The 57,671-nt window shown below is 47.4% G+C and carries 49 protein-coding genes and 1 riboswitch (2 of these 50 only partly in view); of the genes, 34 read left to right on the top strand and 15 right to left on the bottom strand.

The window, feature by feature from the left end; translation table 11 throughout:
- The 10 genes from rimP to pnp form a co-directional block, all read left to right on the top strand.
- Positions 1 to 389, top strand: the 3' portion of a protein-coding gene (gene rimP, locus C6W44_RS05265; protein ID WP_105244513.1) for a ribosome maturation factor RimP. It extends 112 nt beyond the left edge of the window; the window shows 389 of its 501 coding nt (coding positions 113–501); its start codon lies beyond the left edge, outside the window; it ends in the stop codon at positions 387 to 389.
- Positions 390 to 502: 113 nt separating this feature from the next.
- Positions 503 to 1,987: a transcription termination factor NusA gene (gene nusA, locus C6W44_RS05270; protein ID WP_105244514.1), complete on the top strand. Its 1,485-nt coding sequence runs from the start codon at positions 503 to 505 to the stop codon at positions 1,985 to 1,987.
- A 197-nt stretch (positions 1,988 to 2,184) separates the two neighbouring features.
- Positions 2,185 to 4,911, top strand: coding sequence for a translation initiation factor IF-2 (infB, locus tag C6W44_RS05275; protein ID WP_105244515.1), 2,727 nt, complete (start codon positions 2,185 to 2,187; stop codon positions 4,909 to 4,911).
- Positions 4,912 to 5,118: 207 nt separating this feature from the next.
- Complete coding sequence (locus C6W44_RS05280; RefSeq protein WP_105244516.1) at positions 5,119 to 5,508, top strand: ribosome-binding factor A; 390 nt, start codon at positions 5,119 to 5,121, stop codon at positions 5,506 to 5,508.
- Between the two features lie 9 nt (positions 5,509 to 5,517).
- On the top strand, positions 5,518 to 6,564 hold the full coding sequence (truB, locus tag C6W44_RS05285; protein WP_105244517.1) for a tRNA pseudouridine(55) synthase TruB: 1,047 nt from the start codon (positions 5,518 to 5,520) through the stop codon (positions 6,562 to 6,564).
- Between the two features lie 464 nt (positions 6,565 to 7,028).
- Positions 7,029 to 7,553, top strand: coding sequence for a type 1 glutamine amidotransferase domain-containing protein (locus C6W44_RS05290; RefSeq protein ID WP_105244518.1), 525 nt, complete (start codon positions 7,029 to 7,031; stop codon positions 7,551 to 7,553).
- 102 nt (positions 7,554 to 7,655) lie between these two features.
- On the top strand, positions 7,656 to 7,817 hold the full coding sequence (locus C6W44_RS13375) for a hypothetical protein (RefSeq protein WP_158676696.1): 162 nt from the start codon (positions 7,656 to 7,658) through the stop codon (positions 7,815 to 7,817).
- Between the two features lie 67 nt (positions 7,818 to 7,884).
- The gene (locus C6W44_RS13495; RefSeq protein WP_199774459.1) at positions 7,885 to 8,058 is read left to right on the top strand and encodes a hypothetical protein; all 174 of its coding nucleotides are present in this window, start codon (positions 7,885 to 7,887) and stop codon (positions 8,056 to 8,058) included.
- Positions 8,059 to 8,550: 492 nt separating this feature from the next.
- A complete protein-coding gene (gene rpsO / locus C6W44_RS05295; protein ID WP_075101373.1) occupies positions 8,551 to 8,817 on the top strand; it encodes a 30S ribosomal protein S15 in 267 nt (88 codons plus the stop codon).
- A 723-nt stretch (positions 8,818 to 9,540) separates the two neighbouring features.
- Positions 9,541 to 11,643, top strand: coding sequence for a polyribonucleotide nucleotidyltransferase (gene pnp, locus C6W44_RS05300; RefSeq protein ID WP_105244519.1), 2,103 nt, complete (start codon positions 9,541 to 9,543; stop codon positions 11,641 to 11,643).
- A gap of 209 nt (positions 11,644 to 11,852) precedes the next feature.
- Here the strand turns inward: pnp and C6W44_RS05305 are convergent, their stop codons facing one another.
- From C6W44_RS05305 to C6W44_RS05320, 4 genes are all read right to left on the bottom strand, one after another.
- Entirely contained in the window at positions 11,853 to 12,416 is a 564-nt protein-coding gene (locus C6W44_RS05305; protein WP_105244520.1) for a hypothetical protein, read from the bottom strand.
- A gap of 22 nt (positions 12,417 to 12,438) precedes the next feature.
- Positions 12,439 to 13,044, bottom strand: coding sequence for a hypothetical protein (locus C6W44_RS05310; RefSeq protein ID WP_105244521.1), 606 nt, complete (start codon positions 13,042 to 13,044; stop codon positions 12,439 to 12,441).
- 141 nt (positions 13,045 to 13,185) lie between these two features.
- Positions 13,186 to 13,443 carry a YheV family putative metal-binding protein gene (locus C6W44_RS05315; RefSeq protein WP_105244522.1) on the bottom strand — a complete coding sequence of 86 codons (258 nt, stop codon included), beginning with the start codon at positions 13,441 to 13,443 and terminating at the stop codon, positions 13,186 to 13,188.
- Positions 13,444 to 15,639: a M3 family metallopeptidase gene (locus C6W44_RS05320; RefSeq protein ID WP_105244523.1), complete on the bottom strand. Its 2,196-nt coding sequence runs from the start codon at positions 15,637 to 15,639 to the stop codon at positions 13,444 to 13,446.
- A gap of 543 nt (positions 15,640 to 16,182) precedes the next feature.
- Here C6W44_RS05320 and C6W44_RS05330 point away from each other — a divergent pair.
- From C6W44_RS05330 to C6W44_RS05340, 3 genes are all read left to right on the top strand, one after another.
- A complete protein-coding gene (locus C6W44_RS05330) occupies positions 16,183 to 17,295 on the top strand; it encodes a hypothetical protein (protein WP_105244525.1) in 1,113 nt (370 codons plus the stop codon).
- Positions 17,296 to 17,467: 172 nt separating this feature from the next.
- Complete coding sequence (locus C6W44_RS05335) at positions 17,468 to 18,223, top strand: endonuclease/exonuclease/phosphatase family protein (RefSeq protein ID WP_105244526.1); 756 nt, start codon at positions 17,468 to 17,470, stop codon at positions 18,221 to 18,223.
- A 113-nt stretch (positions 18,224 to 18,336) separates the two neighbouring features.
- Positions 18,337 to 19,356, top strand: a complete 1,020-nt coding sequence (locus C6W44_RS05340) for an NADP-dependent oxidoreductase (RefSeq protein ID WP_105244527.1) — start codon at positions 18,337 to 18,339, stop codon at positions 19,354 to 19,356.
- Between the two features lie 23 nt (positions 19,357 to 19,379).
- On the opposite strand, the gene C6W44_RS05345 is transcribed toward C6W44_RS05340, so the two are convergent.
- From C6W44_RS05345 to C6W44_RS05355, 3 genes are read right to left on the bottom strand one after another with little or no spacing between them, the layout of a single operon-like run.
- Positions 19,380 to 19,997: an alpha-ketoglutarate-dependent dioxygenase AlkB family protein gene (locus C6W44_RS05345; protein ID WP_105244528.1), complete on the bottom strand. Its 618-nt coding sequence runs from the start codon at positions 19,995 to 19,997 to the stop codon at positions 19,380 to 19,382.
- Positions 19,998 to 20,014: 17 nt separating this feature from the next.
- Positions 20,015 to 20,905, bottom strand: a complete 891-nt coding sequence (locus C6W44_RS05350) for an alpha/beta fold hydrolase (RefSeq protein ID WP_105244529.1) — start codon at positions 20,903 to 20,905, stop codon at positions 20,015 to 20,017.
- A 44-nt stretch (positions 20,906 to 20,949) separates the two neighbouring features.
- Positions 20,950 to 22,875: an ABC transporter ATP-binding protein gene (locus C6W44_RS05355; RefSeq protein WP_105244530.1), complete on the bottom strand. Its 1,926-nt coding sequence runs from the start codon at positions 22,873 to 22,875 to the stop codon at positions 20,950 to 20,952.
- A gap of 302 nt (positions 22,876 to 23,177) precedes the next feature.
- Here C6W44_RS05355 and C6W44_RS05360 point away from each other — a divergent pair, with 302 nt between their 5' ends.
- A complete protein-coding gene (locus C6W44_RS05360; RefSeq protein ID WP_105244531.1) occupies positions 23,178 to 24,044 on the top strand; it encodes a hypothetical protein in 867 nt (288 codons plus the stop codon).
- Positions 24,045 to 24,358: 314 nt separating this feature from the next.
- Positions 24,359 to 25,249 carry a fructose bisphosphate aldolase gene (locus C6W44_RS05365; RefSeq protein ID WP_105244532.1) on the top strand — a complete coding sequence of 297 codons (891 nt, stop codon included), beginning with the start codon at positions 24,359 to 24,361 and terminating at the stop codon, positions 25,247 to 25,249.
- A gap of 114 nt (positions 25,250 to 25,363) precedes the next feature.
- Here the strand turns inward: C6W44_RS05365 and thiC are convergent, their stop codons facing one another.
- Positions 25,364 to 27,349, bottom strand: coding sequence for a phosphomethylpyrimidine synthase ThiC (gene thiC / locus C6W44_RS05370; protein ID WP_105244533.1), 1,986 nt, complete (start codon positions 27,347 to 27,349; stop codon positions 25,364 to 25,366).
- Positions 27,350 to 27,637: 288 nt separating this feature from the next.
- Positions 27,638 to 27,754, bottom strand: a riboswitch (TPP riboswitch).
- A gap of 271 nt (positions 27,755 to 28,025) precedes the next feature.
- On the opposite strand from thiC, the gene pstS reads away from it, so the two are divergent.
- From pstS to C6W44_RS05400, 6 genes are all read left to right on the top strand, one after another.
- Positions 28,026 to 29,192 carry a phosphate ABC transporter substrate-binding protein PstS gene (pstS, locus tag C6W44_RS05375; protein ID WP_105244534.1) on the top strand — a complete coding sequence of 389 codons (1,167 nt, stop codon included), beginning with the start codon at positions 28,026 to 28,028 and terminating at the stop codon, positions 29,190 to 29,192.
- A 209-nt stretch (positions 29,193 to 29,401) separates the two neighbouring features.
- Entirely contained in the window at positions 29,402 to 30,355 is a 954-nt protein-coding gene (pstC, locus tag C6W44_RS05380; RefSeq protein ID WP_105246476.1) for a phosphate ABC transporter permease subunit PstC, read from the top strand.
- A gap of 70 nt (positions 30,356 to 30,425) precedes the next feature.
- Positions 30,426 to 31,328: a phosphate ABC transporter permease PstA gene (gene pstA, locus C6W44_RS05385; protein WP_413772317.1), complete on the top strand. Its 903-nt coding sequence runs from the start codon at positions 30,426 to 30,428 to the stop codon at positions 31,326 to 31,328.
- Positions 31,329 to 31,579: 251 nt separating this feature from the next.
- Entirely contained in the window at positions 31,580 to 32,338 is a 759-nt protein-coding gene (gene pstB, locus C6W44_RS05390) for a phosphate ABC transporter ATP-binding protein PstB (protein WP_227526468.1), read from the top strand.
- Between the two features lie 98 nt (positions 32,339 to 32,436).
- A complete protein-coding gene (phoU, locus tag C6W44_RS05395; protein WP_105244537.1) occupies positions 32,437 to 33,225 on the top strand; it encodes a phosphate signaling complex protein PhoU in 789 nt (262 codons plus the stop codon).
- 256 nt (positions 33,226 to 33,481) lie between these two features.
- Entirely contained in the window at positions 33,482 to 34,558 is a 1,077-nt protein-coding gene (locus C6W44_RS05400; RefSeq protein ID WP_105244538.1) for an RNA-guided endonuclease InsQ/TnpB family protein, read from the top strand.
- A 33-nt stretch (positions 34,559 to 34,591) separates the two neighbouring features.
- Here C6W44_RS05400 and C6W44_RS05405 read toward each other — a convergent pair whose 3' ends face one another.
- Together C6W44_RS05405 and argH are read right to left on the bottom strand one after the other, a co-directional pair.
- Positions 34,592 to 34,882: an oxidative damage protection protein gene (locus C6W44_RS05405; protein ID WP_105244539.1), complete on the bottom strand. Its 291-nt coding sequence runs from the start codon at positions 34,880 to 34,882 to the stop codon at positions 34,592 to 34,594.
- Between the two features lie 307 nt (positions 34,883 to 35,189).
- Positions 35,190 to 36,563 (bottom strand): argininosuccinate lyase, encoded by a 1,374-nt coding sequence (gene argH, locus C6W44_RS05410; protein WP_075101434.1) that lies wholly within the window; start codon positions 36,561 to 36,563, stop codon positions 35,190 to 35,192.
- A gap of 113 nt (positions 36,564 to 36,676) precedes the next feature.
- On the opposite strand from argH, the gene C6W44_RS05415 reads away from it, so the two are divergent.
- The 6 genes from C6W44_RS05415 (at position 36,677) to C6W44_RS05440 (ending at position 42,917) form a co-directional block, all read left to right on the top strand.
- The gene (locus C6W44_RS05415) at positions 36,677 to 37,828 is read left to right on the top strand and encodes a histidine kinase (RefSeq protein ID WP_105244540.1); all 1,152 of its coding nucleotides are present in this window, start codon (positions 36,677 to 36,679) and stop codon (positions 37,826 to 37,828) included.
- A gap of 323 nt (positions 37,829 to 38,151) precedes the next feature.
- Entirely contained in the window at positions 38,152 to 38,889 is a 738-nt protein-coding gene (locus C6W44_RS05420) for a LytR/AlgR family response regulator transcription factor (protein ID WP_105244541.1), read from the top strand.
- Between the two features lie 206 nt (positions 38,890 to 39,095).
- Positions 39,096 to 40,130: a hydroxymethylbilane synthase gene (gene hemC, locus C6W44_RS05425; protein ID WP_105244542.1), complete on the top strand. Its 1,035-nt coding sequence runs from the start codon at positions 39,096 to 39,098 to the stop codon at positions 40,128 to 40,130.
- 90 nt (positions 40,131 to 40,220) lie between these two features.
- The gene (locus C6W44_RS05430; RefSeq protein WP_105244543.1) at positions 40,221 to 41,315 is read left to right on the top strand and encodes a uroporphyrinogen-III synthase; all 1,095 of its coding nucleotides are present in this window, start codon (positions 40,221 to 40,223) and stop codon (positions 41,313 to 41,315) included.
- Between the two features lie 99 nt (positions 41,316 to 41,414).
- Positions 41,415 to 42,368 (top strand): hypothetical protein, encoded by a 954-nt coding sequence (locus C6W44_RS05435; protein WP_105244544.1) that lies wholly within the window; start codon positions 41,415 to 41,417, stop codon positions 42,366 to 42,368.
- A gap of 66 nt (positions 42,369 to 42,434) precedes the next feature.
- Positions 42,435 to 42,917, top strand: coding sequence for an acyl-CoA thioesterase (locus C6W44_RS05440; RefSeq protein WP_105244545.1), 483 nt, complete (start codon positions 42,435 to 42,437; stop codon positions 42,915 to 42,917).
- Between the two features lie 125 nt (positions 42,918 to 43,042).
- Here C6W44_RS05440 and ribBA read toward each other — a convergent pair whose 3' ends face one another.
- The 4 genes from ribBA to C6W44_RS05460 form a co-directional block, all read right to left on the bottom strand.
- A complete protein-coding gene (gene ribBA, locus C6W44_RS05445; RefSeq protein ID WP_105244546.1) occupies positions 43,043 to 44,155 on the bottom strand; it encodes a bifunctional 3,4-dihydroxy-2-butanone-4-phosphate synthase/GTP cyclohydrolase II in 1,113 nt (370 codons plus the stop codon).
- Between the two features lie 306 nt (positions 44,156 to 44,461).
- The gene (locus C6W44_RS05450) at positions 44,462 to 45,751 is read right to left on the bottom strand and encodes a replication-associated recombination protein A (protein ID WP_105244547.1); all 1,290 of its coding nucleotides are present in this window, start codon (positions 45,749 to 45,751) and stop codon (positions 44,462 to 44,464) included.
- A 303-nt stretch (positions 45,752 to 46,054) separates the two neighbouring features.
- On the bottom strand, positions 46,055 to 47,209 hold the full coding sequence (locus tag C6W44_RS05455; protein ID WP_105244548.1) for an RNA-guided endonuclease InsQ/TnpB family protein: 1,155 nt from the start codon (positions 47,207 to 47,209) through the stop codon (positions 46,055 to 46,057).
- Positions 47,206 to 47,817: an IS607 family transposase gene (locus C6W44_RS05460; RefSeq protein ID WP_105243882.1), complete on the bottom strand. Its 612-nt coding sequence runs from the start codon at positions 47,815 to 47,817 to the stop codon at positions 47,206 to 47,208. Before C6W44_RS05460 ends, C6W44_RS05455 begins: the two co-directional genes overlap by 4 nt.
- A 256-nt stretch (positions 47,818 to 48,073) precedes the next feature.
- Here C6W44_RS05460 and C6W44_RS05465 point away from each other — a divergent pair, with 256 nt between their 5' ends.
- Together C6W44_RS05465 and C6W44_RS05470 are read left to right on the top strand one after the other, a co-directional pair.
- Positions 48,074 to 48,577 carry a type IV secretion protein Rhs gene (locus C6W44_RS05465; RefSeq protein ID WP_105244549.1) on the top strand — a complete coding sequence of 168 codons (504 nt, stop codon included), beginning with the start codon at positions 48,074 to 48,076 and terminating at the stop codon, positions 48,575 to 48,577.
- Positions 48,578 to 48,831: 254 nt separating this feature from the next.
- Positions 48,832 to 49,746 carry a hypothetical protein gene (locus C6W44_RS05470; RefSeq protein WP_105244550.1) on the top strand — a complete coding sequence of 305 codons (915 nt, stop codon included), beginning with the start codon at positions 48,832 to 48,834 and terminating at the stop codon, positions 49,744 to 49,746.
- A 126-nt stretch (positions 49,747 to 49,872) separates the two neighbouring features.
- Here C6W44_RS05470 and gltA read toward each other — a convergent pair whose 3' ends face one another.
- Complete coding sequence (gene gltA, locus C6W44_RS05475; protein ID WP_100748689.1) at positions 49,873 to 51,153, bottom strand: citrate synthase; 1,281 nt, start codon at positions 51,151 to 51,153, stop codon at positions 49,873 to 49,875.
- 1,087 nt (positions 51,154 to 52,240) lie between these two features.
- On the opposite strand from gltA, the gene sdhC reads away from it, so the two are divergent.
- The 5 genes from sdhC to C6W44_RS05500 form a co-directional block, all read left to right on the top strand.
- Positions 52,241 to 52,627 (top strand): succinate dehydrogenase, cytochrome b556 subunit, encoded by a 387-nt coding sequence (gene sdhC / locus C6W44_RS05480; RefSeq protein ID WP_075101402.1) that lies wholly within the window; start codon positions 52,241 to 52,243, stop codon positions 52,625 to 52,627.
- Positions 52,628 to 52,629: 2 nt separating this feature from the next.
- Positions 52,630 to 53,034 (top strand): succinate dehydrogenase, hydrophobic membrane anchor protein, encoded by a 405-nt coding sequence (sdhD, locus tag C6W44_RS05485; protein WP_075101435.1) that lies wholly within the window; start codon positions 52,630 to 52,632, stop codon positions 53,032 to 53,034.
- A 390-nt stretch (positions 53,035 to 53,424) separates the two neighbouring features.
- Entirely contained in the window at positions 53,425 to 55,275 is a 1,851-nt protein-coding gene (gene sdhA, locus C6W44_RS05490; RefSeq protein ID WP_075101403.1) for a succinate dehydrogenase flavoprotein subunit, read from the top strand.
- A 186-nt stretch (positions 55,276 to 55,461) separates the two neighbouring features.
- Complete coding sequence (locus C6W44_RS05495; protein WP_105244551.1) at positions 55,462 to 56,172, top strand: succinate dehydrogenase iron-sulfur subunit; 711 nt, start codon at positions 55,462 to 55,464, stop codon at positions 56,170 to 56,172.
- Between the two features lie 1,103 nt (positions 56,173 to 57,275).
- Positions 57,276 to 57,671: the start of a 2-oxoglutarate dehydrogenase E1 component gene (locus tag C6W44_RS05500; protein ID WP_105244552.1), read on the top strand. The gene runs 2,487 nt beyond the window's last position; the window shows 396 of its 2,883 coding nt (coding positions 1–396); it begins with the start codon at positions 57,276 to 57,278; the stop codon falls past the right edge of the window.

Genomic DNA, 57,671 nt, shown 5'->3' on the forward strand with positions numbered 1-57,671 from the left:
TGCTGCGCATTTATATCGAAGCACTGCCAGAAGAGCAGGCTCAGGGCAAACACGTCACTATCGAAGACTGTGCGGCGGTGAACCATCAAGTCAGCGGTATTCTTGAAGTGCATGATCCCATCGCAGGTGAGTATGTCTTAGAGGTGTCATCGCCTGGTTTTGATCGCGCGTTTTTCTCAGATGAGCAAATGCATGCGTATGTTGGTCAAACCATCAGCCTGCGCTTGATCCAAGCGATCGGGACAGGTGAGCAAAAACGCCGCAAAGTGACAGGTACGCTAGACAGTATCGATGCCACTTCATTGAAGTTGACGGCGTCTGATGGCGAGCAGTTTGATATTGCGTTAAGTAATATTGATAAAGCCAATCTGGTATACGAAGACGCTTAGGTGGCCTACCTGAGCGACTGCACAAATGACCTAGATGGTTTATGGTGAAAAACAACGTTAATACATTAATGATAAAATTTAAGTCAATTAAAAAATGATAGGACAGGTATAGCATGAGTCGTGAAATCTTAACGGTAGTAGAAACTGTCAGTAATGAAAAGGGCTTAAATCCTGAAGATATCTTTGAAGCTATAGAAGATGCTTTGGTGGTATCAACCAAGAAAAAAGTATATACCGACCAGCCAGAAGTGGCGGTACGCGTATCAATCGACCGTGCAACTGGCGACTATGATACTTATCGTTATTGGACAGTGGTTGCCGATGAAGATCACGAAATGCCTGCTTGTCAGTTGGCCATCAGTGACTTAGATCAAGACGAGTGGTCCATCGGTGACATCAAAGAAGAGCAGATCGAGTCGATTGAGTTTGGCCGTATCGCTGCCACACAAGCCAAACAAGTCATTATCCAAAAAATTCGTGAAGCGGAGCGTGCACTGGTTGCAGACGCTTTTGAGCCACGTATCGGTGAGATGATGTATGGCGAAGTAAAAAAACAAACTCGTGATGGCTATATCATCGACTTAGGTGATAATGCTGAAGGTTATTTGTCACGCGATCAGATGTTGCCTCGTGAGCAGTTACGTCCAAAATCACGTATCAACGCTATTTTATATCATGTTAACCGTGAAAACCGCGGTGCCCAGCTGCTTTTATCACGCACGCACCCTGAGATGCTCTCAGCCTTGATGCAAAAAGAAGTGCCTGAAATTGCAGAGCAAATCATCGAAATCCGTAACGTCGCTCGCTTGCCCGGGACCCGTGCTAAAATAGCAGTCAAGACCAACGACCATCGTATTGATCCAGTTGGCGCTTGTATTGGTATGCGTGGTACGCGTATCCAAGCGGTGCAGCAAGAGCTCGATGGTGAGCGTATCGATGTGGTGGTTTGGTCAGATGACCCAGCCCAATTTATCATCAGTGCGCTAGAGCCAGCCGATGTTAGCAGTATCATCCTCGATGAAGACACCCAGACCGCTGACATTATCTTTAGCACCAACGACCAGCTCGCGCGTGCGATTGGCTCACAAGGTCAAAACGTCCGTCTGGCCTCAGAGCTGACTGGTTATAAGCTCAATATGATGCTAGAAGAAGAGTATCAGCAGCGTCAAGAAAACGAATCCAAAGCCTTTATTGAGCTGTTTTATGAGCGTTTGGAGGTCGATCATGATCTGGCACAAGCGCTGGTGGATATTGGCTTTACCAGTATCGAAGAAGTCGCCTACGTTCCTGTAGAGACTTTTTATGATATCGAAGGTTTGGACGACGAAGCGATTGACATCATTCAAGAGCGTGCAAAAGAAGTGGTCATCGCAGATGAGCTGGTCAAACAACAAAATATGAAAGAGCCAAGTCAAGAGCTGCAAGAGCTTGAAGGGATGACAGTCAGCTGGGCCTATAAAATGGCACAAAAAGACATCATCACCGTAGATGACTTGGCAGAACAAGCCGTCTTCGATTTAGAAGATATCGAAGGATTAGATTCTGAAACTGCAGGACAACTCATCATGAAAGCTCGGGAATCTTGGTTCGATGAATAAGCGGTAACTGCATATCGCTGTCTTTTGGTGATATGCTATTGAAAATAAAGCGCTGATAACAGGCACTCATACCGTCACAGGCATTATTGCCGTATCAATACGGACAGATGAGCGCATGAAATCAGCCTTACCCCAATCATTTGTAGCCAACAACTGAATTGAACATATAGCAAATAATAGACAGTAGGTGATAATAAATGGCAGATAAGACCGTCAAAGAACTGGCAGATATGGTAGGCAAAACCGCAAGTGCTGTAAGACAGCAACTGGTGGATGCTGGGCTGCCTGCTCGCGCAGAGGATGACCCAGTCACCGAGCTTGAGCAAGAGAAGTTGGTGACGTATTTAAAGCAAAGTCATGGTCAGCAAGAAAAGCGCCGTATTAGTCTGAAGTCTAAGACGACTAGCACCGCGCGTGTGACCGGCTCTTCAGGTAAGTCTAAGAGCGTCAATGTGGAAGTGCGTAAAAAGAAAGTCTTTGAAAAACCCAATCCAGAAAAAATGGCTGAAGAGTTGGCTGCCCGTGAGCAAGCTTTAATCGAAGCCCAAGCTCGTGCTGCTAAAGAAGCAGAAGAACGTGCTGCTGCTAAGAAAAAAGCAGAAGAGCGTCAAGCGGCAACGCTGGCCGCTATGCGTGCAAGCCTAGGTTCAAGCAAAAAGTCTGATGATAAAAACGACGATATTTCAGCCTCTGTGGTGGTAAAAAAAGGTGGCAAAGCAGCCACTGAAGTGAAGCCAAAAGAGCAACCGAAGAAAAAAGCCGCTGCGACCAAACCGAAGGTAGAAACCGCTGCTGAGCGTAAAGCTCGTGAAGCACGCGAAGCCGAGGAAGCGCGTCTGCGTGAAATTGAGGCAGAAACACGCCGCAAGCAAGCAGAAGAAGCGCAAAAGCGTACGCTTGAGCAAATGCGTAAAATGGCAGGCAAATATACCGATCGTGAGCCTGTGGCAGAAGTGCGTAAAGATGAGCCGTTGGCCGAAGGTCTGGTCGGTGATGCTCTAGAAGAGTCGTTTGAAAAAGAGCGCCGTGAGATCAAGCGTGGTGCTAGTAGCACGGGTGCTCGTGGCCGCCGCCGTAAAAACCAAGATGAGCGTGAATTCAAAAACCGCAAAAACGGTTTACGTTCAACGCAAGCCTCACAGCACAAGTTTGAAAAACCTGTCGAAAAAATCATCTATGACGTCGAAATCAGTGAGCACATCACTGTTGCAGATCTTGCACAGCGTATGGCAGTCAAGGCTCGTGAAGTCATTAAATTACTGATGAAAATGGGTGAAATCGCTCGCGAATCAGACACCATCGATCAAGCGACAGCAAGTCTGATCGTTGAAGAGATGGGTCACAACCCTGTTCTTGTCAGTGATACTAAGGTCGAAGACGATCTACAAGATGCTGTCGATGAGCGCAGCAGTAACGTGCAAACCCGTCCACCTGTCGTCACTATCATGGGTCACGTTGACCATGGTAAGACCTCATTGCTCGATAAGATTCGCGAGACCAAAGTAGCGACTGGCGAAGCGGGCGGTATCACTCAGCACATTGGTGCTTATCATGTTAAGACTGACCGCGGTGTGATTACTTTCCTTGACACCCCAGGTCACGCAGCATTTAGTGCCATGCGTTCGCGCGGTGCGCAAGCGACAGATATCGTCGTCTTGGTCGTGGCCGCTGACGACGGTATGATGCCGCAAACAGCAGAAGCCATCGACCATGCGCGCGCTGCTGGTACGCCGATTATCGTTGCTATCAACAAAATGGACAAGCCAAGTGCTGACCCAGATCGCGTCCTCAATGAGCTGACCACCAAAGAAGTGGTATCAGAAGATTGGGGCGGTGATACCCCGATGGCACGTATCTCTGCTAAGACAGGCGACGGTATCGACGAGTTGTTAGAGCTTATCGGATTGCAAGCTGAGCTGATGGAACTAGAAGCACCGCTTGATGGTTCAGCGCAAGGTGTGGTCATCGAGTCAAGACTAGAAAAAGGTCGTGGTCCTGTGGTGAGCGTGTTGGTCAAAAAAGGCACACTCAAGCAAGGCGACTTGGTATTGGCAGGTGAATACTACGGTAAAGTGCGCGCCATGACAGATGAGCGCGGTCAGCGTATCAAGTCAGCTGGCCCTTCTATTCCTGTCGAGATTTTAGGTTTACCTGAAACGCCAGCCGCTGGTAGCGAGTTCTTAGTCGTCACTGATGAGAAAAAAGCACGTGAAGTTGCGGACTTTAGAACCAATCGTGAGCGTGAGCGTCAACTCGAGCGTCAGAACAAAATGCGTTTAGAGAACATGTTTGATCAGATGGAACAAGGCGATGTATCGACCTTAAACATCGTGCTAAAAACGGATGTTCGTGGCTCATTAGAAGCCTTACTGGCCGCCTTAAACGAATTATCAACGGACGAGGTCAAAGTCAGAGTGATCAGCTCAGGTGTGGGCCCTATCTCTGAATCTGATGTCACGCTTGCTGAATCTAGCGAAGCGGTATTGCTCGGCTTTAACGTCCGCGCAGATAGCGCCGCACGCCGCAAAGCCGATGTCGCCAATATCGACATCCGCTACTATAGCGTCATCTATGGTCTAATCGATGATGTCAAAGCGGCAATGAGCGGTATGCTAGCGCCTGAGCATCGCGAACAAATCCTTGGTACCGCTGAGGTTCGCGAAGTCTTCCGCTCTAGTAAGTTTGGTGCTGCTGCTGGTTGTATGGTGGTCGAAGGTACAATCTATCGTAACAAGCCTATTCGCGTCTTGCGTGATGACAAGGTTATCTTTACCGGTCAGTTGCAGTCATTACGTCGCTATAAAGAAGACGTCAATGAAGTACGTACTGGTATGGAGTGTGGCCTTGCGGTTCGTGGCTATGATGTCGAAGTGGGTGATAAGATCGAAGTCTTTGAAATCCAAGAGTTCGCTCGTACTATCTAAAAACAAAGCTAGATACAACCCCCCCCCCTCAGACCATAGGCTCTATCAGCCAAGTCTGAAAGGTGTGGTGGATAGACCGTAGTACAGAGGCCTAACAGGTACATCCTGCTAGGCCTTTTTTACCATAGATAAGTCCTCATAACCAAGTCACTTAACCAATAAAAATAAGCCATATTAACTAAGCCATACTAATATTAAGGTAATAACATGAATCAACGTTTACAACGCTTAGCCGATCAAATCCAGCGTGAGCTTGCCGTCCTTATCCGCGACGAAGTCAATGATCCGCGTCTGACCGGTTTTGTCACCATCTCTAGTGTCAAAGTCAGTCCTGATTTGGGTTACGCTGACATTTATGTCACTATCATGGAGCCAGGGCTCGATGATGCGATGACCAAGACCAATCATGAAGAAAGCGTCAATGTGCTCAATAAAGCAGCAGGATTTTTGCGTACCGAGCTTAGCCACAGCCTAAAAACGCGTACAACCCCGCGTTTGCGTTTTCACTATGATGAAGTGACAGCGCATGGTAATTATATGATGGACTTGATCAATCAGGCCGTCAGCAAAACCGAAAAAAACGAGCATGACGAGTAAGCCCATATTATGTCTATCCCAGCGAAGCAAAATGACAAGATAAAAGTCTCAGGGGTTATTTTGGTAGATAAGCCCTATGGTCTGACCTCGCAGCAAGTGGTGTCCAAGGTTAAGTATTTGTTTAAATCCCCAAACCATGACAGCAAAAAAGCAGGCCATACGGGGACGCTTGACCCCATGGCCACTGGTCTGCTGCCGATTTGTCTGGGAGAAGCCACCAAGTTTAGCCACTATCAGCTAGATGCCGACAAATCTTATCAAGCCACCATTTTGCTTGGCGGCCAGACAGATACAGGGGATGCTCAAGGTCAAGTAATTGCAACAGCCTCTGTGCCGACATTTGATGCTGCCGCTTTAGAGGAGCTTGCCCAGCAGTTTTTAGGCGCGCAGCAGCAGATACCACCGATGTACTCTGCCCTAAAAAAAGACGGTAAAAAGCTCTACGAATATGCCCGCGCTGGCATCGACGTCATGCGTGAGCCGCGAGATATTATCATCCGCTCTATTCGCCTAACAGCACTCGATCATGAGCAGATTCAGCTAACCGTCACTTGTAGCAAAGGCACTTATGTGCGCGTGCTGGGTGAAGACATCGCTAAAGCGCTCGGCACACTCGGCCATCTCACCGCCCTGCGCCGCTTACAAGTTGGTAGCTTTAAGGTTGATAATGCCATCACTTTATCTGCTCTAGAAGATCTGCCATTGGTCGAGCGTTTCACGCAGCTGATGCCGATAGATGCCTGTATCGAAATACCTGCACAAATGACGCTGACGGCCGAGCAATGTCAGCGTATCCATATGGGACAGCGTCTAAATGTGTCTGCACAATTGACAGATGAGCTACATGTTTATATATCCCAACAGATTCTCCAGTCTACCAGCAGCCAAGTAGTAGCAGCGGCTACTGCGGCTCACGAAACGACTGTCAGCAACACAGCTCTCGCCTCTGACGTACCAGTAGATATTCGTCTGCTAGATGAACAAGGTCAGTTTTTGGGTTTGGGTGCTGTCAGTCTAAACGGTAGGCTACAACCGAAAAAGCTTATTCAACGTTAATGTTACCGTTTTGGTTGATCAGCGGCTTATTGCCCGGTTAGCTTACTAACAGTTTACACTAATCACATATCGTCACATTTTATTGCAGGTTTCACCTATGGTGAAACCTGTTTTTTTTGTACATTAATTAAGTCAGCAAGGGAAACGTGACATCATAATAATAAAAAAACTCGTGATAAAAATAATAATTAAGAGTTCTATTAAGATAAGAAAAAACAGGACGTTTGAATGGATTATAAAAATAATAATAAAGTAAAAGTATAAGAAAAACTAGAAACGCATTATAGTTTTACTATAGAAGATTGAGAGGGAAGATAATAATAATTATCAATAAAAATATAAGTAAGTAAAAATAATGGATTATGGTTTTGCTATCTAAAAATAGAATAGTAAATACGTGGCTATAAAGCGATAAAAAGTAGTTTCTAACAAAGACAACGACAACGATAAGGATACATATAACGATGAAGACCATTGCTTTTTTATTACATAATCACTTTGAACAAGCCGAGTATGAAGATGTCAATAACCAGCTAAAAGATAAGGGTTATCAGACAGTGTTGATTACTACCAACAAAGACAAGCAAGTCCAAGCGATGCAGCAAGACGTCGATAAAGCAGATACGTTTACTGCTGATATTTTTGCTAGCGAAGCAGACGCGAACGACTATGACGCATTGGTCTTGCCGGGCGGTACCGTCAATGCTGACACCATACGCGGCAAGCAAGACGCCCATCAGCTGATTCATGCTATTAATGATGCTGGTAAGCCTTTAGCGGTGATTTGCCATGCGCCTTGGGTGCTTATTAATACCGGTATCGCAAAAGGTAAGACGCTTACGGCTTATCATTCGTTAAAGACAGATTTGCAAAATGCTGGGGCAGATTTTGTAGACAAGACCGTACAAGTCGATGGTAATTTAATTACCTCACGTAATCCAGACGATATTGACAACTTCGTTGCTGCTATTGACAAAGCATTATCGTAACTGTGTATGTGCAATATTTTGTTTATTACTTGTTCTGTCTAATAACCTTTAAACGCTAAGACTTATTTTACAATCAAGTTTTATCATCAAGAGGAAACTATCATGGCCAATTCAAATCCAAACGATACAAAGCTAGAACAACAACGCTCAGAATCAGCAAAGGCGGCATTAAAAAGCCAAACTGAAGACAATCACACAGAAGATTCTGAGGCGGCGGCTGATAGAATTGCTGATAATTTAGAAAATGTAAAAAAAGATCAGTAATCAATACAGCTAATTTATAATTGAGTTTAGCTGTAGCTAAACAGAAATAATAAAAATAGGAGGGATTATGAGTCAGTCCACAAATAATATGGATCAACAAGAACAAGAAATTGAAAAACTGGCTGAGGATATCAATCCACGTGAAGATGCGACGCCAGATAGCTTAGCAGAAGCGACCACGGTGCCTTTAGAGGACAATGAGCTGGGCACGCATGCAACACAAAAAGATGCAAAAAAATAGAAGCCTTTTATAGTCAGTTGAAAACAAAACTGTCATAAGTTCCAAAGCGCTACTGGGATGAATTTTTCGCAGCCTCTGTGTATACAGCACGCAAGGAAAATTTATACCAGTAGCGCTATAATATTTTTAAACTGAATCCACTATCATCTTTTGACGCGTTTGAGTCGGTTTGTATCTTACGCTTTTTATCACAAACTAATATGAAAAACTGCTGCGAGGTTAGCAGTTTTTTGTTATAATTGCCGCCACATTTAAATTTGGTTTGAAGATAGGCTTAAATCATTGCGCTCATAAGGAGCGAGATAAAGCCGTGACTTATCTGCCTTTTTTAGATGATGATCTTATGTGATTGAGCTTAGCGACACTAGGTCAACTCTAGTAATGCAGGGTTGTCCTGAATGCCGTATAAGCTGTTTTACTTTTTATTTTACTGCTTTATATACCGCTCGAATTCGAGCATATTTAAAGCTTTTAGCATTGCCGGAGATATTTATGCTAACCAATACTGATCGCGAACAAATCATTGCCCAATACCAGCGCAGCGAAAACGACACGGGTTCTCCAGAAGTACAAGTAGCGTTGTTAAGTGCACGTATTAATGATTTGCAAAACCATTTTAAAGAGCACAAAGCTGACCATCATAGCCGCCGCGGCCTTATCCGTATGGTGAACACACGTCGCAAATTGCTTGATTACCTAAAAGGTAAAGATCTTGGTCGCTATACCACTCTTATTAGCCAGTTAGGTCTACGTCGTTAATACAGCGACGATAGTATGAGCGCTCATTCAGATAAGTGATGCCCCTTTAGGCGCTAACTGTCAAGCTTCTAGCAGAGCGCGTCACACTTACTTGCTGATATCGATACAATAGATTTTTCTAAAAACGGTGTGGAATAGTTTCACGCCGTTTTTTTATGCTTATTTATAAAAAGTTAAGAAATTAAGAAGTAATACTGTCTGCATCGGTGATGCGTGTGGCACGTGTGCTGTGTGTTATTCTTACTGTCTGTTATATTGATAATGGCCGATCATCAGCGGTGGACGTACCGTTTTGTAATTGATTGGTCAATAGCCGCAAATCACTGTAAAATAATGCATTGTTAACTTGATGGCTTAGCGATTGTTAGATAGAGGACTTGCCAGTGAGTAGGGTGTTTATGCAGGGAGTGCCAATAAGGCAGTCATCATAAATATATTGCACAAGGTAACATAAGATGCAGGTAGCTAAGCGCGCTGCATCGGTTTTAGATAATAGATCGATCAAACGATAGTAAGACCACATCTGCACAGCCACATATACATACCAGCAAAATATCTGTGGCAGGCATGGATACAAAGATCGTAATGAGATATGCCGCCGCGGCTATAACATAGCAAACGATGTCAGTCAGCGGGCGGCTATATTCAAAGAATTTTAATGACAGATATCAGCTTTATACGATGCTGATATTCGTTTTTGTCAGTCAACATTAGGAAGATTATATGACAATGTTTAATACCATTAAGCGCGAATTTCAGTATGGCGACCAGCAGGTTGTCATCGAAACAGGACGCATGGCTCGTCAAGCCAACTCTATTTTGATTCATATGGGCGGGGTGACTGTCCTTGTAGCAGCGGTAGTAAAGTCAGAAGCCAAAGAAGGTCAAAACTTCTTTCCGCTCACCGTAAACTATCAAGAAAAAATGTATGCCGCGGGTAAAATCCCAGGCGCTTATGGCAAACGTGAAGGCCGCGCCAGCGAGTTTGAGACCCTTACCTCGCGTCTTATCGACCGTCCGATTCGCCCGTTGTTTCCTGAAGGCTATGTAAACGAAATCCAAATTACCGCCACCGTGGTGTCATCAGACAAGACTCAGTCTGCTGATATCGCAGCGCTTATCGGTGCGTCAGCGGCACTTGCTATCTCTGATGCGCCATTTAATGGCCCTGTCGCGGCAGCGCGTGTTGGTTTTATCAATGGTGAATATGTTCTCAACCCAACGCTTGAGCAGCTAGAGAGTAGTGATCTGGATTTGGTGGTTGCCGGTACCAAGTCAGCAGTGTTGATGGTAGAGTCTGAGGCTGCAGAGCTGTCAGAAGATCAGATGTTGGGCGCTGTGTTATACGGTCATCAGCAGCAGCAAATCGTCATCGACAATATCGCCTCTTTGGCAGAAGAAGTCGGCACTGCCAAGCAAGAATTTGCGGCACCTGAGCGAGATCAGACGCTTGAGAGTAGCATGAAAGCGCAGTTTGGTGAGCAAGTGGCTGATGCCTATACCATCACCAACAAACAAGATCGCTATAGCAAACTTGATGATATCAAAAATGCTGCCATCGAAGCGCTGGCAGGGGATAGCGAATCAGAAGACTATGACAGCAAAGTCTCTGAGATAAAAGACATCTACGAAGATCTGAAATACCGCACCGTTCGTGACAATATCTTATCAGGTAAGCCGCGTATCGATGGCCGTGACCTTGAGACCGTGCGTGCGCTAGACGTGCAAGTTGGCGTATTACCTTATACCCACGGCTCTGCGCTATTTACGCGTGGTGAGACGCAGGCGCTAGTAACCACGACGTTGGGTAACAGCCGTGATGTCAATATGATTGATTCACTAAGCGGTACGATTCGTGATCATTTCATGCTGCATTACAACTTCCCGCACTTTTCTGTCGGCGAGACAGGCCGTGAAGGTATCCCTAAGCGCCGTGAGATCGGTCATGGTCGCCTAGCGCGCCGCGGTGTTCAAGCCATGCTACCAGATAGCGAGCGCTTCCCGTACGTCATTCGTGTGGTATCGGAGATTACCGAGTCAAATGGTTCGTCTTCTATGGCGTCTGTGTGCGGTGCTAGCTTGGCATTGATGGATGCTGGCGTGCCTCTAAAAGCCCCTGTAGCAGGTATTGCTATGGGTCTGGTAAAAGAAGGCGATCGCTTTGCTGTTCTATCAGATATCTTAGGTGACGAAGATCATTTGGGCGACATGGACTTTAAAGTGGCGGGCTCAAAAGACGGTATCACTGCGCTGCAGATGGATATCAAAATCGAAGGCATCACCCCTGACATCATGGAGCAAGCGCTAAAGCAAGCGCATGCTGGTCGTATTCATATCCTTGAGGCGATGAATAAAGTCTTGCCGCAAAGCCGTACTGAAATCAACGCGCATGCACCAAACTATGCGGTCATCGAGATCAATCCAGACAAGATCCGTGATGTCATCGGTAAAGGCGGCGCCATGATTCGTCAGTTGACTGAAGAGACTGGTGCAGTCATTGATATCGATGACGGTGGTACGATTCGTATCTTTGGTGAAAACAAAGCAGCGACCAAAGCGGCAATTGGCAAAATCGAAGCGTTGACGGCTGAAGTGGAAGTAGGCAAAACGTATGCCGGTACGGTCGCCCGTATCGTAGACTTTGGTGCCTTTGTCAATGTACTGCCAAACACCGATGGCCTTGTGCATATCTCACAAATCGCAGAAGAGCGCGTCGAGAGCGTATCAGACTATCTGAGCGAAGGTCAGGCAGTCAATGTCTTGGTTCAAGACGTCGACAACCGTGGTCGCATCAAGCTAACCATGAAGGGTGTTGAGCAAAATTAAGCTGTCGTTATAAGCGTGTGATGCGTTTTATAAACACCCAAAACCGCTTTAAGCTGTTCTTTATGAACACTTAAGGCGGTTTTTTTTGGCCCTTATAAGGCCGATAGCTCATACGACACAATCGATATACATGTTGCTGGTGCCGGCTGGTGTGTCGGTTAGACTTAAGCAAGCACGGATGCTATTTGGTAGATTGTCTTAATGGATGCTTAAATGTCAAAATGCTTGGGCACGTGTATATCGATACGCAGTTTGGGCAGATCTTGTAAATGCTGCATCAAAAGCGGTAATGTCTCTGTAGCCCAATCTGGCGGTACGGCGTTTGCTAAATGCGCGGTAGCAGGTGAGTGCTGCCGCGTAGTATCATAAATTAAGGGACGGGCCAGAAGAGCGGCCCCACGCATTCCTTGATAGCGTATCAGCGGTATCAGCTGCTCACGTAACTGTATCAACGCGGCAGTCAGCCAGCGCATACGAGCCGAATGGTAGGGATGGTCTGATATCACAAGATTGGCAATGTGGCTTGGCTGATTGCCATTACTACTGGCTGCAAGTCCCGCTTGCTCGCGCATGCGCTTATGCAAAAGACAGCTGCCCACGTGCAAGCTACCGTCGCGGCAGGCACGATGATAGCGCTGGTAGTTGTCAGGAAACAGCGTTTTGGCGCGCGTGAGAATAGGGTCTAACAAAATGCCAGCAGTATTGACAGGCAGGATAAGCAGCTGCGCGCTACTATTTAAGATAGGGGCGTGAGTGAGTTGGATGCTTGCCATGATCAGCCCCTTAAAAAAATCCTTATTGCTCAGTGGTTTTGCTGGCGTTATCCGCTTCTAGCTGGGCGATTTGCTGTTCGAGTAGAGCGATTTGCTCTGCTTTCATATCTGCAAGTTTTTTATTCATTGCTAATTGCTCAGCGGCCAGTTTTTCTTGCTCGGCGAGACGTTGGCGCTCATCTTCTAACCGATCAATCTCTTCTTTGGCTAAGCTATTATTCTGTGGTAGCGGTGCTTGTAGGATGGCTTTTGGATCTGGTATTTGGTTGCTGGCCATCGCAGCGCTATTGTTTTCGGTATTTATCGTATCATTATCACGGCTGGTGCCATCATCAGCCGTGTCATCTATGTTACTTTCTACAGCACTCTTTTCTATATCGCTCTTTATATCATCTGGTGAAACATCGGGAGACGCTACTGTATTTGTTGTTTTAGTCTGTTCAGCTAAGGCCGACGAGGATTGTTCGATAGGCTCGCTTACTTTAGGCTGAGACTGCGTCCAAACAAAGTAACCAAAAGCTGCAACAAGCAAAACCAATATCACAGCGACTGCGGCTTTTGAGTGCGATTTAGAGGGTTTGTTGTTTAGATGCTTATTTAATAAAGGGTGCGGTTTTTTGTTTTTCATACTTTGGTCGATTTATGTCAAAGATATCAGTGGCCATACTATAGCAAACTCAAAATAAAAAGCCTATCTATTAAAAGATAGGCTTAAAACACCGTTAAAGAATAAAACACGTCGCTATCATCAAATAGCGACATGTACCGTTTAGGGCTTAAACCTCACTGTCCCGCTGGTACCTGTGGTCATGGCATCGCGAGCGATCTGGTCTTCGGCATGGTTTTTGGCACTGATGGCATCAGGGTCTGGACGGCGCTCTGTGTGCCCGCACTGGGTACACTCAATATATTCATCAGCTACGGGCGTGACGATATTTATCTGCACCACCGCATCCATCGCCTGACATTTAGGGCAACGAACGCCTGCTAAAAACCGGCGCTTGGGGGTTGATGATTGATAGCGCATTTAGATGCCCTCGCGCGTGCTGTGACGCGTGCTATGAGTAGTATCGGTATTTTGTATGCCTTGAGTCGCGACAAAACCGCTATGGCGCAATAAAGCATCAATGCTGGCACTACGGCCACGGAAGTTTTCAAAGTTGGTCTTGGCAGGGAAGCTACCACCGACCGACAAAATCGTCTCACGAAACGCCTTACCAGTGATAGGGTTAAAGATACCCTCTTCTTCAAACTTGCTAAAGGCATCGGCAGAGAGTAGCTCTGCCCATTTGTACGAGTAGTAGCCAGCCGCATAGCCGCCTGCAAAGATATGACTAAAGCCATTGGCAAAACGGTTGTAGTCGGGGGTTTGCATGAGAGCGACGTCACGACGTACCGCATCTAGTGTCGCCAAAATACCCTCATAATCAAGTGCTGGCGTGTGTGCATGAATCAGCAAATCAAACAAGGCAAACTCGATTTGACGTAAGGTCTGCATGCCGCTTTGGAAGTTTTTTACCGCCAGTAGGGCATCAAGCTTATCGGTTGGTAGAGGCTCGTCAGTATCGACGTGACTACTAATCAGCGCGATGCCCTCGCTGTCCCATGCCCAGTTTTCCATAAACTGACTGGGCAGCTCGACGGCGTCCCATTCAACCCCATTGACCCCAGCCACATCGCCGACCGTCACTTGGGTCAATAAATGATGGAGACCGTGACCAAATTCATGAAATAAGGTCAATACCTCATCATGGGTTAATAAGCTTGGCTTGCCATCTAAGGCAGGGGTGAAGTTGCCAACCATAAAGCAAACTGGTAGCTGCTGATGCTCTGTGGCCTCATGACGATAGCGCGACTGAAAGCCACTCATCCATGCGCCGCCGCGCTTGCCACTACGAGCAAACAAGTCGAAGTAAAACCCTCCAAGCAATGTATCATCGGCATCAAACAACTGATAAAAACGCACGTCATCGTGCCAGCGCGATACCGACTCGCTGTGCTCTTGTACCTTGATACCGTATAAGCGCTCAACGATTGCAAACAAGCCACTGATGACCTTTGGTAAGGGGAAATATGGACGGATCTCTTCTTGCGACAAGCTAAACTTGCTTTGTTTAACTTTTTCGGCGATATAAGCGCTGTCCCAGGGCTGTAGCTCATCAATGCCGTAGTCTTGGGCGCATGTCTGTAGCTGCGCTAAGTCCTGCTGCGCCGCAGGCGTGGCCTGCGCGGCCAAGTTGCGTAAAAAGTCTTCGACCTCTATCACACTGTCCGCCATCTTGGTCGATAAAGAAACCTCTGCATAATTGTCAAAACCCAACAGCTTGGCTTTTTGTTCACGCAGCTGCAAAATCTGACTCATGATATCCGCGTTATTTAGCGATTCGCCTTTGGCATTGGTATGCGTGTCAAACTCTGAGGCACGGGTCACATACGCACGGTATAGCGTCTCGCGCAAATCACGGTCGTCGGCATGGGTCATGATGGCCAAATATACAGGGATGTTTAAGCTGGCTACATAATAAGGCGTTGGTAGTGCATCGACATCGGCCTGTGAGAGCGTACCACGAGCCAGCTCACGCGCTTTATATTGTTCACCGGCATCTGCTAGCAGTGCTAAGCCACTGTCGGTTAACCCTGCCAACTGCGCTTGGCTAAGCGGCAGAGCATAAGCTTGAGTGGCGTCCAAAATATGGTCTGAAAACGTTGCAGATAAAGTTGAGAGCTTGCTTTGAATATCAGCAAAAGTGGCTTGCTCCTCTTTTGGCAATGCCACGCCTGATAGCTCAAAGCTACGCAGTGCCAGCTCAATCGCCCGTGCGCGCGCAGGCTCAAGCGCTGCAAAAAACGCTGTGTCATTTTTGATGGCTTGATAACGGCCAAAGAGCGGTTGGTGTTGGCCGACACGTGTGCCATAAGCAGAAAGCTTGGGGAGCAGCTCGTGATGTACCTGACGGATATCATCATTGCTCATCACGCTATTTAGATGCGACAAAATCCCCCAACTGCGGTCCAACGCCAAATTGATATGGTCAAAGCTCATCACATCTGCCAGTGCTTGCTCAGCACTGATTTGGCGGTCAGCTGGCAAGGAGTCTAAAGCAGGCATTGTATCTAAAAAAGCATTGGCCGCATCAATGGCGCTGCGGACTTGGTCTTGTAGAGTGGCGGGTGAGACGTTGTCAAAATCGACAAGGTGTAATGCTGGAGAAATGGCTGTCATAGCGGCGTCCGATATCTGATATGAATAATTGACAATCATGCGTTTGGCATGAGGTGGTGTAGGTGGCCTTATCGTTTTATTTATAAGCTGTATAAAAGATGGGTTCGTTTGCCAAAAATACAACCTACGCGCCAGTCATACCGCAAACAGCGCAAAATCGCAAACGGTGTCAACAGTGCAACAAAACAATGAGCGCACAAAATCATGTAAACAATCCGTCATTTTTTGAGTCAGGCAAGTTTATATACAATAATTTATACAATAAAGAGTGCTTCGCTTACAAAGCGCTATCATTTGCTTGCAAATTCACCCTATAGAGTGTGAGGTTTAGCTGTTAGCATCAAGGTAATGGACTATCAGCACAGACATGACAGCATGACAGACAGTACAACATAAAAACAAGCAGCTCTGTCTTTTAAATGGATGTTTTTCTAAGCGGTTTTTTTAATAGAAGACATCGTTTAATAAACAATAAGTGTAATAAATATTAGGTTTAATAAATACTAAAAAGCCATGAAACCATAATAAAACAAGGAGCAATATATGAAAGCAACTCTAAAGAGCTTACGTGAAACCAAAGCCAACCCTGCGGTCAGTATCTTTGTAAACACGCATCGTGAGCACCCTGCCAACGATCAAGACCCTATTGCCCTAAAAAACCAATTAAAAGTCGTCGAAGAACGTTTAAACAGTGAGTATGATAAGCGTACGGCTACTACTATTTTGGACAATATCTACGCAAAAACCAAAGAGCTCAACCATAACTATAACCTTGACACCTTAGCGATATTTGCCAGCACCGAGGATGTAAAAGTCATCCGTATGCCGATCGATACCCAAGAGCGCGTCGTTATCTCAGATCGTTTTGCCACTCGTGATCTAGTACGTGATATGGCAAGTGCCGTCCACTACTACACCGTAGTGCTAACCCGCGAACATGCGCGCCTCATCGAAGCCTCGAACGATCGCGTCATCAGAGAGTTTGACAAAGATGACGATGCACAAAACAACATGGAAAACATCCCATTTCCTGTAGAAAATAACGGCCCCTATACCACAGGCGATGGTGGCTCAGATCGCTCATCAAACAACGAAAGCAGCTATCTCAAAGAGTTCTTTAATCAAGTTGATAAAAGCGTGCAAGAGCTGTGGGGCGAGAATAAAATGCCGCTGGTCATTGTGGGTGATGCCAAAAACATCGGCTACTATAAAGAAGTCTGTGACCGTCCTGACAATATCATTGCTACCGTCACCAATGCGACCAACCTAGAAGATGGCAGCGCCCAGCATATCATCGATAGCGTACAAGAGGCGGTCGAGGGCTATCGCTCGTCGCTACATCAAGAAGCCCTCGGTGAGATAGACAAAGCACGTGGCGCCAGTATGCTCCAGACTGACTTGCAAGAAATCTATCGCAGTGCCTATCAAGGCGTGGGCGAGACCCTCTATGTCCGCCGTGGTTATATCCAGCCTGCAAAAATAGATGAACAAGCGCAAACCCTGAGCCTCGCAGATGACCCAGCTGCTGATGGCGTGACGGATGATGCTGTCGGTGAAATCATTGAGCATGTCATTCATAATGGTGGTAAAGCGGTGTTTATGCCACAAGATATCATGGGTGCAGACCAACCGATTGCTCTGGTGACTCGCTACTAAACCGGGGCTGCCAGATACTGGCGTTATACGATGACGCATTAGCCATCGGCGGCAGTTAGGTATAACATAAGAGCATTGGTTCACAAAGAATCAATGCTCTTTTTACGTCGGTTTTGGCTCACCGCAGACCATGCCGCCCTTATCCTACCATACTGAGTTTATGACCAAACCTATGACTACCACGACTTCTTTTGTTTTAACCAGCTATAATATTCATAAAGGCATGTCGCCGATGAACCGCCAAGTCAAAATACAAGGCATCGCGCAAGCGCTCGATATCATAGGTTCTGATGTGCTGTGTTTGCAAGAAGTGCAGGGTCAAAACCTAAAGCGCAATATGCAATACAATGAGTACCCTGACCAGTCTCAGCATGAGTGGTTTGGCGAATACCTAAAACTGCAAAACAGCTACGGCAAAAACTCAGAGTACGAAAATGGCCATCATGGCAACGCGGTACTCAGCCGTTTCCCCTTAGACCCAAAGCATAACGTCAATATCACCGTCAATAAGCTAGAGCAGCGCGGCGTTCTCCACTGTGAAGTACAACCCATCGGCTGGGAGCGGCCAGTGGTGGTATTGTGCGCGCATCTAAACTTGTTTGAGCGCGACCGTATCAAACAGTATGAGGCCATCGCCAACTATGTACGTAACGAAATCGATGACGACCAACCTCTGGTTTTGGCCGGGGATTTTAATGACTGGAAAAAAATGTCTTGTGATAAGCTGGCGGCCAGCCTCGGCATGACGGAAGCCTTTAAGCACTGTCATGGCAAGCTCTTGCCCACCTTTCCAGCCAAGCTACCAGTGCTCAGCTTAGATCGTATCTATGTGCGCAATCTGACGGTCAAAGACGCATGGGTACACACGGGCAAGCCTTGGTCGACCCTATCTGATCATCTGCCGCTTAGTGCTGAGCTGACCTTATAGCGGGTACAGCTTATGAGAGTGATGACACCGACCCTGATGTATGATTACGTGTATAAACATATGTATAAAAAGCCAAAAATACTTTAACCAATAGACGGATAAGGATATATACCATGTCTAATTTAACAACCGAAAAACAACTGCCAACCACGCAGCACGCTGTCCTCATCAAAGAGTTTGGCGCACCTGAAGTGATGCAGTACCAAGACGGGGTGGCGATGCCATCGTTGGCAGACGAGCAAGTTTTGATTGAAGTGGCGTATGCAGGGATAAACCCCGTCGATTATAAGACGCGTCAAGGCAAAGGCTGGGGCGCAGAGGCAATTCAAAACAATAAGTTTGATAAAAATGAGCCAGCAATTTTGGGTTTCGATGTCGCAGGTACGGTGGTAGATAGCCGTAGTGATAAATTTGCCATCGGTGATCAGGTGGCGGCTTTGAGCTTTGAGGGCAGCTGCTACGCTGAATATGTGGCAGTGGATGCCAAACTGCTGGCCAAAGTGCCCAATCCTGTCACACTAAAGCAAGCAGGCGCACTGCCTTGTATTGGTCAAACCGCGCTACAGTTTGTTGAGTTTGCTGATATCAAAAAAGGTGAGCACGTCGTCATCAATGCACCCGCAGGCGGGGTGGGGCACCTAGCGATACAGCTATTGATGGATAAAGTAGACAACGACGATATCAAGGTCACGGTCATTTGCTCACCTGAGAAGTATGACAAGCTTGCAGACTTAATCGATAAAGACAAGCTGGCAGGCTGGATTGACTATACCAAAGACGCGGCGTTTCCTGATCTACAAGCTGATGTGCTACTGGATCTGGTCGGTGATGAGGCAGGCGTACGAGCGCTGAGCGTGCTCAAGCCTGCAGCTCGGGTTTTTGTTTTGCCGACTATCTGGGTTGATAAACTCAAAGCAGCAGGTGAGCAAAAGCAGCTAACGGTCACAGGCTACAAAGCGCAGCGCAGCGGTGATGATATGGCACGCGTTTTACAACTCATCGCTGATAATAAGCTACACTTAAAGATTCAAAGCGTCTACCCACTCTCGGAAGTGGTGGCGGCGCATCATGAGCTGCAAAAAGGCGATGCCTTTGGCAAGATAGTCTTACAAGTAAAACAAAAAAGCGATTAGCCAGACCAATGCAGTTATATTCGTTAAGTTGGGTGTAGGTGCCGAAAAGTTAGGCTGATGCGCCCATCGGCGACGGTTTTTGTCTTAGTGATGCTATGTTTCCAAAAGCGCTGCGTCTCGCCATGCATGACGATTAGCTGACCGGACTCAAGATAAAGCGCGACTTTTTCTTGAGTTTTTTTGTGCTTAAAGACAAATTTGCGTGTGGCACCCAGTGATAAAGAAGCAATCACAGGCTGCGCGCCCAGCTCTTTTTCATCATCGGCGTGGTAGCCCATGCCATCATGCCCTGTCGGGTAGTAATTAAGCAGACAAGAATTGAAGTTGGCATCAATACCGATGCTTGATAGTTGCTGTTCGATATAAAGTTTCACGTGAAACACGGTGTCTGACCATGGCAGGCTGTGACGGGTATGACCTGAGTACTGATAGCTAAGCTCTTTTTCACCCATCCATACCACTTGGCGAGTGGTGATGTGCGTCTTACCAAATAAGGTCACCCTATCAGGCTGCCATGGTAGCTCGGTCAATAATGCATCGTAGAGCTGGCAGTCATCATCGATGATGCAGCCGAAGTCATTTACCCTTCCATCATAAGGCAATAAGTTATCGGTTGGGGCAGGGGCAAAAAGGTCGCTCATGGCTTACATTGCTCAGCTTAGTGACTGTTTTTATAATGCCCATTGATAATTTGTGCGCACAGTTTGGGCGCTTCCATTGGCAAAAGATGGCCGTAATCTGGTAAAGAGATGATACTGTCGGCAGGGACGAATTTTTGCCACTGCTTACGGACTTTATTGCTGATAAATAAGGTTGGCTTGCCCGTGATCAGTGTATAAGGGCAGCGAAGGTTTTTTAGAGCAGTGTCGATATGCGGCGCACCAAAATAGTTGGCAAGCTCTTGCTCTGGGGCAAACATCAGCGTGTGACTACCATCGGCATTGACGCTCAAGCTTTGCTCAGCAAACACATATAAATGCGCATCGCTGATGCGTTTGTAGGCTCGGTTGGCGCGTAGGGCTTGATAGTACGCATCAACGCTCGTCCAAATAGCGGGTTTGGTCAGCGTACTTTTAAAAGGCTCTCGACTGAGCAAAAACCGCCGCGGCAATAAGTTATACAGTCGTGCTTGGTTTTTGGTAAAGGTGACCGGCTCTATCAAATACAGCTGGGAGAATAAATCTGGACGTTTAGCGGCGGCCATGGCGGTGGCAGTGGCACCTTGCGAATGACCAATACCCACCACAGGCCGATCTTGGGTGCGCTCCAAAAACTCAATCAATAGCTCAGCGTCTTGCTCTCGAGTGAGGCGGCGTTTTTGCGGCTTATCGTACCAGTAGCCGCGTAGGGCAAGCGCACTGATATCAAACGTTGCTGCCAGCTCATGCAGCAGCGGCGTATAAGTACCGACCGTAAAGCTGTTGCCTCCATAAAAGTGCGCCGGCGCACGTTTGTTGTGCTCTGCTGCTACTGATGGGTTGAGACTGCCAAGGTCGTAGTAGCGTGCTTGTTTGCCGCTTAAATTGATACGATGGGTAAAGGCTTCCATAAACTGCCCACTTCCTTATGTTTTATTTTTATGATGATGGCGGTCTAGGGGGTGTCTTCGCCCAAAAACCCGCCGCTTTGACGCTGCCACAAGCGCGCATAGACGCCGCCTTGTGCCAACAGCTCGTCATGGCTACCTTGCTCGATGATTCGACCTTTTTCCATCACCACCAGCCTATCGAGCGCAGCGATGGTAGAGAGGCGATGGGCAATGGCAATCACAGTTTTGCCGGTCATGATATCGTTGAGGCTCTCGGTAATGGCAAACTCAATCTCAGAGTCAAGCGCGCTGGTGGCCTCATCCAATAACAAGATCGGCGCGTTTTTTAGCATAACACGAGAGATGGCGATGCGCTGACGTTGACCGCCGGAGAGTTTGACGCCGCGTTCACCCACTTGGGTATCAAGACCTGTATTGCCTTTATCGTCATATAAGTCTTTGATAAAGTCCCATGCTTGAGCTTGTTTGGCGGCATGGATAATCTCTTCGTCAGAGGCGTCGGGACGGCCATAAGCGATGTTTTCACGTATGGTACGATGCAGCAGTGAGGTGTCTTGGGTCACCATACCGATCTGCTGACGCAGAGAGTCTTGTGTGACATCATCGATCGCTTGACCATCGATATATATCTTGCCGCTATCGACATCAAAAAAGCGCAGCAGCAAGTTGACCAACGTGGATTTGCCCGCTCCCGAGCGTCCAACCAAGCCGATTTTTTCTCCTGGTTTGATATCCAAATAAAAGTCATCAAGCAGCTTGATCGAGTTGTCTTGCGCCATTTCAGTGGTCGCTACCGACGGTTTAAACGTTTTATCGGTGGCGTGATAGTTATTTTGGTCTTCATTCTCATAGCTAAAGTCGACATGATCAAAGACGATATGCCCCTCGGTGACGCGTAGTTCAGCTGCGTCTGGCTTATCGACGATCGTCTGCGGCGCGGATAGCGTGCGCATGCCGTCTTGTACCGTGCCGATACTCTCAAAAAGGCTGGCGGTTTGCCACATGATCCAGCGCGTCAGACCATTGAGGCGTAGCGCCATCGCCGTCGCTGCGGCAATCGCCCCGACCCCGACCGCGCTTTGTTGCCATAGATACAGGCCAATCCCTGCGGTACTACTGACCAAAATCACACTGATAAGATGGGTGAAAATCTCTAAATAACTGACCCAGCGCATCTGCGCATGTACCGTTCCTAAAAACTGCCCCATGGCATTTTTGGCATAACCAAGCTCACGGCGTGAGTGGCTAAACAGCTTGACAGTCATGATATTGGCATAGGCATCGGTGATGCGCCCCGTCATCAACGCGCGCGCATCTGCTTGTACGATGGCGGTTTGTTTGAGCTTTGGAATAAAATACCATATCGCCAGCGCCACCAACCCAAACCAGAGGATAAAGGGAATCAATAATAAGCTGTCTAAATTAAATAAAATAATGCCACTGGTCACAAAATATACGGTGACATACATAAACATATCTGTGACGGTCATCACCGTATCACGCACCGCAAGCGCGGTCTGCATGACCTTGGCCGAGACGCGTCCAGAAAACTCGTCTTGATAAAACTGCATGGACTGCCCAAGCATACGCTGATGAAAACGCCAGCGCATCTGCATGGGAAACACGCCTTGCAAGGTCTGAAAATGAATAAACGAGGATAAGGCAATCCAAAACGGGCTGATAATCATCACCGCCAGCATCAGCAGCAGCATATCTCCTTTTTCTAGCCATAAGTTCTGCGGCGTATAGACGCCAAGCCAATCGACGATATCGCCAATCCATGCAAACAGCATTGCTTCATAAATGCCGATGCCTGCTGACAACACCATAAACAGCAGCAGCCAGCTGCGCAGCCCCTTTGTACAAGCCCACAAAAACTGCAGCATACCGTCACGAGGCGAGGGCAGCGGCATGGGGGTGGTGGGGAAGGCCGGTAAGCGGTTTTCGAAAAAGCGAAATAGAGCATTCATAGGCAGTGATAAAACATCAATAGCAGTACGCCAAAACAAACGATGACGGTCGTTATTTTGAATCTTTACTTTGTGATTGGGAGTGCTGGCTATTTTAGCAAAATTCCCTGTCAGACCTGCAGGCTAATTGTAATTGCGTGCATATAAATGCCATGAGTATCAGCACAACAAAACACCAAAAAGCCATTGTTGTATAGGAAATGTTTTGTTACATTCAGTGGTTTTATATTGTTTGCCATGGTTTTGTGTATGGCTGACGTGCGGTGTTGCTCTGACATGAATCAAGGATAGAGGTAAGGGTTATGATGTATTTGGTGATAGCAGTACTGTGCAGTGTGGCCGTCTCGGTACTGCTCAAAATCCTGCGGCAAAAAAATATCGATATTCGCCAGACCATCGTCGCAGGCTATCCCGTGGCTTTTTTGCTGACATGGTTTTTATTAACGCCAGATGTCAGCAGCATAAGCACGCTTGGCAACGCTTGGGGCATCATTCTGGCGCTTGGGATACTGCTGCCGACGGTTTTTATTATCTTGGGCCGTGCGATTGCATCGGTCGGCATGGTCGCAACCGATGCCGCCCAGCGCTTGTCGTTGATTATTCCCATTATCGCCGCTTTTTTATTATTTGGTGAGGTGCTGACGGGCACGCGAGTGCTTGGTCTGGTCTTAGGGTTTTTGGCGTTGGGAGCTTTGGTTTACCGGCCCAAACATACCGGTGGGGGCGAGAACACTAGTATGAGCCCGCCCGCCGCGCGTACCCCGCTATGGCTATTTGGCGTATGGGCAGGCTATGGCATCGTCGATATCTTATTTAAACAAGTCGCCAAACAAGGCACAGCCTTTCCACTGACGCTGTTTGTTAGCTTTGGCGTTGCAGGATTGTTATTGCTGATTTATTTGCTTGTGACACGCGTGCGTTGGCAGGGTAATGCCTTGGCAGCAGGGCTATTACTGGGCGCTCTAAACATGGGCAATATCTATGCGTATGTGCGCGCCCACCAAGTATTGTCCGATTCTCCTAGTATTGTCTTTACTGGGATGAACGTCGGGGTCATCGCCGTCGCGACGCTCATCGGTGTGGCTGTGTTTAAAGAGCGGCTCGGTCGTATCAATGTGCTAGGCTTGCTGCTGGCGATTGGCTGTGTGGTGGTACTGTTTTTGGCATAAGAGTTTGATGTAAGGCTTTTAAAAAGAGCATAGCGCTACTGGGATGCTGTTTTTAAATGTAGGTTGCGCAGCCTCTGAGAACGCCGCACGTCAGTAAAATTTATACCAGTAGCGCGTTTAAGTTTATATAACCGTTTTATTTTCAACTGGCTATTTTCAACTGATATATCATAAAAATTGGCGGCGCTGTCACGCATCCTATATAGGCAGATAAAGCATCCTATGGTAAGGTTGTCTACAAATAGCAAGGCTCATATAGATTGAGTCGATTGGTGATGTTTGGATTTAATCAATAGAAATAGGATACTTTTTTAATGGAATACCAAAAACAACGACAGCTTATAAAGGATGGTTCAGGGTTTATCGCCGCGCTTGATCAAAGCGGCGGTAGCACACCAAAAGCACTAGAAAACTACGGCATCAGCAGCGATGCTTATGACAATGATGACGCGATGTTTGATCTGGTCCACGAGATGCGCGCACGTATCATGACCTGCGACTGCTTTGATAATAAGCGCGTGCTGGGGGCGATTTTATTTGAAGACACCATGGAGCGCGAGGTCAATGGCAAGCCAACGGCAAACTATCTGTGGGAAGATAAAAACATCGTGCCGTTTTTGAAGGTCGATAAGGGTTTGGCCGAGCAAATGAGCGGCGTACAAGTCATGCGCCCGATGCCAGACTTGGACGCGCTACTGGATAAAGCCAAAAACTATCCCGTGTTTGGTACCAAGATGCGCTCAGTCATTTATGAGCCAAGTGTCGATGGTATCGAGCTTGTCGTCCAGCAGCAGTTTGATGTGGCTAAGCAAATCCTCTCCAAAGGCTTTATGCCAATCGTTGAGCCTGAGGTTAATATCGATAGCGCCCAAAAGTATGAGTGTGAAGTGATACTCAAAGCGGATATTTTGCGTAACCTTGAGCGTCTAAATGACGACCATCAAGTGATGCTCAAACTAACCTTGCCCACCGACGGCGGATTCTATCAAGAGCTGATCGATCATCCAAAAGTACTCAAAGTCGTGGCATTATCTGGCGGTTATAGTCGTCGTGAGGCCTGCGAAAAGCTTAAGCAAAACCCCGGTATGATTGCCAGCTTCTCACGCGCGTTTACCGAAGGGTTGAGCAAACAACAAAGCGATAAAGAGTTTGCTGATACCATGAACGCCTCAATTGAAGAGATTTATCAGGCGTCAAATGTGTAAACGGCTCTTTGGCTAAGAAATACTTATCATAAAAAAAGCTCGCTTCTACAGGCATAAGAAGCGAGCTTTTTGCTATATAAAGTAATTAAATATACAGCAGTCAAATCAGCGGAGTTATACCTCTTTATACAGCTGTCGACCTTCGCTATGATATTTTTCAGTCATCTCTTGCATGCCTTGCTCAATCTCAGCTGCACTCATCGCCTCTGTGCCTAAGCTTTCTGACGCGTCCAAACCCTTGGCGTACTCGCGGACGTTTTGGGTGATTTTCATCGAGCAAAATTTCGGCCCACACATCGAGCAAAAGTGTGCCGATTTGTGCGCGTCTTTTGGCAGCGTTTCATCATGGTATTCGCGGGCGGTATCAGGATCGAGCGCCAGATTAAACTGATCGTCCCAGCGGAACTCAAAGCGCGCCTTAGACAAGGCATTATCGCGAGCTTGCGCGCCTGGGTGGCCCTTAGCCAGATCAGCGGCATGCGCGGCGATTTTATAGGTGATGATACCGTCTTTCACATCCTTTTTATTCGGCAGTCCTAAGTGCTCTTTTGGTGTCACATAACAGAGCATGGCGGTGCCAAACCAGCCAATCATCGCCGCACCGATAGCACTGGTGATATGGTCATAACCGGGTGCGATATCGGTGGTCAGCGGCCCTAAGGTATAAAACGGCGCGTCGCTGCAAGTCTCTAGCTGTAAGTCCATATTTTCTTTGATGCGGTTCATCGCCACATGTCCGGGGCCTTCGATCATCACCTGTACATCGTGCTGCCATGCGATTTTCGTTAGCTCACCAAGCGTGCGCAGCTCACCGAACTGCGCTTCGTCATTGGCATCTTGCAAGCAGCCAGGACGCAGACCATCACCTAAGCTAAAGGCCACATCGTACTGCTTCATAATCTCGCAAATCTCTTCAAAATGGGTGTATAAAAAGCTCTCTGTATGATGGGCAAGGCACCACTGCGCCATGATAGAGCCGCCGCGAGAGACAATACCTGTGAGTCGATTGGCCGTCAGTGGCACATAGCGCAGCAGCACGCCTGCATGAATGGTGAAGTAATCAACGCCTTGTTCGGCTTGCTCGATAAGTGTATCGCGGAATATCTCCCACGTTAGGTCTTCGGCGATGCCGTCGACTTTTTCTAATGCTTGATAAATTGGTACCGTACCGACGGGCACAGGCGAGTTACGAATCAGCCATTCACGGGTCTCGTGGATATGATTGCCTGTCGACAAATCCATGATGGTATCCGCGCCCCAGCGCGTCGCCCATGTCATCTTCGACACTTCTTCATCGATAGACGAGCCAAGTGCTGAATTACCGATATTGGCGTTAATCTTTACCAAAAAATTACGCCCGATAATCATCGGCTCAGACTCAGGGTGATTGATATTATTTGGGATGATGGCGCGACCGGCCGCGACCTCGCTACGCACAAATTCAGGGGTGATGATTTTTGGCGTATTGGCACCAAAGCTCTCGCCTTCATGTTGGCGCATATCGGTCAGTTCATGCTGTTTTTGCGTCTCACGAATGGCGATATATTCCATCTCAGGGGTGATGATACCGCGGCGCGCATAGTGCATCTGCGTGACATTGCCTGCTTTACCATTGACTTTTTTGGCGCGGCGCGGCTTATCGATATGGGCAAACCGTAGATTGGCTGTGGTGATATCACGCGCACGCGCTTGCCCGTATGAGCTGGACAAACCGCTTAGCTGCTCTGTATCACCGCGCTCGGCTATCCAGCCCTCGCGCAGTTTGGGTAAGCCGCGGGTTAGGTCAATTTGGGCATCAGGGTCGGTATAGACGCCTGAGGTGTCGTAGACATAAAACGGCGGGTTTTGCTCCCAGTCGGACTCATCCACGCCCTGAATAGGCGTGGGATCTAGCGTGATCTTGCGCATCGGCACTTGAATATCAGGTCTTGAGCCTTGGATATAGATTTTTTGCGAGGCGGGGAGAATGCGGTGTAAGTCGCGCGCTTCTTCTTCAAAGCGCGTGTCTTTGGCGCTACGGTGCGCAGGGGTTTTTAGCGCGTCGGTTTTTTTGTCAGAAGCGTTTTTCTGGGTCTTTGGAGGTAGGGTTGAGGTTGTCATATGCTGTCCTAGCGTGTTGGTTTTTGAATAAAAGCAACACCGCCAGAAGCTGCGGGGGTAGCACTTATCATCTAGGCAGTTTTTGCTACGTCGTCGTCACTGGCTGTCAAATCTATCATCGCGAAACTTGCCTTCGCGGAGGATGTCATCAACCTGTAAGCGACGCTTGGTATCTCTCATCATTATTTGGCACTACTTAACCCTATAAAGCTTAGCACCACCAAGCGGGCATTTAGGCCAACAGTCATGAGGATAACAAGGCATTTCTGCCCGTCTTTGCCATACATAATAAAGTGCTGAAGACTTCCCTGCGTCGGTACTAACCGCATCAGGTTCGGCGGGTGATCTCTCAGCGAATGTACAAAGGCAGTCAGCCATTCGTACACCGCACCCCGAGTCTGTCAGTGTTGTAAATCAGTCTCATACTAACAAACTTCTGCCATGAGGGCTACTGGTGTTTGACCACCGGTATGTCAGTCAACGTGCGCACGAGGCGATGAGTCATGACACGCAGGCTAATAGCGTTAGCCTCAAGCGCCGACTGATTTGACCCTATTTGTCACGCACATAAAAGAGTTGGGCGGTTGTCATCAAACTGTCATAAAAACTTGTCAAGATGTCACACATGCCACCAATCATACTTTGTTCAATCGTTGTTAAACTTTAGGAGTTCTACATGCGTTATTCGTTATTGGCAGTCGCCGTTAGTTGCACCTTAGTACTCACCGCTTGTAATAAATCCACCGACACCGCAGAGTCAGTAGCGCAGAGTGACACCAGCGCGGCGACAGTGGCCGAAACCACCAGCACAGCGACATCTTCTCCAGCAAGCGATTTTAAATCAGCTGAAAACATCGCCATGAACATCACTGGTGCTGGCGCGTCGTTCCCGCAGCCTATCTATGCCAAATGGTCCTATGAATATAATGCCGCGACTGGCGGTCAGGTCAACTATCAGTCTATCGGCTCCTCAGGTGGCATCAAACAAATCCAAGCAAAAACCGTTGACTTTGGCGCCTCTGATGCCCCGATGACCCCTGAAGAGCTGGACGCGGCAGGACTTATTCAGTTTCCAACCGTCATCGGCGGCGTGGTACCGATTGTCAATATCGATGGTGTCGGACCAGGTGAGCTAAAGCTGGACGGCGCAACCCTAGCCGATATCTATCTGGGTAAGATTAGTAAATGGAATGACCCTGCTATCACCGCCATGAACCCAGATTTGACCTTGCCAGATGCTGCCATTACCACCGTATTTCGCTCAGATGGCTCAGGCACGACCTTTAACTTTACCGATTATTTGGCGAAGGTTTCAACTGACTGGAAAGACAGCGTGGGTGTCGATAAAACCATCAAATGGCCAACCTCTGCCACAGGGGCAGGCGGCAAAGGCAACGAGGGCGTATCAAGCTACGTCAACCGCATGAAAAACGCTATCGGCTACGTCGAGTATGCCTATGCCAAGCAAAACAACATGGCGCACGCTGCCCTCAAAAACGCGGCGGGTAATTTCGTGCAGCCATCTGCTGAGACCTTTGCTGCGGCAGGTGACATCGATTGGTCACAGCAAGCAGGCTTTTATAAAGTCATCACCAACTCTGAGACCGAGCAAGCGTGGCCCATCGCTGCTGCCACCTTTATCTTGGTACACAAGCAGCCAGAAAACCCGAAGCAAGTGGCTGGCGTGCTGAACTTCTTTGATTGGGCGTATGCTGAAGGTGATGATAGTGCCATGGCGCTTGATTATGTGCCTTTCTCTGATACCGCAGTGGCACTGTTTAAAGATAAGTGGAATGAAGTCAAAGGTAGCGATGGTCAACCCGTCTACACCCCAGCTCAGTAGTTTTTATACATATATATAGCAGAGCTTGTAAGCCCCTTTGAGACACCTATTCTCCGGTGGTTGTCTCAAAGGTTTTATCACAACAAATTTAAAAATAGCGTCATCCATTACCGTTAATAGCGCCCTTTATTAAGATTTAGTTTGTTGTGATAAGACCTGATGAGTCTTTTAAAGATTTTGATTTAATATTATTTAATGCTGAGACACTTATGAATGATTTAAGGTCGCAACTGGCAAAACAAAAACGTTACGATGCATTATTCGTCAATGCCACCAAGGCATTTGCTATCCTCGTGCTGCTATCATTGGGCGGTATTTTGCTCTCTTTGATCATTGGCGCTTGGCCAAGTATTCAAGCATTTGGTCTTGGGTTTTATACCAGTAATAACTGGGACACGGTTGCCAATGAGTACGGTGCACTAGCGCCTATTTATGGCACGCTGGTGACGTCCTTTATTGCCATCTTAATCGCTGTGCCAGTCAGCTTTGGTATTGCGATATTTTTGACTGAGATGTGTCCGACCTTCTTAAAAAAGCCCCTCGGCATCGCCATTGAGCTGCTGGCAGGTATTCCCTCTATCATCTACGGTATGTGGGGACTGTTTGTCTTTGCGCCATTTTTTGGCAATCACATTCAGCCGTGGTTTATCGAGCATATTGGCCCATTGCCTATCATTGGCAAGCTATTTACCGGTGCGCCAATGGGATTGGGCATGTTTACCGCCTCATTGGTACTTGCCATTATGATTATTCCTTTTATTGCCGCTACCATGCGCGATGTTTTCTCTGTCGTGCCAGACCTGCTCAAAGAGTCAGCTTACGGCATGGGCGCGACCACTTGGGAAGTGATGTTTAAAATTATCTTGCCCTATACCAAAGCAGGCGTGGTCGGCGGGATTATCTTGGGACTGGGTCGGGCGCTGGGCGAGACCATGGCCGTGACCTTCCTTATTGGCAACGCCTTTAATATCAGTCCAAGTCTGTTTACCTCTGGCGTCACCATTACTTCAGCGCTGGCCAATGAGTTTGCCGAAGCCTCTAGTGAGCTACATCTGGCCTCGCTGCTGCACCTTGGCCTCATACTATTTATCATCACCTTTATTGTGCTGTCGCTGGCTAAGCTCATGCTGATGCGTATGGATCAAAAAGCAGGCAACCGCTAATACATAACCACATACAGACGATAGCGATATACAGGCTGACAAAAAATCTTGAAAAATGGAAATGAGTTTTATGCCTACTAATACGATGCACTCAGCGTTACCTGCGCAGACTGGCTTTGATAGCCGCTACGACAAGCGTCTTTATAACAAACGGCGCTGGGCCAATAAGCTGGGTTTGGGTTTTGCCATATCGGCGATGGTATTTGGCTTGATTTGGCTGTTTTGGATACTGGTGACGCTGTTTGTCGAAGGCTTTCAGGGCATGGTGCAAATGCCTATCTTTACTGCCGACACGCCGCCGCCGATGAGCGAAGGCGGCCTACGCAACGCCATTGTCGGCTCGGTGATGGTGGCGTTTTCAGGATTGTTTATCGGCGCGCCCATTGGCCTGATGACAGGGATTTATTTGTCTGAGTTTGCGCAAGGCAGCCTGCTTGGCAAGGTGACGCGTTTTTTAAATGACATTTTGCTCTCTGCCCCCTCGATTGTCATTGGTCTGTTTATTTATGCTTTGATGGTTAAAGGTCAAAGCTTCTCTGGGTGGGCGGGCGCACTAGCATTGGCACTGATTGTGGTGCCAGTGGTGGTACGCACGACAGAAAACATGCTCAATTTGGTGCCCAATAGCATTCGTGAAGCGGCCTATGCACTGGGCACGCCGAAGTGGAAGATGGTCACGCAAGTGACGATTAAGGCGGCTCGAGCGGGGCTGACCACTGGTGTGCTGTTGGCCTTTGCCAGAATCACTGGTGAGACCGCGCCCTTGCTATTTACAGCATTGAATAATCAATACTTTAGTACCGATATGGGCGAGCCGATTGCCAACTTGCCGAACACTATTTATCAGTTTGCCATGAGTCCTTATGATAATTGGCATACACTTGCATGGGCCGCTGCATTGCTGATTACTGCTTCGGTATTGGTACTAAATGTATTGGCAAGGTTTATCGGTGGTCGCAGCTCCAGCAAATAGTAGCCAGAGTAGATAACGCCTACCGCCAAATCACTTTATATATAGCAGTTACTTAAATTTATATTCATCAAGCTAGGTTGGATAACATTATGAATGACGTCATCAGCAAAACGCGTAGCACAGCAGATAGCAACAACTTTGATACGAGCACAGCCAGCTTATTAAACAGACCGATGGCGACAACCACGCAACTGTCGCAGCCAGATGCGGCAAACTTAACTAAGCAAACACAGCATGATATTCCCAAAGACATGCCAGCAGCGAAGATGCAAATTCGTGATTTAAGCTTTTATTACGGGGATTTTCAGGCACTTAAAAACATCAATATCGACATTCCTGATAAAAAAGTGACTGCTTTTATCGGGCCATCCGGCTGCGGCAAGTCAACCCTGCTACGTACCTTTAACCGTATGTATGATTTATATCCTGGCATGCGTGCAGAAGGCAGTATCAACCTCGATGGCAAAAATATCTTGGGCAAAGACATCGATGTCAACCTGCTACGCGCGCAGGTCGGTATGGTATTTCAAAAGCCGACGCCGTTTCCGATGTCTATCTATGACAATGTCGCCTTTGGTGTGCGTCTTTATGAAAGACTAAGCAAAGCTGAGCTGGACCATCGGGTGGAATGGGCGCTAAAAAAATCGGCACTATGGCCGGAGGTAAAAGACAAGCTCAAAGCCTCAGGTTTGTCGCTATCAGGCGGGCAGCAGCAGCGTCTGTGCATCGCTCGTAGTGTCGCTACCAAGCCTGAAGTGCTACTGCTCGATGAGCCAACTTCGGCGCTTGACCCAATCTCGACAGGCGCCATTGAGGATTTGATTGAAGACTTAAAAAAAGACTATACCATCGCCATCGTCACTCACAACATGCAGCAGGCGGCGCGAGTGTCAGACTATACGGTCTATATGTATCTGGGCGATATGGTTGAGATGGGCGAGACCGATCAGATATTTACCACGCCTACGCAAAAAGCCACGGAAGACTACATTACGGGTCGTTATGGCTAACGCTGTACAGATTAAAACTATCGTTAATTTTTAATAACAACAATACAGCTATGCTAGCAGCACGCCGTTAATATACAGATATTCAGGGAATACCTCTTATGCAAAGTGACAAGCATATCTCCAAAAGTTTTGATCAAGATTTGGATGAAGCCATTCGTCTGTTTTTGGTGATGGGCGACCATGCAGCCAGCCAAGTTGCCAAAGCCATTCACGCACTTATTGACAAGGATGACACACTGGCGCAAGAAGTCATCGAGATGGATTTTGATATCAATCGGCAGGAAGTCGAGCTGGATGAGCATATCTTGTTATTGGTCGCCAAGCGCCAGCCTGCGGCCGGTGACTTGCGTTTGGTGATGTCCATCAGTAAAGGCGTGGTGGATCTGGAGCGCATCGGTGATGAAGCGGTCAAAATCGCCAAAATGGCCAATAAGCTCGCCGCCCAAGGCAAATCAGCGTATGGCTATGCCGAAGTGCAGCATCTGAGCAATCAAGTACGTCTGATGCTGCACAATGCGCTAGAGGCTTTTAGTCAATCCAATGCTGAGCAGGCGTTTGAGGTGATGCGCAATGATGATGTGGTCAATGAAGAGTATCAATCAGCGATGCGTGCCTTGATGACTTATATCATGGAAGATGCGCGCCACGTCTCCAAGGTCATCAATATCGTGTGGGTGTTGCGCGCGCTCGAGCGTATTGGTGATCATGCGCAAAACATCGCCGAGCTGGTCATCAACTATATCAGCGGCCAAGATGTACGCCACTCAGACTATGCACTGGTCGAAAAAGCGGTGCAAGAAGCCAATGACCGGATGGCGGCACGTCACGATGGCGCAATGTCAGCGAAAATGTCAACCACGGACGTTGGATTGCCAGATACGGACTAAAGGTGATAAGAGGGTTTATAAAAACCCTACCTTGTGTGCGACTAAGTGTGCACTAAAAAATAAAAAAACGCGCTATTTAAAGATAGCGCGTTCTAATATTTAACATACTGGTATAAGTATAAAAGTGATGTCGAATTTTTATCATCCAGCGCCATAAAACCACATCCTTCTAGGGCGTGGATATCAGGCGTCAGCCGTTGTCACCTAAGATTTAGATTGCCTTGATAACCAAACCCATTGAGATCATAATTATTCCATGAAAACGCTCAAGCTACGCATCAAAGACAAACATGCTGCTCAGCTAAATATCTTAGCTGGGTCGGTTAATTTTGTCTGGAATTACGTCAATGAGCTAAGTTTTAAACATCTTAAGCGCACAGGCAAATTCTTTTCAGCTTATGACTTGGCCGCTTATACCAAAGGCAGTGGCGAGTATTTAAACTTGCATAGTCAAACCTTACAAGCGATTAGTGAGGTTCACGCTAAATCCCGTAAACAGTTTAAAAAAGCCAAACTCAACTGGCGCACCAACAACCCAAAGGCCAAGAGAAGAAGCTTGGGCTGGATTCCTTTTAAAAAGACAGCCGTAAAACACCTATCAACTCGTCAATCAGGCAAGAAAAGCCTTAAATCTACTATTCAGCTAAGCCTTGCTAAGGGTAAAAAGCTGACCATTGATCTGTGGGATAGCTACAATTTAGCCCTGTACAGCATCAACACCTGTGAGTTGGTACAAGACAATCGTGGTCACTGGTACGCCTGTATCACCGTCAAAGAATTTCCAAAAACCAACTGCGGCGATGGCCAAGTCGGTATTGATCTAGGCTGTAAGGATTCAGCGGTCAGTAGTAATGGCGATGTTCTAACCACTAAGCTGACCGATCAATACGCAGAAAAACTGGCCATTGCTCAAAGAGCCAAGAATAAAAAAAGGGTCCGTGCCATTCACGCCAAGATTAAAAACACCCGTCAAGATTTGATCCATAAATTCACATCAAAGCTTGTTAAGGCCAACAGCTTAATCGTTGTTGGTACAATTAAATCAAACTCATTCACTTCATCCAAACTGGCCAAATCCGTCTATGATGCTGGTTGGTTTGAAATAAAGAGGCAACTGGATTATAAATGCGCGAACGCAGGTTGCCACTATACCGAAGTCAATGAAGCGTACAGCACCCAAACCTGCTCGTGTTGCGGCTCCCGCCAAGACAGTCCGAAAGGTAGAGAAGGGCTTGGTATAAGCGAGTGGTTTTGTCGTTCTTGTAAAACGACCCATAACAGAGATGTTAATGGAGCAAAAAACATTCTCGCGGTCGGGCTTGACCGTCTTTAGTAGGAATCCTCTCCGTTTAGGGAGGGGAGGAAGTCAATTTTCTGGTGTCCAGCCCTGCGCGCGCTCATAGTCTTCGTTGTCCAAAAACTTCTCACGCTGCTCAGTCAAAAACTTTTTGGCCTCAGGGTCCATCATGCTTAGATGGTTTTCGTTGATTAGCATGGTTTGCTGCTCTAGCCACTCTTTCCACGCTTTGTCAGAAACTGTTTCTTGTAGCTCTTTGCCTTTTTGATTGGGGAAGGGTGGATGCAGCATTTTTGGCAGCTCTTGCTTATATTTGCGGCAAAACACGGTATTGGCTTGCGGGTTAAAAGTCTCAGTCATTAGAGGCTCCTTATAAACTATGAATATCACCCTATGATAACGATCTGAGTAAATTTAGCAAAGGCTATCGGGTGTATAGACGGTAACAGCCAAGCGGTTTGATGAAAGTTTTGGCGATGTGATGACAAAAAAAACACCCGCGCTAAGGCGTAAGTGCTAGGCGCGGGTATTGCATAGTGAGTTTAGAATAAAAACGATACAGCGGGACTGGGATGAGTTTTACGCAGCATCTGTCCGAACAGGCACAGCACATAAGGAAAGTTTATACCCGTTCTGCGTCGGAATATCATGTCTCTGTTTATGCAAATTATGCAAAAGCTTTTAAGCGCGCGCGGCCATTAACCACCGCTTGCTTGACCTGATTGGGCGCGGTACCACCCAGATGATCACGGGCGGCGAGTGAGCCCTCTAGCGTTAAGTAATCAAAGACGTCATCGCCGATCGCGTCACTAAATTGCTGAAGCTGCGCCAATGACAAGTCACTTAAATCAACGCCCTCTTTGATGCCTAAAGCCACAGCGTTGCCGACGACTTCATGGGCATCACGGAATGCCACGCCTTGACGTACTAGGTAGTCTGCCAAATCAGTCGCTGTCGCATAGCCCTTCATGGTCGCTTGACGCATACTGTCTTTATTTGGTGTGATGTTTGGTAGCATATCAGCGAATGCCAGTAGAGAACCTGTCAAGGTATCGACGCAGTCAAATAACGGCTCTTTGTCTTCTTGATTGTCTTTATTATACGCAAGCGGTTGACTTTTCATCAGGCTTAACAATGTCATCAGCTGACCAAAGACCCGCGCCGCTTTACCGCGTACCAGCTCTGGCACGTCAGGGTTTTTCTTTTGCGGCATGATCGACGAGCCAGTACAGAAGCGATCGGGTATCTGTACAAAGTTAAACTGCGCCGACATCCATAGGATAATCTCTTCGCTCATACGCGACATATGCATCATAAGGATAGAGGCTGCTGAGGTAAACTCAATGGCAAAATCTCGGTCTGAGACCGCATCGAGTGAGTTTTGACAAATGCCATCAAACCCTAGCAGTCTGGCGGTGATGGTACGGTCAATCGGAAAGGTCGTTCCAGCAAGCGCAGCACTACCAAGTGGCATCTGATTGATACGGCGACGGGCGTCGACAAGGCGCTCGGTATCGCGGTAGAGCATCTCAAACCATGCCATCACGTGATGGCCAAAGCTGACAGGCTGCGCGGTTTGTAGATGCGTAAAGCCTGGCATGATGGTGTCCGTATGCTGCTCGGCCAAATCCAGCAAGCCGTTTTGCAAACGCACCAACAGCGCGATGATATTGTCGGTTTCTTCGCGTAGCCACAGGCGGATATCGGTGGCCACCTGATCGTTACGGCTACGGCCAGTGTGTAGTTTTTTGCCCACCGCGCCGACGATATCAGTCAGACGTGACTCGACGTTCATGTGTACGTCTTCTAGGGTGATAGACCAATTAAACTCACCTGCTTCAATCTCAGCTAATACCTGCTGTAGACCATCGATGATGGTCGCCACTTCATCAGCGGTCAAAATCCCGCATTCTTTGAGCATGGTCGCATGAGCGATAGAGCCTTGGATATCATGTCGGGCAAAGCGTTGATCAAAGCCGACCGAAGCGGTGAAAGCGGCCACAAAGCTGTCTGTCGCTTCACTAAAGCGTCCGCCCCACATTTGCTGGCCTGGCGCGCTGGCAGGACTGTTTTGCGCCGCGTTATTTGTTGTAGAGTCATCTGTGCTAGAATCAGAGACTGACACGTTTTTATTTAATTCAGGATTACTAGGGTTTGAAGAGTTGGCGTTCATATCGATATAAGACAAGTCAAGAGAATAAGAACTCAAGTATAGCAAATGATGAGGTTGCCTTACTAGCGGAGCGCTTAGAGTTTTTTATCCCCAAGCTCATGGAAGTCATGAAGTCTTGGCAGTGGCTGATTTATATCTTTTTTTGGTCGCTGTTTGTCACGGTGATCGACCGCCATGACCTAGCTACTTGGTCTGACTTTATAATCAAGCTTGGCAGCCGAGTGATACAAAACACCTTAAGCATCATCCCTTCTTTGTATATCATCGATTATCTGCGCCCTGTCTTTAAGAGCATGAGCATACCCAAGGTCAGTATGTATGTGCTCGCCATCCTTATGCTGGCCTCTGCTGTCTCTATGGTGTTGGTCTTGCTGGTCATGATAAACATGGGCTGGCACGAATACAGCCTACAAAACTTCGTGTTAGAAGTGGTTTTTGACTTAATCCTTACAGGCGGTTTTACCTTGGTGTTTTTGTTGTACTTTTTGCGCCGTTATCGTGAGATGAATGCCCTTAATCAATCCTTTGTGCACAAACTAAACGCCCAAAACGACTTAACCAAAGCCCGTATTACACCGCATTTTTTCTTTAATACCATCAACACACTGGTGTCGCTGATTGAGTCCAATCCAGCGCGCGCCTCCCAGTTGCTACAACACGTCTCCGCGCTGTTTCGCGCCAGCTTTAGTGGCGCGCGTGAGATCAGCTTTGAAGAAGAGATCGCTTTGTGTGAGCACTATTTGGCCATCGAGTCTAGCCGGCTATCTGACAAGCTTGATGTCACTTGGCAACTGCCAGATGAAGACATCATGTATGACATGGTCATCACCGCCTTGACGCTGCAAAGTGTGCTAGAAAAAATGCTCCTTAACGTGGTGGAGATGACCACAGAGACGATTTTTATTCATATCAAAGTCACTTGGTATGAGCACCGCGTCAGCATCACCATCAGCGTCCAGCTCCCCAAAAAAACCTTGATGATCAATCATGACTTGCGCCAGCACATGAATTTTTATATCCAAGCAGAGCGTCTGCGCTCGTACTTTGGCCAAAGCGCCGATATCAGAAGCAAGGTGACCAACAGCCAAATCATTACCTTGATTGAGTATCCGCTACAAGACGTCGGGATATAGCGGTCTGTCATCTAGCTATCTCTAAGCTAGCGATTATCAATAGATGCCTATTACTAATACAAACTTTTGTTTAATACGATTAATATAAAGTATGGCACAGTTATTGCACCGTACTGTTTATAATCGGCACGATAATCGTCAATATTTAATATGTATTTGACCGATAAATAAGCGCTGCCGCTGCCCAAATTAAATGTTCAGAATACCTGCAATAATCAAACATTTTTTATGCTAAGTCCTTAGGCGTTAGTGTTATTATTGATAGTAGGTTGATGAATTATTTCATTAAATCGTATTAAGTATTTCCTAAAACAGGAGTTTGCATGCGGATCGTAGTCTGCGATGATGAGCCATTGGCGCGTGAGCGTTTGGCCAGAATTGTACAAGAGTCAGGCCATCAGGTGGTGGCACAAGCCACGACAGGGGCAGAAGCCATTGTCGCTGTCAAAACCCAGCAGCCAGATATCATATTATTAGACATTCGTATGCCTGAGATGGATGGGGTGCGCTGTGCGCAAGCGCTGAACGAGCTTGAGCATCCGCCAGCCATTATCTTTGTCACCGCCTACGATCACTATGCCATTGCTGCTCTCAAGGCCAATGCCATCAGCTACTTGCTCAAACCTGCCAATAAAGACGAGCTGCTGGAGGCGCTAAACAAAGCCAAAAATCTAAATGCCGCCCAGCTCAACGAAATCCGTAAGCTTGAGGACCCGACAGCGCGGCCAATACGTGAGCATATCGCCGCTCGTACCCATCGCGGTGTCGAATTGATCAAACTCACAGACATCTACTACTTTACTGCCGATCAAAAATACGTCAAAGTCCGTCACAAGAATGGTATCGTATTGATTGATGAGACTCTAAAAGAGCTTGAGCAAGAGTTTGAAGACCGGTTGTTCCGCGTCCATCGCAATGCCATTATCAATCTGAGCTTTTTGGACTACTTAGAAACCTTGGATGCCGGCCAATATCAAGTGCGCTTTAAAGGCATCGATGAGACATTGGCGGTGAGTCGTCGCCACCTGCCAGCGTTACGTGATAGAATCCAAAGCATGTAAAGCGCTATCTGTAACTGACTGTTTTTATAGAGAAATAATCATCCCATATCATCAAACCCTTATTTATGATTAAATAGGGGTATTTTTTTGCGTCAGCGTTTACTATCAACGAGTGATAGCGCCCATTTTTGTGGCAAATCGACCGTATCGTTTCATGCAGAGATGATTCGCACTGATATTGTATATCAAACTTATTGAGGCCTTTTATGAGCAATCTGCAGCAACCTGCTTTGACTACCTTAAACATCGCCACGCGCCAAAGCCCATTAGCCTTATGGCAAGCTGAGCATATCCGCGATCGTCTGTTGGCGCTATATCCTGAGATGACGATTAATTTGCTAAAAATCGTCACTAAGGGTGACAAAATTTTGGACACGCCACTGGCAAAAATTGGCGGCAAGGGTTTGTTTGTCAAAGAGCTTGAGCAAGCGCTTTATAATAAAGACGCAGATATTGCCGTGCATTCGCTAAAAGATGTGCCCATGCAGCTGCCTGAAGGCTTGATGTTGGGGGTGTACTGCAAGCGCGCCGCCCCAACCGATGCGTTTGTGTCCAATACATACGATAGTATTGATGCGTTGCCGCAAGGCGCTATCGTTGGCACCTCAAGCTTGCGTCGTCAGTGTCAAATCAAGGCTTATCGCCCAGATCTACAAATCAAAACCCTGCGCGGTAACGTTGGTACCCGTTTGAGCAAATTGGACGCAGGCGAGTATGACGCGATTATTTTGGCCACCAGTGGTTTGCAGCGTATTGAGCTGGACGAGCGTATTCGTGGTGAGCTGGATATCGATGCTTGTCTGCCCGCGGTTGGGCAAGGGGCGTTGGCGATTGAGTGCCGCGAGGGCGATGATGCAGTATTGCAGCTATTGGCACCGCTAAATGATAATAAAGCGCGTATTCGCCTGATTGCTGAGCGTGCCCTCAACCGTCATTTAGAAGGCGGCTGTCAGGTACCGATTGCAGCCTATGCGGTCTTGCAAATGGCAGACGAGACCGAGGATGACCGTGCGAAAAATACCGAAAATGGCAACAATGACGACGGCAACATATTGTGGTTGCGCGGGCGCGTGGGGCAGGCCGATGGTAGCGAGCTGCTAAAAGCAGAAAAACGCATTACCTTAACTGGTAACCAAGACGAGCAAGAAACTCAGGCCAATCAGCTGGGTATCGATGTGGCTGATATGTTACTTGCTGATGGTGCAGGCGCTATTTTATCAGCGATTTATGATACCAAATAATACGCAGATACCGCTGTCTGAGCTGCAAGCCAGTAATTAAGATGGGTTTGCGACTTGTTTATTTCTTTTGATTTTTGTCATGGTACGTCTATGTCATCTACCTCATCTCATTCAAAACCTACCGCTCGGCATAAGAGTGCGGCCTCATCAGCGCCTACGCGTGTGGTCATCAATACCAGACCGGTAGAGCGTGCCGCTCCGTTGACGCAATATCTACAAGCTGCGGGTCTAAGCGTAGTAGAGATTCCGATGCTGACGCTACAGCCGCGTCCTATCACAGATGCGGACATGGCGCTGATGCGTCAGTGGTTTGCAGGCGACTATCAGGCACTGGTCATCGTCAGTCCTACGGCGGCAGCAGCGGGACTAGCGGTTTGGCAAGCCCTTGCCCGCGAGCGCCATACCCAGCACTCTGAGACAAATGGTGACAAGCGAAACAATGAAAGCCAAAAAACCACCGAGCGGCAAAACCTCAGCGCCCCCAGTTACTTGATTGCGGTAGGAGAGGCGACAGCTGCGGTCTTAAATGAGGCAAAAATCAAGGCGGCAAGCTATCACGTGCTGCAGCCGCGCGTGGCCAACAACGAAGGCATGCTTGCGATGCCAGAGATCGACAGCTTGCAAGCAGGGGACAAGCTATTGGTATGGCGCGGTCTTGGTGGCCGCCGTTTATTGGTCAACACGTTACAAGCGCGCGGTGTCCATATCGATAGCATCGCTTGGTACGAGCGTATCATGCCTCATGAGGCCTGTAGGCAATACAATCAGTGGTTACAGCAGTTTTCTACGGCAGCTTCTGTGCCTAGCCCCCTATCATCAACATTAGCATCAGCACCAGAACCTGCAGAACCAGCAGCGCCAAGCACCGCTCAGCATCCAAAGCCTATACCCAAACAGTCACAACCTGTCGTCATCATTAGTAGTGCCACCGCCTTTGAGCATTGGCGGCAAGTAGTCAGTCAAGGTAAGCGACAAGCAAATGATGAGACGAGTGCTGAGGATACTGTAAAGCAGCCATTGGCAGACAGTACAGGGGCTGATGGATTGCCCAAGCTCAAGCTGTCGGACTTTGCTTATGTGGTGCTGGGTGAGCGCTTGGCCAATATGGTTGCCGATGAGCAGTTGAGCTACTGGCGGGTGGAGGATTTGGCACCAGCCACCATACTGGCTGCGATCAGTGCTTGATACGCCTAGGATATAGCTGTTTTGTCATCAGGATGCGTATTCCTGTTTTATGCGGCTTGCGACAACCATGACCCAATCTACCAGTAACGGTGCTGTACTATGTCTATGAACCCTGAGACTTCACCCAAGGACCCCTCTGCTATTCAGCAGCGCCGGCAAGCAAATATGCTACTCATACGCTTGCAGTGGCTGACGATTTTATTGCTTATCGCCGCCTTACTCTGGTTATATATCAGCCAGCAGCGTTTTGAGCAGAGTGTTCACGAGCGTCTGCAAAGTAACGAGCAAGTTGTCAGCCGTTTAAACGAGATGGATGATCGCTTGTTTGCCATGAGTCAGCAGACGCTACCTGAGCCGCGCGTGGCAGCCAGTAGCCAAGCGCAAAATCAGCTGGATTTACTGCGTATTCAAATAAAAGCGGTGGATAGGCTGCTGGTGGATAACAATGATAGCGCGGCGATTGATTTGCTGCGAGGGCTACACTGGCAGCTGTCGCAAAGCAGTAATGAAATTGCCCCTGCGCTGACGGTGGTGATTAAGCAAAGCCTGCTAAAAGACATTGAGCGTCTACAAGCGCAAAGCGCGCAGCCAAGCCCGTGGCAGATGCATAACTTGGCCATGCAAAATATCCAAGCCTTTTTGCATCGCCATGAGCGTTACGACCATAAAGAGGGTAGCAAGGACAATAAAACCCCAGCTGCAAACACAGCTAAAGACAAGGAAGCACTGACCCGTAGGCAGCTGACCATCCACGAGACTATTATGACGCTGAATTTGGCCATGCAAGCCAGCAATATGCGCGACCGTGAGCAGCTCATCAGTTATCTGTCGCAGGCACGCAAACAGCTCATAACCCTCACACCAAGTGCTGATGAGCGGCAGAAACAGACACAGACCAGCCTGCAAGCGTCAGATCAAATGGCCAATATCACGATGATGCAAGCCCCCAACGACGTGGCAGAGGTGATCAATTGGCTAGATCAATTGATTGTCGAAGCACCCAAGCCCACGGCGCTATTGACCACGCAAGTCTTAGCCAAACCGCAGCGCTAGTCGTTGGTGCTCGATGATAAGACACACCCAAATAATAAAAAACAGGATGATAAAAAAGGACACTTTATGAACCGCTCCCTACCAGCCGATTTACCGACAGTCAATGAGCCCCTAGCGACTGAGCTGGCTCACTATCCCGTCATCCATCATCAGCCGATTCACTGGGGCGAGATGGACGCCTTTAACCATCTAAATAACGTGGTGTTTTATCGTTATGCTGAGTCAGCGCGTATTGCTTATCTGCAGGCATTAGGCATGTTTGATGGCAGCATGGTGACGGTATTGGCACAGTCAAGCTGTCAGTATTTGCGTCCTGTGGTCTACCCTGATACTTTGTTATTAGGAGTGCGCTGCCAGCGTTTGGGCCGTACCAGTATCGTGATGGAGTATAGTTACTATAGTACGGCGCAAAGTCTGGTAGTGGCAACGGCTGAGGCGGTGGTGGTGCGCTTGGACAGCGCTGGCAAGGACAAATTGCCGTGGAGCAGCGCCGAGCGCGAGCGCCTATTGGCATTAGAAGCGACCGTTGGTCATACGCCTGAGGTTTGAACCTCAACTTTTATAGATGTTACTCGCACATAAAAAAGCACGCTCAGTTTATAAGCGTGCTTTTTTTATGATTGATAAGGCCACTTAATCACTATCGAATAGTGCTTAAATAATGGTCATAGCGCCTAGCCTTGCTTGGGTGCATGCACAAAATCTACTACGTTTAGATCAAAGCCTGATAGTGCATAAAACTTCATGGGCGATGACAATAAGCGCATATCACGCACGCCTAAATGACGCAAAATCTGTGCGCCAACCCCGATGCTACGATACGGCTGCTGGGTGATGGTTGATTGCGATTGATTGTCCGCCGCTTTATCCAGCGCATCGCCTAGATCAACAGGCTGATTGCTACCAATCCAAACCAGCACGCCGCGCTCCGAGGCGCTGATTTCTTCCAACGCTGACTGTACGCTCCAGCCACTACGGCCTGTCATATCGTTTTTGGCGGCAAACAAGTCACGCAGCGGATGGAAGCCATGGACACGGACAGTACTGACGCCTTCGCTGACATCGCCCTTGACCAACGCCAAATGCGTCTCTTCAGCGCCAAACTCACGGAAGCGGTGCAAGGTAAAAGTCCCATGCTCGGTCTCAAAAGGACGCGTCTCTATTTCTTCTACCGTTTGCTCGTTGGCGATACGGTAATTGATCAGATCAGCGATTGTGCCCATCTTGATGCCATGCTCTTTGGCAAAGATTTCAAGATCGTCACGACGTGCCATCGTACCATCAGCGTTGATGATCTCGACGATGACCGCTGCAGGCTCCAGTCCCGCTAGACGAGCCAAGTCGCAGCCTGCTTCGGTGTGGCCGGCACGGTGCAGGACGCCGCCGTTTTGTGCCATGATAGGGAAGATATGGCCAGGTTGTACGATGTCTTCGGGTTTGGCTGATGCAGAGACCGCTGCCTGAATAGTGTGCGCGCGGTCAGCCGCTGAGATACCTGTGGTGACGCCTTCAGCCGCTTCGATAGACACTGTAAAGTTGGTGCTAAACTTTGCTTCGTTGCGATCAGACATTAGCGGTAGTGCTAGCTGTTGGCAGCGCGCTTGCGATAGAGTCAGACACACTAGGCCGCGAGCATGGGTAATCATAAAGTTGATGTCTTCAGGGCGCACATGGGTGGCTGCCATGATGATATCGCCTTCGTTTTCGCGGTCTTCATCATCCATCAAGATGACCATTTTTCCAGCACGGATGTCTTCGATAATCTCAGGAATGGTATTTAAACTCATAGTAAGTCTCGATATTTTATTATGTGTAGATAGGTGTGAGGTAACATATATAGCATGATCTGCCTATAGTAACAGCCGCTGAGGCCATAAGCTGTTGCGGTTAGGCAACGCGCCGCTTGCTACATCTATTCGATGATGGGCACGACTCGGCTATAGGTACGGACGCTAGGCATGATTGCCTCATTGCTTATATATCATTATGAGGACATTTTAACGCTTTTCATCCTATCGTGCTGCCCCATCTCCAAACTATATCCCGAAGTCTGTCAAAAACAGCGTTCAGTATTACTAATAAACGGGCAGGTTTTAAGAGTTACTGGCAGATTGGGATTTTAGCCAATCCATAAACTGCTTGCTGTGCTGTTCGCGCTGATTATCAGCAAAGTGATAAAAGCGCGTACCCAGCAGCGTATCTGGCAGATAATGCTGCGGATAATAATGATTGGGGTAATCGTGTGGATAGGCGTAGCCCTGCCCATAGCCTTGATGTCGCATCAATTTGGTCACGCCATTGCGCAGATGTAGCGGTACGGGAGAGGCGTCTTTTTCTGCCAAGGCCATCGCCGCATTTATTGCCTTATAAGTGCTGTTGCTTTTGGCACTGGTCGCCAGATACACCACCACTTGTCCTAAGATAATGCGCGCCTCAGGCATACCGATGGACTGAACGCTACGCAGGGCGGCATCAGCGAGGAGTAGGGCATTGGGGTTGGCATTGCCGATATCTTCGCTTGCCAAGATGACCAAACGCCGCGCGATAAACTCAGCTGGCTCTCCGCCCACCAGCATCCGCGCCATCCAGTAGAGCGCTGCATCAGGGTCGGAGCCGCGCACGGACTTTATCATGGCGGAGACAATGTCGTAATGCTGCTCGCCGTCTTCATCATAGCGTACCAGCGCCGTTTGCGCGACGCGAGAGACCAGCGCATCATCGATGATCAGCGGCGATTGTCTGGTATCCGCTGTTTGTATGGCCAGCTCTAGCAGGTTAAGTGCCTTTCTGGCATCGCCGTGTGCCAGTTGGCTAATGGTGTCTTGTGCCTGCAAATCCACGGCCAAGTCTTTGAAAATGCTATCTTCTGAAATGGCGCGCTGCAATACAGCCGCGATTTGCTCGGGTGTCAGTGGCTCCAAGCGATAAACCTGACAACGCGATAGCAAAGCATTGTTGACGCTAAATGAGGGGTTTTCGGTGGTCGCCCCAATCAGGGTGATATCTCCAGACTCGACCGCGCCAAGTAAGGCATCTTGCTGCGCTTTGTTAAAGCGGTGTATCTCATCGATAAACACCACCGGCGACTCAAAGCTCAATGAGTCCTTAGTCTCCAGCACTTCGCGTAGCTGCTTGACCCCCGTATTGAGTGCCGACAACGCATGAAACGGCCGACCCACGGCATCAGCCAATAGCATAGCAATGGTGGTTTTGCCGATGCCTGCCTCACCGTGCAAGATAATGGAGGGCAGATGGCCTTGCTCGACCAAGCGTCGTAGCGGCGCCCCAGCTGCCAGCAGGTGCTCTTGACCGATGATAGCATCGAGCGTCGCTGGGCGCATGCGCTGGGCAAGCGGGGTATCGGCATGAAAGTTTGGCGGCATAACACTCTCTATCGTTGATCAATGGGTCAGCAAAAGGATGCTCAATGTAAAAGCACAGGCTCAGTATCAAATTGAAATGTATCGACTATCTATCATAGGATATCAATTACGCGTAGGACTATCCTAGCACTCCTTACCGTTCCAAAAATCTTACTCAAACCTATCCAATATTGACTATTAGATAGGTTTGACGTTTTCTTTCTGCTTCATTGTCACGCGCTATTTCTCATTTGAGATTTAGACTGACCACGACTCCACAGACTTTTTTAATTGGCGATGGAACTCACCGTCCAATAAACAGGATTATGCAGCTGTTAAAATAACAGTCGCGTTATTTAAAATATTGATGCTGGCGTTGAGGTCACGGTCATGAGAAACCTGACAGTTAGGGCACAACCACTCACGCATTTTCAATATTAGCTCATCTTTACCAAGGATATGATTGCAGTTTGAACAGGTTTTTGAGCTTGGGTAGAAGGGTCCGACTGATTTCACAACCTTGTCTTGCTCAGTGGCTTTGTAGATAAGCTGTCGCTTAAACTCAAAGAAACCCAAGTCACTGATAGCTCTTGATAGCCGCCTGTTCTTAACCATACCTTTGACATTCAAATCCTCAATCGCAATCACATCGAACTCATTAACCAGACTTGTTGTGATTTGATGGAGAGAATCTTGCCTAATACACCTGATCTTATAGTGCAAACGAGAGAGCTTGGTTTTCGCTTTTTCTCTGTTTTTACTGCCTTTTTTAGTGCGACTGAGCGCTTTGTTTAGCGTTCTTAGTTTTTTAAGGTTTGCTTGAAGTGGTTTTGGCGCTTTAATTTTAGTGCCGTCTGATAAAACCAGTAAGTCGGTAATACCAAGATCAACACCAACGCTTTTACCTGTCTTTTTAGTAGGAATTACAGCTTTTTGTATTTCAACAGCCACACTAACAAACCACTTACCGCCACGTTTAGAGATGGTGGCTGACATGATCTTGCCGTCAAAACGTAAAGCTTCTTTTAAGCGAACCCAGCCCAAGTTTGGGATACGAATGGATTTACCTTTAATGGCAAATTGGTCGTTGGATAAACTGAATCTATCGTCACGGCCTTTTTTACGAGCGGTTGGGTATTTCGCTAAGCCTTTAAAGAAGTTGTTATAAGCATCACCCAACTGCATGATTGCCGCCTGCGGAGCGCATTTGGTCACTTCCAGCATATAGGGGAATAATTCACGCTTAATGGCGTTCAATTCGCGTCTGAGCTTCGCCTGTGAGGGCTTGTTTAGATTTTTAGTATCAACCTCAACGCCTGCGGCCAAACACGCATCACGGTACGCTTTGTCAAGCGCATACTGCCGCTGCCACTCATGCAAAGCCCAGTTGTAGGCTTTTCTCGCCACGCCACAAGCACGAGCAAGGTGATTTGCCTGTACGTTGTTTGGCTTGAGTTCGATAATGTGTCCACGGATCATAATGCTTTTTTAACCGCCTCTATTAATTGTTGGTTTTTCTTGCTGCAAGAGCCGTATAGCCTCGCTGAAAATACGGTGATAATCTCCAATACATCTTGGGCTAATTCTTGCTCAAAACTCAACTCTTCACCTTGATTGATTATTACCACTTCAACGTCACGAGCCTCACACAACATGAAAACCAGTTCTGCACCAAATCGTAAAAGCCTGTCTTTATGGGTAATTACCAGCCGTTCAACTTTATTGCTCAGTATGTCATCAAGCAGGTTTTTTAAGCCTTTCTTTTTATAATCCATTCCACTACCAAGATCGGTAATCGTCTCAAAAGTCCAGCCTTGCCTGGCACAATAAAGTTCCAAAACTTGAGACTGGAGAAGTAAGTCGTCTTTTTGATCACGACTCGACACACGAGCATAAGCAATGGTTTTTCGGTCTAATTTAGGTGGTGTATTCAAGGAATGCGGTCTGATTTCACTTAAATCATATCGCCTATGCCCGTTTTCGGTTCGCTTGGCGACTAACGTACCATCCTCATCCCAACGTCTTAATGTGGATTGAGCAACCCCGAAATGTTTGGCAGCCTCCCCAATACTAACCAGTTTCCCCATAACTTGCTCTCTATATTATAGATATAATCTATCTATTATAGTAATAAATAGGTAGGTTTGTATATGTTTTATTTGACTGTTTGCAGCCCTAATGTATAACTTCTGTCTTCGCGGCTTTTATTTTTATATCAAAAGCCTTATTAAACAGATAAGACAGCACCAGTTATAGCAGCACTTGTACTTCCTAGGTGTTTATCTGGGCACTTATATATCTGGGCACTTATATTATGCACCTACATGACGGCATTGATTGTTTATGATACGTGAGACCATACAGCAGTTATTGAGCCAAGCGCGGCGTTTATCAAGTCATCAGCGCCCAAAGAGGCGGTCGCGCCATTTGAGTGCAGGTGAGGTTGCGCTGGCACGCTCGGTATTTGGCGACAGTATTAGGCTGGAGGATGTGCAATTAAAAACAGCGTGGTGGGTGCTTAGACATTACGCTGTCAGCCCCAATGGTCATATTTACTTTCATCCAGCAGACTGGATCACAGACTTTAGCCAGTCCTCCTTAAGTAAGCAAAGCTGGCTGATACATGAGCTAACGCACGTTTGGCAGCTACAGCAGGGTATCAAGGTGGTACGCGGGGCATTGGTCGATCGGCGTTATGACTATGTATTTACAATAGGCAAGCCCTTTTTTAAATATGGTATCGAGCAGCAGGCGCGTATGGTACAAGACTATTTTGTCCGTCGCCAGCGTGGTCAGGACTGCCGTGATTTTGAGCGCTGTATACCGTTTTTGACGACCGCTTCTTGAGTCTGAGGTCACACGTTTAATGCCACAAGTCTACTGTTGTCACAAATCAACTGTCAACGTCGCCAGCTCGACACTCCGTTCACAATTGACGCTTCTTATTGACATCAATAACCACTATGCTAAATAGTGTTATGAGAGGTTTATGACCCAGACGCTAGCACAGTATCACTCAGCAACGGATGGCGGTGATACGCCTACCTTTTATTATTTTGCGTCAACTCATTATTTTGCGTCAACAAAGGATATGTACTCTGATGTATAAATTTTTACCAGATAAAGCCAAGAGTCATGATACCGCTCATGATAGTCATATGAATAAAACACCATCACCTAATAGTAAGTATGCTGCCATGACTGTACTGGCTGCGACGTTGAGTGGTGCATTGCTACTCGGCGGCTGTCAGCAGCAGACCGAGACCGCGCCTGTTGTCGATGATAGCCACGCGACTGAGCAAGTAGCTAGCGAAGACAGCAAGCCTGTACCGCAAAGTGAGTCGGCGGCGGCGCGTATTGAGCAGTTTGAGCCAATTTATGTGACGCAAATGCAAAGGCTGCAGCGCCGGCTACAGGCCGAGTACGAGTCGCTGCAAGCGGCAGACTCGACCCAAAGTGCAGAAGATTTATTGTTAAATAGTGCGGATACAGCAGGCGATAACACGGCACATAACGGTGACGCCGCGACGGCTCAAAATAGGGAAAGTGGCGATGAGGCAGCAGCAGACATCAACACCAGCACAGAAGTGGGCGAGCGCGATTTGACCGTCCTCAAACGTATTAGCCTCGAGCCGCGCAAGCCTGTCATGCAAACAGAAGATGAGATCATCGACAGCTACCAGCAGGCAACGGCGGCACTTTATCAGCCAGTGATCACGCCGCTGAGCGCTGACGAGGTAGATACCTTGATAAACATAGCGACTTTGGTGCCGCAGCTATTTGAGCATGCTGAGATTGCAGGTAGGCTCAGTGCCAAAAGTCCAGCGCTGGCACGTCTTATCATTCAGCATCAGGTTTGGGAGCAGATAGAGGCGCAGCAAGTTATCGATATGCAGCAAATGAAGCTTAATCAACAACAAGAGTTTGAAGCACTCATGGCCAAGTTTAACGAGACCATCAAGGGTTATGATGAGCAAATTGCCAAGTACGAACAAACGCTTAAAGCATTTGAATAAACAGCTACCGCCCAAGCCTATGACGGCGACAGCCAGCATCACAGCGCTTATCTATCGACAATAAAAAATCCCGCATATAGCGGGATTTTTTATGGTTCTTTTATACACGTGCCGTATCTAAGCAGATTACTTGCGGTCTTCTACTTTGACAAAGTCACGATGCGTCTCGCCAGTGTATAGCTGACGTGGGCGACCGATTTTGAACGGTGCGCTGTGCATCTCTAACCAGTGGCTGATCCAACCTGAGGTACGCGCCAATGAGAAGATCACAGTAAACATAGACGTTGGGATACCGATGGCTTTTAGGATGATGCCAGAGTAGAAGTCAACGTTTGGATACAGGTTACGCTCAACGAAGAACGGATCTTCTAAAGCGATTTTTTCTAGTGCCATGGCCAGCTCAAGCTTAGGATCGTTGATGCCTAGTGCGCCGAGTACTTCATCACAAGTCTCTTTCATGACTTGGGCGCGTGGGTCAAAGTTTTTGTAAACACGGTGACCAAAGCCCATGAGCTTCACTTCACGGCTCTTCACTTTTTCCATAAATGCTGGCACGTTTTCGACAGTACCGATTTCATCTAGCATCTCAAGCACAGCTTCGTTGGCGCCGCCATGTGATGGACCCCAAAGGGCGGCGATACCAGCTGCGATACAGGCGTAAGGGTTGGCACCCGTTGAGCCGGCTAGGCGCACAGTAGAGGTCGAGGCGTTTTGCTCGTGGTCTGCGTGCAAGGTGAAGATTTTGTCCATCGCGCGGGTGACCACGTCGTTTGGCTCATAGTCCACATCAGCAGGCGTGGCAAACATCATGTACAAGAAGTTTTCCGCGTAGCTAAAGTCGTTACGTGGATACATAAATGGTTCGCCCTGCGAGTATTTATAACTCATCGCGGCAAGCGTTGGCATTTTTGCGATTAGACGAATGGCAGTGATTTCGCGGTGCTCTTCGTTGCTGACGTCTAGGTTGTCATGATAAAACGCTGACAAGGCACCCACAACGCCCACCATAATCGCCATTGGATGCGCGTCACGGCGGAAGCCTTCAAAGAATTTACGTAATTGGTCATGCACGCCTGTGTGCTTACGGATTTTTTCAAAAAAGTCCGCTTTTTGCTCGGCGTTTGGCAAGTCGCCATGAATCAAGGCATAGGCCACTTCTAGGTATTCAGCATTGTTTGCCAGCTGATCGATAGGGTAGCCGCGGTGCAACAGCTCACCTTTACCACCGTCGATATAGGTAATTTTTGACTCAACAGGAGCGGTTACTTTGAAACCTGGGTCATAAGACCAAAAGCCTGAGTCTTGTAGAGCAGCAATATCGATAACTGGGCGCCCTAAAGTACCTTTGATGATAGGAAGTTCGTATTCTTCACCATTGACGGTTAGTTTGGCATTAGTGTCAGCCATAAATTGCTCTCCATTGATTTAACTTGTTAGAATAAAATTACTATAGACGCATACCCTCGCGCCCAGGATTACTACAGGCGCTTACCTTCGCGCCATGCTCAGTCAAACGGTCAAAATATATTTAACGCATTTAATATGCTGGGTATATTAGCAGCAATTCCCTGCGATTTGAAAAGACTTTTACCATCAATGCCGCTAATTGGTACGGTTTGGTCGTGTTTATTCACTGTAATTTTTGTATCAAAATATGTCTGATTGGTTATTTTGCCGCAAATCTTACTTTTTATTGGTGGCAAAGACGCGCTGTGATGTCACTTGGATTTTATAAGTATCAGACTCGGTATCCATAATTGGCGAGATGATTTTTCTGTGCCAGCTGGCAGCATGGATGTGGCAGACAAGGTACGGGCGGCAAATATTTTTAGTATTACGGGCCGTATCGCTATGTTTGATAAGACAAAACGCTGTTGTATTGTGAACTGATTGTTCCTTTTTTACCACATAATGGATAAATTTGTAATTATCGCCCAGTCATTTTATAATTGCAGCTACTTAACTGGCACGAGTTTTGTGCGAATTGATAAGTGGTCATGATATAGTGTCGTCTAGAGCTTCTCTATTCATACTGGTATTCATATTTGGTTACAGCTGGACAATGTCAATAGACCCAAACCCAACTGACGGTTTGAATGTTCTTGTTAACTGTTCTATTTTTAAACACTTAGCGTCAGGTTTGCACCCTTATAGATAACACAATCGCAAGATAACAAAACACGGTTATCTTGTGATAAGTGCGACCAGTAAAAATAGACTAGTTAATCGATCTTACTCATGTTTATTTTCTTTGTTGTATAATAGACAGGTTGTTTGACCGATCTGTTTGCCAAGCAGTTGTAAACCGAGCAGTCGTAGACAAAGTATCAATACCTTACCACATGATTCTTTCTTCACCTTTAGCACAAACTAAACGAAGTCAGCTAGCTCTTCCTTACTTTATTCGTCTCGTGTGTTGCTCTACGCTTAATTGACACAATCCCGACCTATGTCATGCGTTGATAGCAGATACAGGAGTATAACCGCAAAAAGGATGCCCGCTGTGAAAAGCAACCGACCTATTGATCTGCCTTTAAGCCAAGTAATTAGCGTTAATCGCTCACCGATTGCGATCGCTTCTATCTTGCATCGTATCTCTGGCATTATTTTATTTTTATTGATTCCTGTCATGCTGTGGTTACTACAGAACTCATTGGCGTCGCCTGAGAGTTTTGAGACCGTGTTTGACAACGTACTTGTGCGCTTTTTAGCATGGATATTTGTGGCTGCGATTGCTTATCACTTTGTGATGGGTATCAAGCACTTATTTGCTGATATGGGCATGAACGAAGAGCTAAAATCTGGCCGCGCCGCATCTAAGGTCAGTTTTGTGATTGCAGCGATTTTAATTGTCGCGTCATTTGTATGGGTGATGTTCTAATGATTAAAAATGATTCAGGAATCAAAAGCGCAACTGGTCTGACAGGTTCAGGCTCACGTGATTGGATTGTCCAGCGTATCAGCGCGGTCGTTTTGGCCGTTTATAGTGTGGTGTTGCTGGGTTTCTTTTTGACCCATGGCGATGTCACTTATCTTGAGTGGTCATCATTTATGACCAGCTTACCGATGCGTCTGTTTAGCTTGGTCGCTGTAGTGGCACTTGCAGGCCATGCTTGGGTAGGTATGTGGACCGTATTCACTGACTATATTACCTCAGGCAAGATGGGTGAGAGCGCGCCAAGATTGCGTTTGGTGTTACAGACTTTGATGATTATCTCTATTTTAGTCTTTTTATTTTGGGGCATCATGATCTTTTGGGGTAATGGCTTTGGTGTCGTTGCTGTTTAATGATGAGGTGAGCACCCAGATTGGGTGGTAACGCCAAAATATCGATAAAAAATGGATGGCTGTAAACGTGATTGATAGCTTGGTTATCACTGCCATTCATATATAGCCGAAAATAGTCATAGCATTGGGTTTGGCTGCTTATTTATATTATGTCTAATATTTTATGATTAAAAAGACAAATGCGCTGATAGGGCGCTCGATAGATAAGTCGCCGAGCATAATACCGCTCAGCCCAGTATAACGATAGATATGCAAATTAAGTGGTTAAAGGCTAGATGTGTCATGTGCTTTAGGTAAGCTGCACTGAGAGAATAAATATTGGTGTACAGACACAGGACAGATAGCCTTTTTATTTACTTCTAAGCATTAACAGGCATTAGGAAAACCGTAATGGCAACTAGACAAGATAATACCATTAGTAATATTAAGACCCTAAACTACGATGCCGTCATCGTCGGTGGTGGTGGTTCAGGGATGCGTGCTTCACTGCATTTGGCTGAATCAGGCATGAAGGTTGCAGTTTTGACCAAAGTATTCCCAACCCGCTCGCACACCGTCGCAGCCCAAGGTGGCATCGGTGCAAGTTTGGGTAACATGAGCAATGATAACTGGCATTTTCACTTTTATGACACGGTAAAAGGCTCGGATTGGTTAGGTGACCAAGACGCGATTGAATACATGTGCCGTGAAGCACCAAAAGTTGTCTATGAGCTTGAGCACATGGGCATGCCGTTTGACCGTAACGAAGATGGCACGATTTATCAGCGCCCATTTGGTGGTCATACCTCAAACTATGGCGAAAAAGCAGTACAACGCGCGTGTGCGGCAGCTGACCGTACAGGTCACGCCCTGCTACATACGCTGTATCAAAAAAACCTAGAGCAAGGCACCGAGTTCTTTATCGAGTGGATTGCGCTTGATTTGATCAAAGATGAAGATGGCAACATCAATGGTGTGGTGGCGATTGAGCAAGAAACTGGTACCATCGCTGTCTTCCAATCACCAATCACCGTACTAGCGACAGGTGGTGCAGGCCGTATCTTCGCCGCGTCTACCAACGCCTATATCAACACAGGTGACGGTATTGGTATGGCTGTGCGTGCTGGTATCCCGCTACAAGATATGGAGTTCTGGCAGTTCCACCCAACCGGTGTGCATGGTGCAGGCGTACTATTGACCGAAGGGTGTCGCGGTGAAGGGGCTATCTTGCGTAACAAAGATGGCGAAGCGTTCATGGAGCGTTATGCGCCAACGGTCAAAGACCTAGCGCCTCGTGACCTTGTATCGCGCTCGATGGACCAAGAAATCAAAGAAGGCCGCGGTTGTGGTCCGAACGCTGACCATATCGTAATGGACATGACGCACCTAGGTGTCGATACCATTATGAAGCGTCTACCATCAGTGTTTGAGATTGGTAAAAACTTTGCCAACGTCGACATCACCAAAGAGCCAATTCCAGTTATCCCGACCATTCACTATATGATGGGCGGTATTCCAACCACGATTCATGGTCAGGTCATCGTACCAGATCTAGAAGCGGGTACCGATGAAAACGGTCTATACGCTAAAGGCAACGTGGTGAAAGGCCTCTATGCCATCGGTGAGTGTGCGTGCGTCAGTGTCCATGGTGCCAACCGCTTAGGTACCAACTCACTTCTTGACTTGGTGGTATTTGGCCGCGCGGCTGGTAAGCACATCGTTGATGAGTTCCACCATGCCGACCACAACTATAAGCCATTAGATCCACGTGTGCTTGACTTCACCATGCGTCGCCTAGACAAGCTGCAGCAGTCTACTGAAGGCTACAACGCGCAAGATGTCGCTGATGAAATCCGCGCTACCATGCAAAAACATGCCAGCGTATTCCGTACCCAAGCCATCATGGACGAAGGTGTCGAAAAAATCTTGGCACTGGGTGAAAAAATCGACAAGATCCACTTGGCCGATAAATCACAAGTCTTTAACACTGCTCGTATCGAGGCCTTTGAAGTGGCAAACTTATACGAAGTTGCGAAAGCCACGATGATTTCAGCGGCGCATCGTCACGAAAGCCGCGGCGCGCACAGTGTCTCTGACTACGATCGCCCAGAGGATGATGATTACGCACCAAATGGCCGTAACGATCACGAGTGGATGAAGCATACCTTGTGGTATTCTGAAGGCAACCGCATCATTTACAAGCCAGTTCGTAAAGTGCCGTTAACAGTCGACTATATCGAGCCAAAAGTCCGCGTCTACTAATGGTAGACGCCGCGCCTGATATATACTCGATATATAAACTGCGCAAACGTTTTATCCCTTATTCATTTATTAAAAGGTGACCGCCAGCTACATGCACTTGCTCGCGCTAATGATAAGTCAGTCGTTAGCGCGGTGAGGTCGCAGTCTTTGTATGCCCGCCATCACCTATGTGTGGAGTTTAGCATTATGAGCCGAGGTACTCGCACCATCGAAATCTATCGCTACGATCCTGATGTGGACGCAGCGCCGCGCATGCAAACCTATACGATTGAGCTGTTAGACTCAGATCGTATGTTGCTTGACGTGTTATTACGCCTAAAGAAAGAAGATGAGACCCTCACTTTCCGCCGCTCTTGCCGCGAAGGCATTTGTGGCTCTGATGGCATGAACATCAATGGCAAAAACGGTCTTGCATGTCTTATCAACATGAACACCTTGCCAGAAAAAGTCACCGTCCGTCCTCTACCAGGTCTGCCTGTGGTTCGTGATTTGGTCGTCGATATGAACCAATTCTATGAGCAATACGAAAAAGTACACCCGTACTTAATCAATGATCAGCCAGCACCGCCGACAGAGCGTCTGCAATCACCTGAGCAGCGCGAACAACTAAACGGTCTGTACGAATGTATCTTATGTGCATGCTGTTCGACCAGCTGCCCATCATTCTGGTGGAATCCTGATAAGTTCTTAGGCCCATCAGCATTGCTACACGCCTATCGTTTTGTGGCTGATAGCCGTGACAGTGACACGCAAGCGCGTCTTGCTCGTCTGGACGATCCGTTTAGTTTGTTCCGTTGCCGCGGTATCATGAACTGTGTGTCAGTTTGTCCAAAAGGCTTGAATCCAACCAAAGCAATTGGTCATCTGCGTAATATGTTGATTGACCAAGCAGGTTAATCGTTTATAATTGCATGGTTTTTTACAGATACTGTAAAACAAACACCACCTAGCTATTAGGTGGTGTTTTTTATTGATTAGGGGGCGGGGGCTTCTCAACTGCGTCACCTACCTTTACAGAGAGCAGCGCAAGCGCGATGTGTTTTTAGCGTGCATCAATGACAGTATGATGGTAAAGCTATATTGACAGTACGTTGATCATGTGTAAGAAGGTCTGTGATAAAGGCGCGCGGCCTATATAATTAGATACGCAATACCATTAACCTGATAGAAGAAATCATACGGGTAAGCGCACATTAGCTCAGGGTTTTGATGAGGTATTTGCCTTTATTTAGGTAATTTTAGTGCTTGATTGAGCCGAATGCTTAGGAAGATTTTACCACTTCAGGTATAATGACAAGCTAGAATCAGCCAATAATGATATCATTATATTGATAATAGATATTCATTATGTAAATACCTAGTATTGAACAAACAAACTATGTCGTAAAAAGTAGACATGCTACCCTATACAGCAATGTATATTTGGCTAAGAGTGTCACCTATTTCATTGATAGGATAACAGTTCAGCAAAAATAGCCGTGTGAAAGGCTAGCTGAAAGCAGGAGGACTGGCGATTCATTGGTTGCTATTGCAACATCTATACATACCTTGCTAGCCATATGTGTCAGGTGAATAGTTGTTATGATCTTGCCACGACCAGCATGGATAACCAGTGGTTAATAAATGTTAGTTAATAGATTTGTTATGGCTTTTTGCATTATATATAAATTAATGTTGTGAAACGAGTTGGTTCAGAAAACTGAGCGTTCACGAATAGTTATATTTTTACCAACGGTATTGTAATAGCTGCGATCAGCACTACTTAGCTATTGTCGACACCGTATGTTAGCGGCAATGCAAAAATAGACGAGAGACAGTCAGCGCTCAATTTGCTTGACGTGAGTTAGTCAGAGGTTATCCAGACTTTTGACAATCAATAAGCGTTCAGTCAATAAACGCTCAGCCGCTGATGTGACACAAGGTTTACATAGCAGATATACGACAGATTACACAATAATAAGCACGATTCCATTCATTTATCTATCAAATAGACGATTATTATGAATAGTATAACCAAAGACGCAGCAGAGCTAGGACATACTGAACTGGCCGCTGACAATGCCAATTATATCGAAGCGCTCTACGAGCAATACCTAACAGATCCTGATAGTGTGGATGCAGACTGGCAAACGTATTTTGAACAGTACAAGTCGCCAAATGATGCCAAACACAATGCTATTAAGGATCAGTTTTTATTGCTGGCCCGCAATCAAACCGCCAATAAACTCAACACCGACACCAGTAGCGCGTCTGCTGGCAGTGCCGACTGTGCGGATCCTAAACAAATGGGTGTGCAGCAGCTGATCTCAGCTTACCGCCGCCGTGGTCATCGCCGCGCCAAGCTAGATCCATTAGATCTGCATCCGCGTGCCGAAGTAGAAGATCTGACGCTTGCG

It is taken from the genome of Psychrobacter sp. Marseille-P5312, assembly GCF_900291405.1.
Classification (GTDB): Bacteria; Pseudomonadota; Gammaproteobacteria; order Pseudomonadales; family Moraxellaceae; genus Psychrobacter; species Psychrobacter celer.

Bases quoted from the DNA above. Each gene is read 5' to 3' on its own strand.
- nusA (WP_105244514.1), top strand. From the start codon at position 503: ATGAGTCGTGAAATCTTAACGGTAGTAGAAACTGTCAGTAATGAAAAG.
- infB (WP_105244515.1), top strand. From the start codon at position 2,185: ATGGCAGATAAGACCGTCAAAGAACTGGCAGATATGGTAGGCAAAACC.
- C6W44_RS05280 (WP_105244516.1), top strand. From the start codon at position 5,119: ATGAATCAACGTTTACAACGCTTAGCCGATCAAATCCAGCGTGAGCTT.
- truB (WP_105244517.1), top strand. From the start codon at position 5,518: ATGTCTATCCCAGCGAAGCAAAATGACAAGATAAAAGTCTCAGGGGTT.
- C6W44_RS05290 (WP_105244518.1), top strand. From the start codon at position 7,029: ATGAAGACCATTGCTTTTTTATTACATAATCACTTTGAACAAGCCGAG.
- C6W44_RS13375 (WP_158676696.1), top strand. From the start codon at position 7,656: ATGGCCAATTCAAATCCAAACGATACAAAGCTAGAACAACAACGCTCA.
- C6W44_RS13495 (WP_199774459.1), top strand. From the start codon at position 7,885: ATGAGTCAGTCCACAAATAATATGGATCAACAAGAACAAGAAATTGAA.
- rpsO (WP_075101373.1), top strand. From the start codon at position 8,551: ATGCTAACCAATACTGATCGCGAACAAATCATTGCCCAATACCAGCGC.
- pnp (WP_105244519.1), top strand. From the start codon at position 9,541: ATGACAATGTTTAATACCATTAAGCGCGAATTTCAGTATGGCGACCAG.
- C6W44_RS05305 (WP_105244520.1), bottom strand. From the start codon at position 12,416: ATGGCAAGCATCCAACTCACTCACGCCCCTATCTTAAATAGTAGCGCG.
- C6W44_RS05310 (WP_105244521.1), bottom strand. From the start codon at position 13,044: ATGAAAAACAAAAAACCGCACCCTTTATTAAATAAGCATCTAAACAAC.
- C6W44_RS05315 (WP_105244522.1), bottom strand. From the start codon at position 13,443: ATGCGCTATCAATCATCAACCCCCAAGCGCCGGTTTTTAGCAGGCGTT.
- C6W44_RS05320 (WP_105244523.1), bottom strand. From the start codon at position 15,639: ATGACAGCCATTTCTCCAGCATTACACCTTGTCGATTTTGACAACGTC.
- C6W44_RS05330 (WP_105244525.1), top strand. From the start codon at position 16,183: ATGAAAGCAACTCTAAAGAGCTTACGTGAAACCAAAGCCAACCCTGCG.
- C6W44_RS05335 (WP_105244526.1), top strand. From the start codon at position 17,468: ATGACTACCACGACTTCTTTTGTTTTAACCAGCTATAATATTCATAAA.
- C6W44_RS05340 (WP_105244527.1), top strand. From the start codon at position 18,337: ATGTCTAATTTAACAACCGAAAAACAACTGCCAACCACGCAGCACGCT.
- C6W44_RS05345 (WP_105244528.1), bottom strand. From the start codon at position 19,997: ATGAGCGACCTTTTTGCCCCTGCCCCAACCGATAACTTATTGCCTTAT.
- C6W44_RS05350 (WP_105244529.1), bottom strand. From the start codon at position 20,905: ATGGAAGCCTTTACCCATCGTATCAATTTAAGCGGCAAACAAGCACGC.
- C6W44_RS05355 (WP_105244530.1), bottom strand. From the start codon at position 22,875: ATGAATGCTCTATTTCGCTTTTTCGAAAACCGCTTACCGGCCTTCCCC.
- C6W44_RS05360 (WP_105244531.1), top strand. From the start codon at position 23,178: ATGATGTATTTGGTGATAGCAGTACTGTGCAGTGTGGCCGTCTCGGTA.
- C6W44_RS05365 (WP_105244532.1), top strand. From the start codon at position 24,359: ATGGAATACCAAAAACAACGACAGCTTATAAAGGATGGTTCAGGGTTT.
- thiC (WP_105244533.1), bottom strand. From the start codon at position 27,349: ATGACAACCTCAACCCTACCTCCAAAGACCCAGAAAAACGCTTCTGAC.
- pstS (WP_105244534.1), top strand. From the start codon at position 28,026: ATGCGTTATTCGTTATTGGCAGTCGCCGTTAGTTGCACCTTAGTACTC.
- pstC (WP_105246476.1), top strand. From the start codon at position 29,402: ATGAATGATTTAAGGTCGCAACTGGCAAAACAAAAACGTTACGATGCA.
- pstA (WP_413772317.1), top strand. From the start codon at position 30,426: ATGCCTACTAATACGATGCACTCAGCGTTACCTGCGCAGACTGGCTTT.
- pstB (WP_227526468.1), top strand. From the start codon at position 31,580: ATGCCAGCAGCGAAGATGCAAATTCGTGATTTAAGCTTTTATTACGGG.
- phoU (WP_105244537.1), top strand. From the start codon at position 32,437: ATGCAAAGTGACAAGCATATCTCCAAAAGTTTTGATCAAGATTTGGAT.
- C6W44_RS05400 (WP_105244538.1), top strand. From the start codon at position 33,482: ATGAAAACGCTCAAGCTACGCATCAAAGACAAACATGCTGCTCAGCTA.
- C6W44_RS05405 (WP_105244539.1), bottom strand. From the start codon at position 34,882: ATGACTGAGACTTTTAACCCGCAAGCCAATACCGTGTTTTGCCGCAAA.
- argH (WP_075101434.1), bottom strand. From the start codon at position 36,563: ATGTGGGGCGGACGCTTTAGTGAAGCGACAGACAGCTTTGTGGCCGCT.
- C6W44_RS05420 (WP_105244541.1), top strand. From the start codon at position 38,152: ATGCGGATCGTAGTCTGCGATGATGAGCCATTGGCGCGTGAGCGTTTG.
- hemC (WP_105244542.1), top strand. From the start codon at position 39,096: ATGAGCAATCTGCAGCAACCTGCTTTGACTACCTTAAACATCGCCACG.
- C6W44_RS05430 (WP_105244543.1), top strand. From the start codon at position 40,221: ATGTCATCTACCTCATCTCATTCAAAACCTACCGCTCGGCATAAGAGT.
- C6W44_RS05435 (WP_105244544.1), top strand. From the start codon at position 41,415: ATGTCTATGAACCCTGAGACTTCACCCAAGGACCCCTCTGCTATTCAG.
- C6W44_RS05440 (WP_105244545.1), top strand. From the start codon at position 42,435: ATGAACCGCTCCCTACCAGCCGATTTACCGACAGTCAATGAGCCCCTA.
- ribBA (WP_105244546.1), bottom strand. From the start codon at position 44,155: ATGAGTTTAAATACCATTCCTGAGATTATCGAAGACATCCGTGCTGGA.
- C6W44_RS05450 (WP_105244547.1), bottom strand. From the start codon at position 45,751: ATGCCGCCAAACTTTCATGCCGATACCCCGCTTGCCCAGCGCATGCGC.
- C6W44_RS05455 (WP_105244548.1), bottom strand. From the start codon at position 47,209: ATGATCCGTGGACACATTATCGAACTCAAGCCAAACAACGTACAGGCA.
- C6W44_RS05460 (WP_105243882.1), bottom strand. From the start codon at position 47,817: ATGGGGAAACTGGTTAGTATTGGGGAGGCTGCCAAACATTTCGGGGTT.
- C6W44_RS05465 (WP_105244549.1), top strand. From the start codon at position 48,074: ATGATACGTGAGACCATACAGCAGTTATTGAGCCAAGCGCGGCGTTTA.
- C6W44_RS05470 (WP_105244550.1), top strand. From the start codon at position 48,832: ATGTATAAATTTTTACCAGATAAAGCCAAGAGTCATGATACCGCTCAT.
- gltA (WP_100748689.1), bottom strand. From the start codon at position 51,153: ATGGCTGACACTAATGCCAAACTAACCGTCAATGGTGAAGAATACGAA.
- sdhC (WP_075101402.1), top strand. From the start codon at position 52,241: ATGCCCGCTGTGAAAAGCAACCGACCTATTGATCTGCCTTTAAGCCAA.
- sdhA (WP_075101403.1), top strand. From the start codon at position 53,425: ATGGCAACTAGACAAGATAATACCATTAGTAATATTAAGACCCTAAAC.
- C6W44_RS05495 (WP_105244551.1), top strand. From the start codon at position 55,462: ATGAGCCGAGGTACTCGCACCATCGAAATCTATCGCTACGATCCTGAT.